43 protein-coding genes and 1 riboswitch are annotated in these 41,676 nt (G+C 67.9%); of the genes, 29 read left to right on the top strand and 14 right to left on the bottom strand.

The window, feature by feature from the left end; all coding sequences use genetic code 11:
* Positions 1-687 precede the first annotated feature (687 nt).
* Genes ABGB08_RS47890 through ABGB08_RS47875 form a run of 4 tightly spaced genes read left to right on the top strand, consistent with a single transcriptional unit; the run spans position 688 to position 3,916 of the window.
* The gene (locus tag ABGB08_RS47890) at positions 688-1,515 is read left to right on the top strand and encodes a hypothetical protein (protein ID WP_347605015.1); all 828 of its coding nucleotides are present in this window, start codon (positions 688-690) and stop codon (positions 1,513-1,515) included.
* Positions 1,515-2,270 carry an aldolase/citrate lyase family protein gene (locus tag ABGB08_RS47885; protein WP_347605012.1) on the top strand — a complete coding sequence of 252 codons (756 nt, stop codon included), beginning with the start codon at positions 1,515-1,517 and terminating at the stop codon, positions 2,268-2,270. Before ABGB08_RS47890 ends, ABGB08_RS47885 begins: the two co-directional genes overlap by 1 nt.
* A 4-nt stretch (positions 2,271-2,274) precedes the next feature.
* Entirely contained in the window at positions 2,275-3,051 is a 777-nt protein-coding gene (locus ABGB08_RS47880; RefSeq protein ID WP_347605009.1) for a hypothetical protein, read from the top strand.
* Positions 3,052-3,082: 31 nt separating this feature from the next.
* Entirely contained in the window at positions 3,083-3,916 is an 834-nt protein-coding gene (locus tag ABGB08_RS47875; protein WP_347605006.1) for an SDR family oxidoreductase, read from the top strand.
* 31 nt (positions 3,917-3,947) lie between these two features.
* Here ABGB08_RS47875 and ABGB08_RS47870 read toward each other — a convergent pair whose 3' ends face one another.
* The 3 genes from ABGB08_RS47870 to ABGB08_RS47860 form a co-directional block, all read right to left on the bottom strand.
* Entirely contained in the window at positions 3,948-5,480 is a 1,533-nt protein-coding gene (locus tag ABGB08_RS47870) for an NAD(P)/FAD-dependent oxidoreductase (RefSeq protein WP_347605003.1), read from the bottom strand.
* Positions 5,477-5,929, bottom strand: a complete 453-nt coding sequence (locus ABGB08_RS47865; RefSeq protein ID WP_347605000.1) for a cupin domain-containing protein — start codon at positions 5,927-5,929, stop codon at positions 5,477-5,479. The genes ABGB08_RS47870 and ABGB08_RS47865 overlap by 4 nt, the downstream gene beginning before the upstream one ends.
* An 84-nt stretch (positions 5,930-6,013) precedes the next feature.
* Complete coding sequence (locus ABGB08_RS47860) at positions 6,014-6,775, bottom strand: IclR family transcriptional regulator (protein WP_347604997.1); 762 nt, start codon at positions 6,773-6,775, stop codon at positions 6,014-6,016.
* 12 nt (positions 6,776-6,787) lie between these two features.
* Here ABGB08_RS47860 and ABGB08_RS47855 point away from each other — a divergent pair, with 12 nt between their 5' ends.
* Genes ABGB08_RS47855 through dmpG form a run of 7 tightly spaced genes read left to right on the top strand, consistent with a single transcriptional unit; the run spans position 6,788 to position 12,488 of the window.
* Positions 6,788-7,579 carry an SDR family oxidoreductase gene (locus ABGB08_RS47855; RefSeq protein ID WP_347604994.1) on the top strand — a complete coding sequence of 264 codons (792 nt, stop codon included), beginning with the start codon at positions 6,788-6,790 and terminating at the stop codon, positions 7,577-7,579.
* Positions 7,579-8,061 carry a cupin domain-containing protein gene (locus tag ABGB08_RS47850; protein ID WP_347604991.1) on the top strand — a complete coding sequence of 161 codons (483 nt, stop codon included), beginning with the start codon at positions 7,579-7,581 and terminating at the stop codon, positions 8,059-8,061. The genes ABGB08_RS47855 and ABGB08_RS47850 overlap by 1 nt, the downstream gene beginning before the upstream one ends.
* Positions 8,054-8,914 (top strand): alpha/beta fold hydrolase, encoded by an 861-nt coding sequence (locus ABGB08_RS47845; protein WP_347604988.1) that lies wholly within the window; start codon positions 8,054-8,056, stop codon positions 8,912-8,914. The genes ABGB08_RS47850 and ABGB08_RS47845 overlap by 8 nt, the downstream gene beginning before the upstream one ends.
* Complete coding sequence (locus tag ABGB08_RS47840) at positions 8,911-9,846, top strand: hypothetical protein (protein ID WP_347604985.1); 936 nt, start codon at positions 8,911-8,913, stop codon at positions 9,844-9,846. Before ABGB08_RS47845 ends, ABGB08_RS47840 begins: the two co-directional genes overlap by 4 nt.
* 1 nt (position 9,847) lies before the next feature.
* Positions 9,848-10,612, top strand: coding sequence for a fumarylacetoacetate hydrolase family protein (locus ABGB08_RS47835; protein ID WP_347604982.1), 765 nt, complete (start codon positions 9,848-9,850; stop codon positions 10,610-10,612).
* Positions 10,606-11,496 carry an acetaldehyde dehydrogenase (acetylating) gene (locus tag ABGB08_RS47830; protein ID WP_347605018.1) on the top strand — a complete coding sequence of 297 codons (891 nt, stop codon included), beginning with the start codon at positions 10,606-10,608 and terminating at the stop codon, positions 11,494-11,496. Before ABGB08_RS47835 ends, ABGB08_RS47830 begins: the two co-directional genes overlap by 7 nt.
* The gene (gene dmpG, locus ABGB08_RS47825; protein ID WP_347604979.1) at positions 11,493-12,488 is read left to right on the top strand and encodes a 4-hydroxy-2-oxovalerate aldolase; all 996 of its coding nucleotides are present in this window, start codon (positions 11,493-11,495) and stop codon (positions 12,486-12,488) included. The genes ABGB08_RS47830 and dmpG overlap by 4 nt, the downstream gene beginning before the upstream one ends.
* Positions 12,489-12,495: 7 nt before the next feature.
* Here dmpG and ABGB08_RS47820 read toward each other — a convergent pair whose 3' ends face one another.
* Together ABGB08_RS47820 and ABGB08_RS47815 are read right to left on the bottom strand one after the other, a co-directional pair.
* A complete protein-coding gene (locus ABGB08_RS47820; protein WP_347604976.1) occupies positions 12,496-13,677 on the bottom strand; it encodes an acyl-CoA dehydrogenase family protein in 1,182 nt (393 codons plus the stop codon).
* Positions 13,678-13,688: 11 nt separating this feature from the next.
* Positions 13,689-14,288: a methyltransferase domain-containing protein gene (locus ABGB08_RS47815; protein ID WP_155357736.1), complete on the bottom strand. Its 600-nt coding sequence runs from the start codon at positions 14,286-14,288 to the stop codon at positions 13,689-13,691.
* Positions 14,289-14,588: 300 nt separating this feature from the next.
* Between ABGB08_RS47815 and ABGB08_RS47810 the strand changes: the two genes are divergently transcribed.
* From ABGB08_RS47810 to ABGB08_RS47765, 10 genes are all read left to right on the top strand, one after another.
* Positions 14,589-16,214, top strand: coding sequence for a histidine kinase (locus tag ABGB08_RS47810; RefSeq protein WP_347604973.1), 1,626 nt, complete (start codon positions 14,589-14,591; stop codon positions 16,212-16,214).
* Positions 16,211-16,873, top strand: coding sequence for a response regulator transcription factor (locus tag ABGB08_RS47805; RefSeq protein WP_347604970.1), 663 nt, complete (start codon positions 16,211-16,213; stop codon positions 16,871-16,873). The genes ABGB08_RS47810 and ABGB08_RS47805 overlap by 4 nt, the downstream gene beginning before the upstream one ends.
* 47 nt (positions 16,874-16,920) lie before the next feature.
* Positions 16,921-17,493, top strand: coding sequence for a CDP-alcohol phosphatidyltransferase family protein (locus tag ABGB08_RS47800; RefSeq protein WP_246265261.1), 573 nt, complete (start codon positions 16,921-16,923; stop codon positions 17,491-17,493).
* Positions 17,494-17,506: 13 nt separating this feature from the next.
* The gene (locus ABGB08_RS47795; RefSeq protein WP_347604967.1) at positions 17,507-20,014 is read left to right on the top strand and encodes a mannose-1-phosphate guanyltransferase; all 2,508 of its coding nucleotides are present in this window, start codon (positions 17,507-17,509) and stop codon (positions 20,012-20,014) included.
* A gap of 179 nt (positions 20,015-20,193) precedes the next feature.
* Positions 20,194-20,700 carry an FHA domain-containing protein gene (locus tag ABGB08_RS47790; protein ID WP_155350791.1) on the top strand — a complete coding sequence of 169 codons (507 nt, stop codon included), beginning with the start codon at positions 20,194-20,196 and terminating at the stop codon, positions 20,698-20,700.
* Positions 20,701-20,728: 28 nt separating this feature from the next.
* Positions 20,729-21,382 carry a MerR family transcriptional regulator gene (locus tag ABGB08_RS47785; RefSeq protein WP_155357732.1) on the top strand — a complete coding sequence of 218 codons (654 nt, stop codon included), beginning with the start codon at positions 20,729-20,731 and terminating at the stop codon, positions 21,380-21,382.
* Positions 21,383-21,455: 73 nt separating this feature from the next.
* Entirely contained in the window at positions 21,456-21,926 is a 471-nt protein-coding gene (locus ABGB08_RS47780) for a bifunctional nuclease family protein (protein ID WP_155350793.1), read from the top strand.
* Positions 21,927-22,072: 146 nt separating this feature from the next.
* A complete protein-coding gene (locus ABGB08_RS47775) occupies positions 22,073-22,690 on the top strand; it encodes a MerR family transcriptional regulator (RefSeq protein WP_218038822.1) in 618 nt (205 codons plus the stop codon).
* Positions 22,691-22,730: 40 nt separating this feature from the next.
* Positions 22,731-22,830, top strand: a riboswitch (glycine riboswitch).
* Positions 22,831-23,001: 171 nt separating this feature from the next.
* On the top strand, positions 23,002-25,797 hold the full coding sequence (gene gcvP / locus ABGB08_RS47770; protein WP_347604962.1) for an aminomethyl-transferring glycine dehydrogenase: 2,796 nt from the start codon (positions 23,002-23,004) through the stop codon (positions 25,795-25,797).
* Positions 25,798-25,890: 93 nt separating this feature from the next.
* Positions 25,891-26,382: a hypothetical protein gene (locus ABGB08_RS47765; protein WP_155357730.1), complete on the top strand. Its 492-nt coding sequence runs from the start codon at positions 25,891-25,893 to the stop codon at positions 26,380-26,382.
* On the opposite strand, the gene ABGB08_RS47760 is transcribed toward ABGB08_RS47765, so the two are convergent.
* Positions 26,379-26,711 carry a hypothetical protein gene (locus tag ABGB08_RS47760; protein ID WP_347604959.1) on the bottom strand — a complete coding sequence of 111 codons (333 nt, stop codon included), beginning with the start codon at positions 26,709-26,711 and terminating at the stop codon, positions 26,379-26,381. The two genes, ABGB08_RS47765 and ABGB08_RS47760, sit on opposite strands and share 4 nt — an antisense overlap.
* A gap of 224 nt (positions 26,712-26,935) precedes the next feature.
* On the opposite strand from ABGB08_RS47760, the gene ABGB08_RS47755 reads away from it, so the two are divergent.
* Positions 26,936-27,568, top strand: coding sequence for an alpha/beta family hydrolase (locus ABGB08_RS47755; protein ID WP_347604956.1), 633 nt, complete (start codon positions 26,936-26,938; stop codon positions 27,566-27,568).
* On the opposite strand, the gene ABGB08_RS47750 is transcribed toward ABGB08_RS47755, so the two are convergent.
* The 3 genes from ABGB08_RS47750 to ABGB08_RS47740 all read right to left on the bottom strand — a co-directional run bounded on the left by ABGB08_RS47750 (position 27,522) and on the right by ABGB08_RS47740 (position 29,606).
* Positions 27,522-27,722 (bottom strand): DUF5999 family protein, encoded by a 201-nt coding sequence (locus ABGB08_RS47750; RefSeq protein WP_155357727.1) that lies wholly within the window; start codon positions 27,720-27,722, stop codon positions 27,522-27,524. The two genes, ABGB08_RS47755 and ABGB08_RS47750, sit on opposite strands and share 47 nt — an antisense overlap.
* A gap of 255 nt (positions 27,723-27,977) precedes the next feature.
* The gene (locus ABGB08_RS47745; protein WP_347604953.1) at positions 27,978-28,553 is read right to left on the bottom strand and encodes a TetR/AcrR family transcriptional regulator C-terminal domain-containing protein; all 576 of its coding nucleotides are present in this window, start codon (positions 28,551-28,553) and stop codon (positions 27,978-27,980) included.
* A 189-nt stretch (positions 28,554-28,742) separates the two neighbouring features.
* Positions 28,743-29,606 (bottom strand): DeoR/GlpR family DNA-binding transcription regulator, encoded by an 864-nt coding sequence (locus tag ABGB08_RS47740; RefSeq protein ID WP_347604950.1) that lies wholly within the window; start codon positions 29,604-29,606, stop codon positions 28,743-28,745.
* A 284-nt stretch (positions 29,607-29,890) separates the two neighbouring features.
* On the opposite strand from ABGB08_RS47740, the gene ABGB08_RS47735 reads away from it, so the two are divergent.
* From ABGB08_RS47735 to ABGB08_RS47710, 6 genes are all read left to right on the top strand, one after another.
* Entirely contained in the window at positions 29,891-31,198 is a 1,308-nt protein-coding gene (locus ABGB08_RS47735) for a sugar ABC transporter substrate-binding protein (RefSeq protein ID WP_347604947.1), read from the top strand.
* 63 nt (positions 31,199-31,261) lie between these two features.
* Positions 31,262-32,224: a sugar ABC transporter permease gene (locus ABGB08_RS47730; protein WP_347604944.1), complete on the top strand. Its 963-nt coding sequence runs from the start codon at positions 31,262-31,264 to the stop codon at positions 32,222-32,224.
* 6 nt (positions 32,225-32,230) lie between these two features.
* The gene (locus tag ABGB08_RS47725; protein ID WP_347604941.1) at positions 32,231-33,073 is read left to right on the top strand and encodes a carbohydrate ABC transporter permease; all 843 of its coding nucleotides are present in this window, start codon (positions 32,231-32,233) and stop codon (positions 33,071-33,073) included.
* A gap of 47 nt (positions 33,074-33,120) precedes the next feature.
* Positions 33,121-33,981, top strand: coding sequence for a ketose-bisphosphate aldolase (locus ABGB08_RS47720; RefSeq protein ID WP_347604938.1), 861 nt, complete (start codon positions 33,121-33,123; stop codon positions 33,979-33,981).
* 1 nt (position 33,982) lies between these two features.
* The gene (locus ABGB08_RS47715; protein ID WP_347604935.1) at positions 33,983-35,182 is read left to right on the top strand and encodes an ADP-dependent glucokinase/phosphofructokinase; all 1,200 of its coding nucleotides are present in this window, start codon (positions 33,983-33,985) and stop codon (positions 35,180-35,182) included.
* A gap of 93 nt (positions 35,183-35,275) precedes the next feature.
* Positions 35,276-35,656: a hypothetical protein gene (locus ABGB08_RS47710; RefSeq protein ID WP_347604932.1), complete on the top strand. Its 381-nt coding sequence runs from the start codon at positions 35,276-35,278 to the stop codon at positions 35,654-35,656.
* A gap of 335 nt (positions 35,657-35,991) precedes the next feature.
* Here ABGB08_RS47710 and ABGB08_RS47705 read toward each other — a convergent pair whose 3' ends face one another.
* From ABGB08_RS47705 to ABGB08_RS47685, 5 genes are all read right to left on the bottom strand, one after another.
* On the bottom strand, positions 35,992-36,606 hold the full coding sequence (locus ABGB08_RS47705; protein WP_347604929.1) for a GntR family transcriptional regulator: 615 nt from the start codon (positions 36,604-36,606) through the stop codon (positions 35,992-35,994).
* A 370-nt stretch (positions 36,607-36,976) separates the two neighbouring features.
* The gene (locus ABGB08_RS47700; RefSeq protein WP_347604926.1) at positions 36,977-38,512 is read right to left on the bottom strand and encodes a tetratricopeptide repeat protein; all 1,536 of its coding nucleotides are present in this window, start codon (positions 38,510-38,512) and stop codon (positions 36,977-36,979) included.
* 238 nt (positions 38,513-38,750) lie between these two features.
* The gene (locus tag ABGB08_RS47695; RefSeq protein ID WP_347604923.1) at positions 38,751-39,590 is read right to left on the bottom strand and encodes a helix-turn-helix transcriptional regulator; all 840 of its coding nucleotides are present in this window, start codon (positions 39,588-39,590) and stop codon (positions 38,751-38,753) included.
* Between the two features lie 9 nt (positions 39,591-39,599).
* Positions 39,600-40,118, bottom strand: coding sequence for a DUF6879 family protein (locus tag ABGB08_RS47690; RefSeq protein WP_347604920.1), 519 nt, complete (start codon positions 40,116-40,118; stop codon positions 39,600-39,602).
* Complete coding sequence (locus ABGB08_RS47685) at positions 40,099-40,332, bottom strand: hypothetical protein (RefSeq protein WP_347604917.1); 234 nt, start codon at positions 40,330-40,332, stop codon at positions 40,099-40,101. The genes ABGB08_RS47690 and ABGB08_RS47685 overlap by 20 nt, the downstream gene beginning before the upstream one ends.
* A gap of 306 nt (positions 40,333-40,638) precedes the next feature.
* Here ABGB08_RS47685 and ABGB08_RS47680 point away from each other — a divergent pair, with 306 nt between their 5' ends.
* Positions 40,639-41,607, top strand: a complete 969-nt coding sequence (locus tag ABGB08_RS47680; RefSeq protein WP_347604914.1) for a transposase — start codon at positions 40,639-40,641, stop codon at positions 41,605-41,607.
* The last annotated feature ends 69 nt before the right edge of the window (positions 41,608-41,676 follow it).

Raw genomic sequence — 41,676 nt, 5'->3', positions numbered from 1 at the left:
TGGTCGGACAACTGCCAGGAGTTCTTGCGCGGAACGTCGGCCAGCAGGCCGCGGACCAGATCACCGAAACTCGCCTTGGGTTCGGGCCGGACGAACAGCGGGTCAGCGACCCGTGCGGTCAGCGCGGAGAGTTCTGCATCCCAGGACACGACCAGATCGTAGGAGAAGGGTAAGGACACCCGCAGACCATCCCGCCTTCGACGACGATGCGGAGGTCAAACAGCAAAACGATCTACGGATGTAGTACTGGTGGCCGGGGTCCGGAATCACGGAAGGGCACCCTAACTCAGCTCCCTCCAGCCGATCCACAGATTAATCCATCGCCCCGGCCTGAACATTTCACGCGGATCGCCAAGGTGTCGTCCGCGTCATCGTGCACGGCACGCTCTCCGAGGACGAATCTTTCACGTGGCGCTCGGCACAGGAGTGCAAGTGATCCAATCCGAATGATCGCCAGCGCAGCAAAAAGGGGCAGTGCGGTATTGGCATATCGCAAGAGAGGTGGGTGACGGGCCGAATCCTCAATCTGGCCAATTGTGATGTCACGAGCCTGCTCAACGCGGCATGGGTTCCATGGTATTTCTATTGCTGACGCAAGAACTTTCATCTACCCTGAAGGCGACACTGTGGTCATCGTACTGTTCGGGCATCTGATCTCTGCCGAGTACAGACAGGCGATCCGGGACATTGAGTGACGACGGCACACGCCTTGCTGGAAAACTGTCAATCTGGCTGGCCAGTCTCTTTGCCATCGTTGCTTTGATTGTGGGTTTGATCAACCTGTTTCTGGACGAACCCGTACCAGTGCCTCTTGATCTTGTCGCAGGTTATCTGCTGGGCACGCTTGCCAGCTTCATCGCCTACGTTTACGGGCGATCAGAGTTGATACTGGAACGCCAGGACCGGCTGTTGCATCAGCCGGCGCGGGGCGTTCAGGTGTTCACCACCAGTGAAGAGTTTCTGCGGAAATTGGTGGAGATAACCGTGGGCGCGTCCACCGTCAGCACTCTGAACCTGTCTCCGGCAAAGGGAGAACATCCAGAACTGGACCGGTATTTCGAAGTTGTCCACAGTAGCATCAAGAACCGGAAGAGCCCGCTCCGGAGTTTTCGTAGCATTGCCAGTGTTGACACGGTCCAGAAATCCGCCTGGCTGGTCGAGAGAAGCTGCGAGCTCCATCAAACCGGACGGGTGTCCTTCGCGATCTTCGACCAGGATCGTATTCGCCCATTATTACACCCGTTAAGCCTGCACATCACGTACAAGAACGGAAATATCTACGTGTTCATCTTCCCGCCGGTCAACCTGACGGGCTCGATGGACTCGATTCTCATATCGGATCCGGTGCTGGGAAAGGCGATGCTGGATTACTACAATCTTCTTTGGCACGACTCCCTGAAGATCAATGAGGGTAGGCAGGTCCGATCCCAGGGGCTCGACCGGATTGTCCAGCTAAACCCGGAAATAGACGCCAACCCCTTCTATCAAAGCTTGCGGAAAGGCCTTACCCTGTGATGAATCTGAGAATCAGGCTGAAGTCGGGCGAGCCGCTTCTTGGCACGCTCATCACCCTCGACTCTCCCGAGGTCGCGCTTATTCTGCAGCGCGCGGGATTTGCCTGGTTCTTCCTCGATCTTGAGCATTCCGCACTTTTGGACCTTAAAAGCGCACAGCGCATAATTGAGGTTCTCCAGCCCCAGGGATACGCGGTGATACGGGTGCCCGACAATTCGGAGACCTGGATCAAACACGCGCTGGACACCGGCTGTGACGGAGTGATCATCCCGCATGTAGGGAGCAGAGCGGATGCGGAGCGGGCCATTCTATTCTCGAAGTATCCACCCCTCGGGCGGAGAAGCGTGGGCATCGCACGCGCGCAGGGATATGGCTCATCTTTCCAGGACTATCTGAGCGGCGCGGCGGAAAGAATCGCGGTCATCGCCCAGATCGAAGACGTGGACGGCGTGGAGAACGTCGATGACATCCTTGCCGTTGAGGGCATCGACGCCATTTTCATCGGCCCGTACGACCTTTCCGGAAGCATGGGGATACTCGGCCAGCTGACCGATCCCGCACTGATCGAGAACGTGAATCGCGTCCGCCGCGCATGTCAGGCCGCGGATGTGCCCTTCGGAATATTCTGTCCGAACACCACGGCGATGAACGCCGAACTGGCCCGGAAAACCAGTCTGCTGGCAGTGGGATCCGATACCGGGCACATCTCGGCCGGCGCCGCGAGCATATTCCACGAGTTGCGACCAGAAAGGTAGCGTGATGCTGATCAGGGCCGACTCCCTGGAAACCGCCTACACATCTCTCGCCGAAGATCCAAGCGCGTTGGCGGCGCACGTCCAAGGATATCTTCCTCCCGAAGTCTGTGACCGGGCGCGTGGCCACGTCGTCCCGCTGCTGCTGGAGAACTCCTTTCAGCGAATTTATCGAAGCCAGGTGCGAGCGTTCACGGAGGCGATGTCCCGGGACATCCACGCGGAAGCAGGGTACCTTGATCAGGCGACCGAGGTCCTGCGTGCGATGCGTCTCGCGTTCCTGCCTTTCGCCAGCCCGGCCGACATGTTCCGCGCCGACCTGGACGAGGTCGCCCCGCACGGCGCGACCCTGCTCCGTTTCGGCGGCCGCCCGCTCGTGTTCGGAATGATGCGAAGCTGGGAATCCGACATGGAGGCTCTGCCCCATTTCGACATCATTCAGGAAGCGACTCCCGCGTTCGCCTCCGCATTTCAGTTCAGTGAACAGTTCGGGGTGAATATCTACACCGAGGGTCCGCGTCACGGTGGCGAACTCCTGGTCTGGGACAAGAAGCTTGGAGACCTGGTCGGAGCGGGATACACGGCACAGGATGGAACGTATGGATTCGATCGGGAGAGATTACCGCCACCCGATGTGGTCATTCAGCCCGGAACCGGTGATCTGGTCATCGTGAGATCTACACGTTTACACGCCGTGAACAAGACGATCGCAGGGCGGCGCGTTAGCGTATCCGGGTTCTTGGGAGTGGGCGCGAGCCGGGAAAGTATCAAACTCTGGAGTTAGGACGCATTTCATGTCTATCCCGAGAGTTTCCGTGAGCGAATGGGGCACCGTGGACTCTGATGTTCAATGGGATATGGACGCGTTGCGTCCTGAGAAGATTTTCTCGTTGACGGGAAAGGTCGCTCTGGTAACCGGTTCTGGTGGTGGCGTGGGCGGATGGCTTGCCGCCGGGCTGGCGGCGGCCGGCGCTCGCATCGTGCTGAGTGACCTCACCAAGGAACGGTGCGAGGGGATTTCCAGCCTGCTGTCGGACAATGATGTCGATCACACGGTCGTCCCCGCGGACCTCCGTGAGACCACCGCGCCTCAGCAGATCGTGGCCCACGCGGTAGAACATTTCGGCCGCCTCGACGTGGTGGTCAATGCCGCGGCGATCAACGAGCGCCGTCCCATCTCCGAGGTGAACACCGACCTTTGGGAGCGGATCGGCAGCGTCAACCTGCGAGCTGCCTACTTCCTCGCCCGCGAGGCGATGCTGACCATGAGAGGCAGCGGAGGAGGCTCCATCATCAATATCACCTCGATCAATTCCGAGGTGGGACTCGAACATGTCTCGATCTACGGTGCGCACAAAGCAGCCTTGGCACAGGTGACCAAGACAATGTGCGTAGAGTGGGCGAAATACAACATCAGGGTCAATTGCCTGGCTCCTGGCTTTCTGATGACCTCCCTGTCCCGCCCTCTCTGGGACGACGAAGACCGGGCGAACTGGATCCTCGACCGATGCCCCATGGGGCGGCCGGGAGCGCCCTCCGAACTGATCGGCGCCTGCCTGCTGCTCGCCTCCCAGGCAGGCTCCTTCATCTCCGGAGTCAGCATTTTCGCCGACGGCGGCCTCCTGGCCGGCAGCCCATGGACCAGATGAACCCACCAACCCAAGCCCCAGGGAACTCTGGTCAGGCGTCAGCGGACTTCCGCCCGGCAAGGTGGGCGGCTGGTGGCGGGAGCGTTGCTCCGGGAGCGGTAGCCGGTGAGGAGAGGCGTTTGAGGAGGGTGGGGGTGATGCGGCGGTAGGCGGCTGGGTTGATCGGGTTGAGCCAGTGGGAGGCGCGGACCGGGGCGCTGATGTTGAGGTCGAGGTCGCCGAGGACCTCGTCCACGTTGTGCATGGAGAATGGGATGATCTTCGTGCCGCGGCAGTGATGGGTGCTGGTGGCGATGTCCATGAACGCGAGCTGGTCGACGACCGCCTGCCGCATCGACGCCGGGTCAGGAAGCGGCACCGCGCCCGCGAGGTCGGCGGCGATCCATAAGGCGGCCATCTCGGCGTTGAGCGGGCTGAAGAACGAGGAGTTGTAGCCGTTGAAGTACAGGCCCGGCACGTCGATGGGGCGGATCTGGCGGTAGAGCATGAAGTTGCCGCGCTCGTCGAACAGCCGCTCCTGGACGTCGCGGGGGAGGAACGGGACGCCCTGGGTGAAGCCGGTGGCGCAGATGACGAGGTCGGCGGGGAGCGCCGTGCCGTCGTCGAGTTCGGCGTATGGACTGCCGTCGTTCGCGTAGAGCCTGGCGATGGTGCGGTCGTGGCGCACGGCGATGGCGCCGTCGGCGACGCCTTCGAAGAAGCCCTCGGTGGCCAGGCCGATGGCGCCCTTGACGATGTCCTCCATCTGACCCGGGGGGATCAGGCCGTGCTTGTCCAGGCGGAACTGGCGCACCGACACCGTGCCGATGGAGTTGATCATCCGGGTGCGCATGCCGTTGCCGGGGCCGTGCAGGAACTTCTCGACGCCGCGCAGGCGCAGGTACCGGAACAGCGCCTCGCCCATCCGGGTGAGCAGCAGCAGCTTGAAGTTGAGGACGCCGCCGATCTTGCGGGGCACCTTCCACAGCAGGTGGCGGGCGATCACGTCGGTGCTCGCGGCGACCTGGCTGATCGGCACCGTGATGTCGCACGCCGACTTGCCGTACCCGACGACCAGGACATGCTTGCCGCGGGCCTGCTCGGCGTCGTGCACCTCGGTGCCCGCGCACAGCCGCCCTCCGGCCGCGGTGAACTCGGCCAGGCCGGGGTAACTCGGGATGGCGGGTTCGCAGAACACGCCGTTGGCGACGACCAGCCGGTCGAACGTCTCGGTCGCGTCGCGCGTGGTGATCGTCCACCCGTCGTCGCCCGGTTCGGCCGCGGTCACCTGGGTGTCCAGCCGCAGGAAGGGGAGGAGCCCGAACTGCTCGGCGTAGGCGGCCAGGTAGGCCTGGACCTGCTCGCCGGTGGGCCACTGCGGGTAGTCCTTGGGCATGGGGAAGTCCGACAGCGAGTACTGCGCCTTGGGGCTCTGGGTGGTCAGGCCCGGGTAGCGCCGGGTGCGGCTCCACACGCCGCCCACGTCCGGGGCCTGCTCGAACACCACCACGTCGTGCCCGGCCTGCGTGAGCACCTTGGCCGTGCTGAGGCCGGCCACCCCGGCTCCGATGATCGCGACTCTCATGGCAGCCGCATCTCCAGCCCGAACTCCGCCATGATCTTCTTGATCAGGGTGATGTCCTTCGGCCCGGGCGGCATGTCCGCGAGCGCCTGGTAGTAGCCCTCGAGACCGGCCGGTGAGACCACCGAGATGACCCGGGACTCCTCCTCGTACGGGTTGCGGAACGTGTGCACCACGTTGCGCGGCAGGTACAGGTAATCGCCGTGCTCCAGGGTGAAGTCCTCGCCACCCAGATGGACGTCGAGCCGGCCGGCCAGGCAGATGAACGACTCGTCCTCGCGGGTGTGCAGGTGGGGCGGCGGGCCGTCGGTCTCCGGCGGGACGGCGTACTCGAACAGCGAGTACGCGTCGTGGGTCGACTTGCCGTCGGTCTTCATCGTGATGCCCAGGCCGATCGCCGCGATCTTGTGTCCGTCGCGGGACGGCAGCATGTATCCACCACCGAGTGTCACCGTGGCCTCCTTCGCCGTGTGTCTGATGTCACAGCGTGCGGGGGCTTGGTGTGATCCGCAATTAGATGTCCCACTGACTGGGACTCAGTGTCGGGTGGAGTAGGTCCGGGAGGCGGCCGAGGCGGCCATCCGCACGGCGGGCCCGATCCGGTCGGCCCGGACGAGCTGGCTGGGCCCGGTGACGGACAGCGCCGCGACCACGTCGCCCAGCGGTCCGAAGATCGGCGCGGCGACGCAGCTGACGCCGATGACCCCCTCCTCACGGTCGATCGCCCAGCCGCGCTCGGGGACGGCGGTCAGCTCCCGCATGATGGCGACCGGGCTGGTCAGCGTGCGGGGCGTGCGAGCGGCGAGCGGGGCGCCGAGGACCGCCTCGATGACCGAAGGCTCGGAGTAGGCGAGAATGGCCCGGCCCAGCGCCGAGCAGTACGCCGGGATGATCCCGCCGACCTGCGACAACATCGGCATCGCCCGATGGCCGGTGATCTTCTCCACGACCAGGATCTGGCCGCCCTCCAGCACGCCCAGCTGCGCCGTGATCTTGGTGGCGTGGTGCAGGTCCTGCAGGAACGGCAGCACCGCCTCGCGAAGCTCCATCCGGATCGGGGCGAGGCTGGCGATCTCGAAGAGCCGGTTGCCGATCCGGTAGCGGCTCCTGGGCTTGTCCAGCCAGCCGAGCTGGAGCATCCGGCCGGCGGTGCGATGCGTGGTCGAACGCGGCAGGCCGCTGCGCGCGACCAGGGCGGCGAGGGTGAGCTCGCGGTGGGTCACGTCGAACGCGCCAAGGATGGCGGCCGCCCGGTCGAGCCCGCCCATCGCCGATTCGTCCCGCTCAGCGGGACTCATCGTTGGTTCCAGGTGTGCATACGAGTCAGGCTAAACCTCGACTCGAGCCCTTGGGAGGCCGTCATTCGTACCGCACTCGTCGGCGGCGGAGCCACCGGCATCGGCTATGCGATCGCCGAGCGGCTGGCCCGCTCCGGGCACCGCGTCGTGATCACCGGCCGCCACGGCGACGCCCTCGACGCCGCCGCGCTGCGGCTCAAGGAGAGCACCGGCGCCACGGTCGCGACGCTGGTCAACGACATCTCTCGCGGGGATGCCGCCGTCGGCGAGCTGGACATCCTCATCCTGAACGCCGGGGGTCCCCCGCCCGGCCGGATCCTCGACGTCGGCGACGACGCCTGGCGGGCGGCCACCGAGCTGCTGCTGCTCGGCCCGCTGGGTCTTGCGCGGCGCGCGCTGCCCGCCATGGCCGGGCGCGGCTTCGGCCGGGTGGTCTTCGTGACCTCGGCCGCCGTCCGCCAGCCGCAGCCCGATCTCGCCGTCTCGGTGGTGCTGAGGTCCGCGGTCACGGCCTTCGCCAACCTGCTCGCCCGCGAGCACGCGGCGGACGGCGTCACGGTCAACTGCGTGGCCCCTGGCGCCATCGACACCCAGCGCCGCCGGGAAATCTTGGCCGGGCGGGCAGTCCGTACCGGACTCTCGGAAGCGGAGCTCGACGCGGAGGACGTGAGCGGCATCCCGGCCGGGCGGCCGGGACGGCCGGACGAGATCGCCGCGGCGGTCGAGTTCCTGGTGTCGGCGGACGCGAGTTACCTCAACGGGACCGTGCTGACGGTCGACGGTGGAAGGACGGAAACGATCTGATGGCGGAATTCGAGATGGCCGAGTTCCTCGGCTCGATCAGTGATGTGGTACGGCCCGGCCCGGCCCGGCCCGTGGTCGTCCACGCGGCCGAGCTGGAGACGTTGCCGGCCGATCAGGTGCACAACCCGACGACGCTGTCGATCGCCGGCAAGCTGCCGACCGCGACGTTCGAGATCTTCCGGCAGACGATCCCGCCCGGGCTGAGCTCCGACATGCAGCGGCACCACCACGAGACGGTGCATTTCGTGATCTCCGGGCGCGGGCACAGCGAGATCGAGGACGAGACCGCCGGCTGGGCCGCCGGGGATTTCATCTACACCCCGCCCTGGACGTGGCACCGCCATTACAACGACTCCGCCGAGGAGCCCGTCGAGTTCCTGACCATCGAGAACTCCCGCCTGCTGAACCTGCTGGGCGTCGGACGGCGGCAGAGCGCGGGCCTGCGCACCGTCGCGGAGGCCAGGAGGACCTGCCATGACTGACCACATCAGCGTCTGGGGCGAGCTGTCCGATGTCGATCACGAGCTGCGCCACGTCGACGTCGGCGGCGTGCGCACCCGGGTGCTGCGCGCGGGAGCGGGCCCGGACCTGATCCTGCTGCACGGCACCGGCGGGCACCTGGAGGCGTACGCGCGAGACATCGCCGGGCTGGCCACCGGCTTCCGGGTCACCGCCTACGACATGGTGGGGCACGGGTGGTCGGATCTGCCGGACCGGCCGTACACGATCGATGTGCTGTCCGGCCATCTGCTCGGCCTGATGGACGCGCTGGGCGTCGAGTCCGCCCACCTGTCCGGCGAGTCGCTCGGCGGCTGGGTGGCCGCCTGGACCGCGGCGCACCATCCCGGCCGGGTCCAGCGCATGGTGCTCAACACCCCCGGCAACATCGCCAACAAGCCGGAGGTGATGATCCGGCTGCGGGAGAGCACCATGGCCGCGGTGACCGACCCGAGCGACGCGAACGTGCGCAGGCGCGTCGAGTTCCTGTTCCACCACAAGGAGATGGTGACCGACGAGCTGGTCGGCCTCCGCCGCGCGGTCTACAGCCGTCCGGGCTTCGTCCGGGCCATCACCAACACGCTCGTGCTGCAGGACCCCGAGGTGCGGAAGGACTTCGCCTGGGATCCCTCCTGGGTGGGCAAGATCACCGCGCCGACGCTGCTGCTGTGGACCGACCACGACCCGACCGGTGGCCTCGACGAGGCGGCGATGCTGCTGGACTGGCTGCCCGACGCCCGGCTGCACGTGATCGCCGGCGCGGGGCACTGGCCGCAGTGGGAGAAGCCGGGGGAGTACCTGCGCGTTCACCACGAGTTCCTGCTGGACCAGGCATGAGCGAGATCATCGGCATGGTGGGGATGTCGCACTCCCCGTTCGCGACCCTGCTGCCGCCCGCCGGCCCGGGACAGCCAGGAGGGCGCTTCCTCGCCGACGCCCGCCGCGTCGCCGCGGCCGTGGCCGCGCTCGCGCCCGACGCGCTCGTGGTCATCGGTCCCGACCACTTCCACGCCAACTTCTACGACGCCATGCCCCCGTTCATCCTCGGCGTCGAGCAGGCCGACGGGTTCGGCGACTTCGGCAGCAAGGCGGGCCCGCTGCCGGTCGCCTCGGCGCTGGCCTGGTCGATCCGCGACGCCCTCGCCGACGACGGCTTCGACCTCACCCTGTCGTACGCGCTGACCGTCGACCACGGCATCGCGCAGAGCTACGACATGGTCCGCGGGACGGCCGACCTCCCCCTGGTCCCGCTGGTCGTGAACACCGCCGCGCCGCCGCTGCCCGGCATGCCGCGCTGCGTCCAGCTGGGACGCTCGCTCGGCGCGGCGATCCGCGGTTCGGGGTACGCCGGGCGGGTGCTGCTCGTGGCCAGCGGCGGGCTGTCGCACTGGCTGCCGTCCAACGACCCGCGTGACCCGCTCCTCGCCGCGGACCGCCGCGAGGCGGTGATCCGCGGACGCAAGGACACGCGCGCGTTCGCCGCGGCCCGCGAGCCGCGCGTCCTGGCCATGGCCGGCAACCCGGACGCGCCGGTCAACGCCGAGTGGGACCGGTGGTTCCTCAAGCAGCTCGGCACCGCCGACCTCGCGCCGGTGACCGACCTCGGCGACGAGGGCCTGGAGCAGCGGGCGGGCAGCGGCGGGCACGAGATCCGGACCTGGCTGATCGGGCTGGCCGCGGCAGGCCGGCCGCTCGTGTGGACCAGCTACGAGCCGGTGCCGGAATGGATCACCGGCATGGGCATCGGCACCACGTTCGAGGTGAGCTGAGATGGCGCTCGACCGGCTGCTGGCGGCCCGGGCCAATGGCTGCCCCTGCGCCCCGGTGCGGTCCCTGGTGCCGGACCTCGACGCGGCGTACGCCGTGCAGTCCGCGTGGGTGGCCGCCGAGGTCGCGGCGGGAGCCGTGGTGGTGGGCCGCAAGGTGGGGCTCACCAACCCCGTCGTCCAGGCCCAGCTCGGCGTGGACCAGCCCGACTCCGGGGTGCTGCTCGACACGATGGAGTGCCCGCCGGGTTCTCCCATCGACATCGGCCGGACCCTCCAGCCGAAGATCGAGGCCGAGATCGCGTTCGTGCTCGCGCGCGACCTGACCGGCGGCGACATCGGGCCCGCCGACGTCGCCGCCGCGACCGGCTGGGTCGTCGCGGCGCTGGAGATCGTCGACAGCCGGATCGCCGGCTGGGACATCGACATCCTCGACACCGTCGCGGACAACGCCTCCTCAGGACTGTTCACGCTGGGCTCGCGTCGCCGCCTGGACGGGCTCGACCTGGCCGGCTGCGCGATGAGGATGCGACGGGGCGCGGAGGTCGTGTCGACCGGATCCGGGGCGGCGTGCCTCGGCGATCCGGTCAACGCGGTCGCCTGGCTGGCCAGGTCCGCCCGCGATCGCGGCCGGCCGCTGCGCGCGGGCGACATCGTGCTGTCCGGCGCGCTCGGCCCGATGGTGCCGGTGCTCCCGGGTGACGACTTCCACGCCGAGATCGACGGCATCGGAACGGTCAGCGCCACCTTCACCGGGAGCACATCGTGAAGGTGGGAGCGGCGGTGATCGGGTCCGGCAACATCGGCACCGATCTCATGATGAAGATCCTCCGGGTCGGCAAGAACCTGCGGATGGCGGCCATGGCCGGCATCGACCCGGCCTCCGACGGGCTGGCCCGCGCCGCCCGCCTCGGTGTCGCGACCACGGCCGACGGGGTCGAGGGCCTGATCGCGCTGCCCGGCTTCGACGACATCCGGATCGTGTTCGACGCGACCTCCGCGACCGCGCACCGGGCGAACGCGCGGGCGCTCGCGCCGTACCCGATCCGGATGGTCGACCTGACCCCGGCCGCGGACGGGCCGTTCGTCGTGCCGGCGGTCAACCTCGACCGGCATCTCGGCGCGCCCGAGGTGAACCTGGTCACCTGCGGCGGGCAGGCCACCATCCCGATCGTCGCGGCCATCGCCGCGGTGACACCGGTGCTGTACGCGGAGATCGTCGCCTCCATCGCGTCGCGGTCGGCCGGACCGGGCACCCGCGCGAACATCGACGAGTTCACCGAGACCACCGCGCGGGCGATCGAGTCGGTCGGCGGCGCGCGGCGCGGCAAGGCGGTGATCATCCTCAATCCGGCGGAACCGCCGCTGATCATGCGGGACACGGTGCTCTGCCTGGTCGACGCCCCGGATCAGCGGATCACGAAGGCCGTCGAGCGCGCGGTCGCCGAGGTCGCCGACTACGTCCCCGGCTACCGGCTGAAGCAGCCCGTGCAGATCACCGAAATGCGCGCCTTCGGCGGCACGCACCAGGTGAGCGTCCTGCTCGAGGTCGAGGGCGCCGGACACTACCTGCCCGCCTACGCCGGCAACCTCGACATCATGACCTCCGCCGCGCTCCGCGTCGGCGAACGGCTCGCCTTGGAGACCGCATGACCCTGTTCATCCAGGACGTGACGTTGCGCGACGGCATGCACGCCACCCGCCACCGCCTCCGCCCCGACCAGGCCGCCAGGATCGCCGCCGCACTCGACGCGGCGGGGGTCGACGGGATCGAGGTCGCCCACGGCGACGGGCTCGCCGGTTCGAGCCTGACCTACGGACCCGGCAGCCACACCGACGCCGAGTGGATCGAGGCGGTCGCGGCGAGCATCACCACCGCCCGGCTCACCACGCTGCTGCTGCCCGGCATCGGCACGGTCGCCGACCTCAAGCGCGCCCACGCCCTGGGCGTCCGCTCGGTACGGGTCGCGACCCACTGCACCGAGGCGGACATCGCCGCGCAGCACATCGCCACCGCCCGGGAGCTGGGCATGGACGTGGCCGGGTTCCTGATGATGAGCCACCTGGCCGCACCCGCCGCGCTGGCGGCGCAGGCCGCGCTGATGGAGTCCTACGGCGCGCACTGCGTCTACGTGACCGACTCGGGCGGGCACCTGACCCCACGCGGCGTCCGGGAACGGGTCCGCGCCTACCGTGACGTCCTCGATCCCGGCACCGAGGTCGGCATCCACGCGCACGACAATCTGTCGCTGTCGGTGGCCAACTCGCTGGCCGCCGTCGAGACCGGCGCCACCCGCGTGGACGCCTCGCTGGCCGGGCACGGCGCCGGAGCGGGCAACTGCCCCCTCGAAGCGTTCGCCGCCGCCGCGACGCTGGACGGCTGGTCGCACGGATGCGACCTGTTCGCCCTCCAGGACGCCGCCGACGACCTGGTCCGGCCCCTACAGGACCGGCCCGTGCGCGTCGACCGCGAAACGCTCACCCTGGGCTACGCCGGGGTCTACTCCAGCTTCCTGCGGCACGCGGAAACCGCCGCCGCCCGCTACGAGATCGACGTACGGAGCCTGCTCCTGGAAGCGGGCCGCCGCGGCCTCGTCGGCGGCCAGGAGGACATGCTGGTCGACATCGCCCTCGACCTGCGGTAAACGTTCGTCAGAAGCTGCGGGGGAGTCCCAGGACCTGGGTGGCCAGGTAGTTCAGGAGGAGTTCCTCGGTGACGGGGGCGACTTTGCCGATGCGGGCCTCGTTCAGCAGGCGGGCGACCGGGTACTCCAGCGAGTACGCCATCCCCCCGTGCGTCTGGAACGCCGCGTCCGCCGCCTCCCACGCGGCCTGCGAGGCCGAGAGTTTGGCGATGTTGGCCTCGGTGCCGCACGGCTGGCCCCGGTCGAACAGCCAGGCGGCCTTGTACAGCATCAGCCGGGCGAGTTCGATCTTGGCCTTCACCCGGGCCAGCGGGAACGCGATCGCCTGGTTGGAGCCGATCGGGCGGCCGAAGACCTCGCGCTCCTTGGCGTACGCGACGCCGACCCGGAGGGCGACCTCGGCGCCGCCGAGGGCGGAGGCGGCCAGGAGCACCCGTTCGGGGTTGAGGATGTCCCACAGGACGACGGCGCCGCCGTGCACCTCGCCGATGACCGCGTCGGCGGGGACGCGCAGGTCGTCGAGGAAGACCATGTTGGACGGGGTGGTGTTGGCGCCCATCTTGGGGATCGGGCGGTAGCTCAGCTGCCCGGCGGCGACGGCGTCGGGGACGTTGACCAGGAAGACGGTCAGGCCGCTGGTGCGGGGTTTCGCCTCGGCGGCGGGGATGGTGCGGGTGACCAGGAGCATCCAGGTGGCCCGCTGCACGCCGGTGATCCAGATCTTCTGGCCGTTGATCACATACTCGGAGCCGTCCGCGCGGGCGGAGGTGGAGATCGCCAGCGCGTTGGAGCCCGCGTCGGGCTCGGTGAGCGCGAAACAGGTCTCGATCTCGCCGGTGGCCAGCTTGGGCAGCAGCGCGGCGCGCTGGGCGGGGCTGCCGTGCCGGGCCAGCGTCATCGCCCCGAAGCCGGGCGTGAGCACGTAGGTGAAGGCCGAACCCCCGGCGGATCCGGACGCGGACAGCGTCTCCGTGGCCACGGCCAGTTCGAGCAGCCCCTGGCCGCCCCCGCCGTATTCCTCGGGTACGGCCAAGCCGAGCCAGCCGCCTTTGGCCAGCTCGGCCCAGACCTCCTCAGGCCAGCGCTTCTCGGCTTCGCACCGCTGCCAGTAGTCCATGTCGTATCGCGCGCAGATGGCCGCGATCCCGGCCTGGACGGCTTGGGCGCTCTCGGGAAGCGTGAAGTCCATGGCGAGCAATCCTAGACTCCGGGACGGCGAGGGCGCCTGGCGTGGTAGACGAACGCCGGGGGCAGGTTGCGCCACACCGTGCGGCCGAGCACGACCTCCTCGAAGGATCTCTGCAGGGCCTTCCTGATCCGGACGGCCGGGGGCAGCCGCCGCGCGTGCACGTACGCGAACATGGTGAAAGCCCCGTCCGGCTTCAACGAAGTCAGCACCCCGTTGAGCAGGGCTTCCTGGGTGCTCACCCCGAACGCGGCCCACGGCAGGCCGCTGATGATCACGTCGGCCTGCCCGGCCCGGCGCGCGGCCATCAGGTCGGGGAGTTTGCGGGCGTCGTCCACGATCAGCTCCACGCCGGGATGGCGGGTGGACAGGTGGCTGGCCAGCTGGGGGTTGATCTCCACCGCGAGATGCCGCCCCCGGCCGCCGAGCCGCCGCTGGATCTCGGCGGTGAACGGGCCCGTCCCCGGCCCCAGCTCGACCACGACCGGGTCGCCGTCCTCGGGGATCGGGACGGAGATCGCGGTGGCGAGCCGCCGGGAGCTGGGGGCGATCGCGCCGATCATGGCGGGGGAGCGCATGAACTGCCCGAAGAAGAGCGCTGGTTCGTTAGCCATGGCCCGCACGCTAAGGGGTGAACGGCACCGGTGGCCACGTTCGAGCGGCCAGAGACACCGGCCACTTGAAGGACCCGCCTCCTCCGGACGAAGGAGAAGGCCGTGCTGACCGGGGGATGCGCAGGGGTTTCGAGTGTGAGGGAGAACACGTTACCGACCGGGATGGATACGGAAATCTGAGGATCGGGTCGGGCGTCGGAGAGGCACTCCGTATGACTGGGACGGATACGGAATCTGAAGGATCGGGTCCCATGCCTGCGCGGGAACCCGGTGGTGACCGGGACGGATACGGTTTCTGTCATGCGTTGGCGTGGATTCACCCTGGACTTTCTCTTGGCGGTGGCCGGGGTCGCGCTGTGCGCCCTGACCTACCAGTCCTGGGGCGGTCCTGACATTCCGGGCTGGCTCACGGTCGTGGTCGTGCTGGCCGCCGGGCTGCCGCTCGGCCTGGCCCGCCGGATGCCGGGTCCGGTGGCGATTTTCCTCGCCCTCCTGCTGGTGGCCCTCGACGGCGTGGGCGCGGGAATCCTCGACGGCCTGCAGATCCTGCTCGCCCTCACGGCGGGGGCGCTGGCCAGGACGCGCGACTGGACGTGGACGCTGCCGGTGGCCGCGCTGGCCTGCGCCGCCACCGCGATCCACCTGGCCTCCGGCGCGGCCCCGACCGGCAGCGTGCTCTTCTACACCTTCGGCATCATCGGCGTCCCCGTCGCCATCGGCCGCTACCTGCGCAGCCAGTCGGCCGCCGTACCGGACGGGGAGGAACGCTCGCCCGTCCTGGACATCCTGCTCGCCGGCGGCGGAGTCTCGTTCGCGGTGCTCGGCACCTGGGCGAACTGGCCGGAGGCGGAGCTGCACGCCTGGGGGATCGGCCTGCTCGCGGTGCTGTCCGGCCTCGCGCTCGGCGTGGTCCGCTGGCTGCCGGGGGCGGTGCTGCTGCTGGAGAGCGCCCTGCTGCTCGTCGCGGCCGGTCGCGCCCCCGACGCCGCGGCCAGCCTCCAGGTGCTGCTGTTCATCGCGCTCGGCGTCTTCGCCAGCCAGGTCACCTGGCGATGGCTGCTCGCCGCGTCCGCGCTCACCTGCGTGGTCACCCTGCTCACCGCCGTGGGCGCGGGCGCGGAGGTGACGTTCTGGTGGCTGCTCGTGCTCGCCACGATGGTCGCGGCCCCGGCCGCGATCGGCGCTTTCGTCCGGGTACGGCGCACCGCCACCAGACGCGAAGTCGAGCTGGCCGCGGAACGCGCCAGATCGGACCGCCTGGCCGAGCGGGAGCGCATCGCCCGCGAGGTGCACGACATCGTCGCCCACCACGTCGGCGCCATGGTGCTGCGCGCCGGAGCGGCCGAGTACGCCGGCGCCACCGGCCCCGCCGCCGAAGCCCTGGCCGACATCCGCGCCACCGGCCACCAGGTCCTCGAAGACCTGCGCGGCCTGCTCACCGTGCTGCGCGCCCCCGGCGCCGAACTCCCCGTCGGCGACCCCGAGGACGTGATGCGCGACGCCGCCGCCCGGATGGCGGGAGCGGGCCTGGAGGTGGCGCTGGAGATCGCCCCCGAGGTGGCCGTCGCCCCGCTGGTGGCCCGCGCCTCGGCGGCCAGGATCGTCCAGGAGGGCCTCACCAACGTGCTCAAACACGCGGGACCCGGCGCGCCGGCCCGGGTGCGGGTGGAGGTGCACGACCACGAGCTCCGACGAGAGCTCACCGTGGAGGTGCGCAACGCGGCGGGCGGCGCGGTGCCGATGCTGCCGTCCTCCGGCCAGGGCATCGCGGGCATGCGGGAACGCGCCCACGCCCTCGGCGGGCGGCTGACCGCGGGGCCGCTGCCCGACGGCGGCTGGCGGCTGGCGGCGGCGTTCGCGCTGCCCGAGCAGGGCTCCGACTGGGACTGCGCGGTCACCCGCTTCGCCAAGGGGAGCCTTCGATGATCAGGATCGTGGTCGCCGACGACCAGGCGCTGGTGCGGGCCGGGGTGCGGATGACGCTGGAGGCCGCCGGGGACATGACCGTCTGCGCGGAGGCGGCCGACGGGGCGCAGGCCGTACAGGAGGCGGAACGGCATCGGCCCGACGTGGTGCTGATGGATCTGCGCATGCCGCGGGTGGACGGTCTTGAGGCCACCCGGCGGATCCTGGCGGCGCGGCCGGGCACCCGGATCGTGGTGCTGACCACGTTCGCCGAGGACGAGAACGTCTACGCGGCGCTGCGCGCGGGCGCGCTCGGCTTCCTGGTCAAGGACGACCCGCCGGACCGGATGGTGGAGGCGGTCAGGCGGGCCGCCCAGGGCGAGCCCCTGCTGGCCGCCTCGGTGCTGCGCCGGGTGGCGGCCCGGGCGCTGGCCGCCGAGGACGGGCACCTCCGGGTGCCGCCCTCGCTCACCGAGCGGGAACTCCAGGTGCTCACGCTGGTCGGGATCGGCCTGTCCAACGGCGAGATCGGCGAGCGGCTGCACCTGGGCGTCACCACCGTCAAGACCCACGTGGCCGCCGTGATGGACAAGCTGGACCTGCGCAACCGCACCCAGGCGGCCGTGGTCGCGCACCGGCTCGGGCTGGTGGACGCCGACTTCCGGCCCACCCGGCCCTGACCGGAGCGCCCGCCGGGGCCGCGCGGCGCGCATGTAGGGTCTGGATCGTGGACACCGCCGAGGACCGGATTTGGACCATTCCGAATCTGCTGAGCTTTTTGCGCCTGCTCGGCGTGCCGGTGTTCCTCTGGCTGGTACTCGGCCCCAAAGCCGACGGCTGGGCCGTCGCGCTGCTGATGGTCGCCGGATTCTCCGACTGGCTGGACGGCAAGCTGGCCCGGGCCTGGAACCAGACCAGCAGGCTCGGCCGGCTGATCGACCCGGCCGCCGACCGCCTCTACATCCTGGCCACCCTGGCCGGCCTGCTGCTGCGCGAGATCATCCCCTGGTGGCTGGTCGCCCTGGTCCTCGCCCGCGACCTGCTGCTGCTCTGCATGGTCCCGATCCTGCGCCGCCTCGGCTACGGCCCCGCCCTCCCGGTGCACTTCCTCGGCAAGGCCGCCACCGCCAACCTGATGTACGCGTTCCCCCTGCTGTTCCTGGCCGCGCACCCCGGCTGGTACGCGGAGATATGCGCGATATTCGGGTGGGCCTTCGTCATCTGGGGTACGGGTCTGTACTGGTGGGCGGGGGTGCTGTACGTGGTGCAGGTGCGCAGGCTCGCACGTGCGTCCCGATGAAGGTGGGATTGGCGTGAAGGCCGTGGTGATGGCGGGCGGGGAGGGCACCCGGCTGCGCCCGATGACCGCCAACCAGCCCAAACCCCTGCTGCCGGTGATCAACCGCCCGATCATGGAACACGTGCTCCGCCTGCTCAGGAAGCACGGTTTCACCGAGGTCGTGGTGACCGTGCAGTTCCTGGCCGCGCTGATCCGCAACTACTTCGGCGACGGCGACGAGCTCGGCATGAACCTCCACTACGCCACCGAGGAGACCCCGCTCGGCACCGCCGGCAGCGTCAAGAACGCCGCCGACAAGCTCCGCGAGGACCGCTTCCTGGTCATCTCCGGCGACGCCCTCACCGACATCGACCTGACCGACATGCTCAGGTTCCACCGCGAGAACCGCGCCCTGGTCACCATCGGCCTCAAACGGGTCCCCAACCCGCTCGAATTCGGCATCATCATCGTCGACGACCACGGCAGGATCCAGCGTTTCCTGGAGAAGCCCACCTGGGGGCAGGTCTTCTCGGACACCGTCAACACCGGCATCTACGTCATGGAACCCAGCGTCCTGGACGAGGTCGCCCCCGGCGAGTCGGTGGACTGGTCCGCGCACGTCTTCCCCAAGCTGCTGGCCCGCGGCGCCCGCCTGTTCGGCTACGTCGCCGACGGCTACTGGGAGGACGTCGGCACCCACGAGAGCTACCTCAAGGCCCAGGCCGACGTGCTGGAGGGCCGGGTGAAGGTCGACTTCGACGACGCCTTCGAGCTGTCCCCCGGCGTCTGGGTCTCCGAGGGCGCCTCCGTCGACGCGGACGCGGTGCTCAAGGGCCCGCTGTTCATCGGCGACTACGCCAAGGTCGAAGCCGGGGCGGAACTGCGCGAATACACCGTGCTCGGCAGCAACGCGGTGGTCAAGGAGGGCGCGTTCCTGCACCGGGCGGTGGTGCACGACAACGTGTACGTCGGCCCGGCCGCCCACCTGCGCGGCTGCGTGATCGGCAAGAACACCGACGTGATGACGGGCGCCAGGATCGAGGAGAACGCGGTCGTCGGCGACGAGTGCGTGATCGAGTCGGAGGCGTACGTGTCGTCCGGCGTGAAGATCTACCCGTTCAAGACGGTCGAGGCCGGGGCGGTGGTCAACACCAGCGTCATCTGGGAGTCCCGCGGCCAGCGCAGCCTGTTCGGGCCGCGCGGCGTCTCCGGCCTGGTCAACGTCGAGATCACCCCGGAGCTGTGCGTGCGGCTGGCCAGCGCGTACGCGACGACGCTCAGCAAGGGCGACACGGTGGTGACCTCCAGGGACGCCTCCCGGGCGGCCCGCGCGCTGAAACGCGCCGTGATCAGCGCGCTCAACTCCAGCGCCATCAACGTGCTGGACCTGGAGGCCGCCGCCATGCCGGTGGCCCGCTTCCACACCTCCCGGGAGAACGTGCGCGGCGGCATCACCCTGCGCACCACCGCCGGGGACCCGCAGAGCGTCGACATCGTCTTCCTGGACGACACCGGCGCCGACCTGTCCCCGGGCGCCCAGCGCAAGCTGGAACGCGTCTTCTCCCGCCAGGAGTACCGCCGGGCCTTCCCCGGCGAGATCGCCGAGCTCACCTTCCCGGCCCGCGCCGTGGACACCTACGCCCGCGAGCTGCTCCGCTGCGTGGACATGACCGGCGTCAAGGACGCCGAGATGAAGGTCGTGGTGGACTGCGCCGGCGGCACCTCCTCGCTGGTGCTGCCGAGCCTGCTCGGCCGGGTCGGCGTCGGCGTGCTCACGGTCAACAACCGGCTGGACGACGCCTCCCCGACCGAGACGCTGGCCGAGCGCCGCCGCGACCTGCAGCGCCTGTCGGAGCTGGTCGGCTCGTCCAGGGCCGCCTTCGGGGTCAGGTTCGACCCGGTGGGGGAGCGGGTCTCGCTGGTCGACGAGCTGGGCCACCTGATCAGCGAGGAGCGTGCCCTGCTGGTCGTGCTGGACCTGGTCGCCGCCGAGCGCAGGGGCGGCAGGGTGGCGCTGCCGGTCACCACGACCCGGGTGGCCGAGATGGTGTGCCGCTTCCACGGCGTGCACGTGGACTGGACGGCCACCGGCGTCGACGCGCTCACCAGCGCCGCCACCCACCCGGAGATGATCTTCGCGTGTGACGGCAGGGGCGGCTTCGTGGTGCCCGAGTTCGGGCCCACCGTGGACGGCCTGGCCGTCTTCCTGCGCCTGCTCGGCCTGGTCGCCAGGACCCGGCTCTCGCTCAGCCAGATCGACGCCCGCATCCCCGAGGCCAAACTCCTCAAACGCACCATCCCCACGCCGTGGGCGCACAAGGGCGCGGTCATGCGCTCGGTCGTGGAGGCCGCCGAGGGCCGCCGCCTGGACACCACCGACGGCGTCAGGATCGTCGAGGAGGACGGCAGCTGGGTCATGGTGCTGCCCGACCCGGCCGAGGCCGTCACCCACCTGTGGGCCGAGGGACACGACGTGGACACGGCCCAAACACTGATCGAACGATGGGCTCTAGTCGTCGAGCGGGCCGCCGGATCCGCCTGAAACGATAACCTGAACCCCTGGCGGATGATGATGGTGTGGCGGCATGGACCTTGGACCGTGCCTGACGGTAGCGTTGGGTAGTCAATGTCCAGCGTGCCTGCCTTGACCTTCGTGTCTGATCAGCGTAAGTTTCGGCATTCGCAGTTTTGAGCAAGTCGTGAGAGAGGCCGAGCCGTTCGATGCCCAGCGTCTACTGCACGCAGTGCGGTCACCCCAACCCCGAGGATGCCCGTTTCTGCTCTCGATGCGGTTCGCCGCTGAGCCCGCCCGCGCACCAGGTGGTGCCGGACACGACCTCGACGATCTCCCTTGAGGCCGTGGACGAGGCGACCGGGCAGACGCTGCTGCCGGATCGTTCCGCGGTCGAGCAGCTGCCGCCGGGCACCGCGCTGCTGGTCGTGATGCGCGGGCCGAACGCGGGCAGCCGGTTCCTGCTCGACAGCGACCTCACCACGGCGGGTCGCCACCCGGAGAGCGACATCTTCCTGGACGATGTGACCGTGTCCCGGCGGCACGCCGAGTTCTACCGGCGCGGCGGCCAGTTCACCGCCCGGGACGTGGGCAGCCTCAACGGCACCTACGTCAACAGGGAGCGCATCGAGGAGTTCCCCTTGGCGGGGGGCGACGAGGTGCAGATCGGTAAATTCCGGTTGGTGTTCCTCACCCGCGGCCCGGGAGGACCGTGATCGCTGGGTGAGAAGGGGGTGAGCCCGTATGGCCGCTGAGGCGATCAGGGCGCATATGAGCATCGGGGAGGTGCTCGCCCTGCTGCAGGGGGAGTTCCCCGACGTCACGATCTCCAAGATCCGGTTCCTGGAGGGGGAGGGGCTGATCGAGCCCCAGCGCAGCCCGTCCGGATACCGGAAGTTCACCCACACCGACGTCGAGCGGCTGCGGTTCATCCTGACCGCCCAGCGCGACCAGTACCTGCCGCTGCGGGTGATCAAGGACCAGCTGGCCGGCCCGCCGGGCCCGCGCGCCGTCGGCGCCGAGACGCCGCCGGTCCGGCTCAGCCGGGAGGAGCTGCTGGCGGCGGCCGAGATCGACGAGGAGACCTTGGCCGAGCTGGAGGACTACGGCCTCATCCCGCCCGGCGCGCGGCGCTACGACGCCGACGCGCTCGATGTGGCGCGCAGCGTGGGGCGGCTGGCCAGGTTCGGGCTGCACGCGCGGCATCTGCGCGCGGTAAAAGCCGCCGCCGAGCGCGAGGCCGGGCTGCTGGAGCAGGCCGTGGCGCCGCTGCTGCGCCGCCGCGCGCCCGGATCTCTCGACCACGCCGAGGAATCCGCACGCGAAATCTCCGGACTTCTCCTGCGTTTGCACGCCGCGCTGCTTAATGGCAGTGTTCGTGGCGTTCTCGGCCGCTGACAACGCCTGTCGCTCTCGGGTGTTACGTTGAATGCCTGGTGATATATGCCGCATCCCGGAGAGTGAGTCGCCCGTGTTGCAGATGGAGGTCGTGGGGGTCCGCGTTGAGATGCCCTCGAACCAGCCGATCGTCCTCTTGAAGGAGGCGAACGGTGATCGGTACCTGCCGATCTGGATCGGCATGACCGAGGCGACCGCGATCGCGCTGGCACAGGCAGAGGACCCACCGCCACGGCCGCTCACCCATGATCTGTTCCGGGACGTGCTGGACGCGCTCGACATCCAGTTGCGCACCGTGAACATCGTCGCGCTGCGTGACGGGATCTTCTTCGCCGACCTGGTGTTCTCCAACGGCGTAGAGGTCAGCGCGCGGCCCTCGGACTCGATCGCGCTGGCGCTGCGCACCCACACGCCGATCTTCGCCAGCGAGGACGTGGTCCGCGAGGCGGGGGTCAGCATGCCCGACGACCAGGAGGACGAGGTGGAGAAGTTCCGCGAGTTCCTGGACAACATCACGCCGGAGGACTTCGGCCGTGCCGGTTGAGATCGGTCGATATTTCGGCTTCACGACGCGCCGATCGAGGTCGTTGACTGAGGCTGGCGCCAGTCCTACCGTGCAAGGGAAACCACGGTTGTAGTTCAAGAACCCCCAGATCAGGCCGTGGGATGAGAGAAAGCCGGAGGTCCGCAGTGGCGGTCAGCAGCGGCGAGGGTAAGACGGCCGGGCATGATCCGGCTCAGCGCGAGTCGGCGCGGGAACGCGCCGGTGAGCAGGGCTTGCTGTTCGACGAGCGGCCCGCGGCCGTCGCCGACGACATCGGCTACCGTGGCCCCACGGCGTGTTCGGCGGCCGGGATCACCTACCGCCAGCTCGACTACTGGGCTCGCACCGACCTGGTCCAGCCGACCATAAGAGCCGCGCAGGGCTCCGGCTCCCAGCGGCTGTACAGCTTCCGCGACATCCTCGTGCTCAAGGTCGTCAAACGCCTCCTGGACACCGGGGTGTCGCTCCAGCAGATCCGCACCGCCGTCCACCACCTGCGCGAGCGCGGCGTCAACGACCTGGCCCAGATCACCCTCATGAGCGACGGGGTGAGCGTCTACGAGTGCACCTCGGCCGACGAGGTCATCGACCTGCTGCAGGGCGGGCAGGGCGTGTTCGGGATCGCGCTCGGGCGCGTGTGGCGCGAAGTCGAGGGATCGCTCGCGGAGCTGCCGGGGGAACGCGCGGAGGTCGGCCTTCCGCCTGAGGCCGACCACCCCTCCGACGAACTGGCGCAGCGACGACGCGCCCGCAAGACCGGTTGAGAGCATCCCGGCCGGGTGGCGGTAGTCTGGTACGAGCCGACGACCTTGTGCGGGAGAGTCCCTTCCACATCCAGTAGGAGGGGCGCCGAAGGAGCAACCCTCCCCGGAATCTCTCAGGCAACCGGTACCGCACGGGCGAGGCGACTCTGGAAAGCCGTGCCGTCCAGCCAGGCGGCCGCACCGAAGGGGAAAGCCGGGCGCCTCATCAGGGCTCGGTGAAGCTCTCAGGTCCGATGACAGAGGGGGAGACCCGCAGAGCGACCGGTTTCAGGCCGGGCGCGCTGGTCTCGACGCCGCTGGAGGCCCCTGTCATGACTGTTCACTCCGAGTTCGCCGCTCGTCATATCGGTCCTTCCGCCGCCGACCAGGCGCGCATGCTGGCCGCCGTCGGATACGCCACCACCGAGGACCTGGTCGCCGTGGCCGTCCCGAAGGCCATCAGGACCACCGATCCGCTGAACCTGCCGGCCGCGTCGAGCGAGCTCGAGACCCTGGCCGAGCTGCGGGAGCTCGCCGCCCGCAACCAGGTGCTGACCTCGATGATCGGGCTGGGCTACTTCGACACGATCACGCCGGGCGTGGTGCTGCGGAACGTGCTGGAGAATCCGGGGTGGTATACGGCGTACACGCCGTACCAGCCGGAGATCTCGCAGGGGCGGCTGGAGGCGCTGCTCAACTTCCAGACGGTGATCACCGACCTGACCGGGCTGGACGTGGCCGGGGCCTCGCTGCTCGACGAGGGCACCGCCGCCGCCGAGGCGATGACGCTGGCCCGGCGGGTGTCCAAGGCCAAGAGCGCGGTGTTCGTGGTGGACGCCGACGCGTTGCCGCAGACCAAGGCCGTGCTGGCCACCCGCGCCGAGCCGCTGGGCATCGAACTGGTCGAAGCCGATCTCGATGGGGAGCTGCCCGAGTGTTTCGGGGTGCTGGTGCAGTATCCGGGGGCGAGCGGCCGGGTCGCCGGCTTCCGTGACCTGTCCGAGCGGGCGCACGCGACGGGCGCGCTGGTTGTCGCCGCCGCCGACCTGCTCGCGCTGACGCTGCTCGAAACCCCCGCCGCGCTCGGCGCCGACATCGCGATCGGCTCCTCGCAGCGCTTCGGCGTCCCGTTCGGGTACGGCGGGCCGCACGCCGCCTACCTGGCCGTCCGGGAGGGGCTGCAGCGGCAGCTGCCCGGCCGGCTGGTCGGGGTGTCGCTGGACGCGGACGGGCGGCAGGCCTACCGGCTGGCCCTGCAGACGCGCGAGCAGCACATCCGGCGGGAGAAGGCGACCAGCAACATCTGCACCGCGCAGGTGCTGCTGGCCGTGCTGGCCGCCATGTACGCGGTCTACCACGGCCCCGACGGGCTGCGCCGGATCGCCAGGCGGGTGCACGGGCACGCGGCCCTGCTGGCGGAGGGGCTGCGGGCGGGCGGGGTCGAGCTGGCGCACGCGGAGTTCTTCGACACCGTGCTGGCCCGGGTGCCCGGCCGGGCGGCGGAGGTCGTCGCGGCGGCCCGCGAGCGGGGCGTCAACCTGCGCCTGGCGGACGCGGACCAGGTTGGCGTGTCCTGTGATGAGAAGACCACATACGGGCATCTGGAGGCGGTCTGGGAGGCTTTCGGAGTGCCCGCGGTGGCGGGGAGCCCGGAGGCGCTTCCGGAAGGTCTGGAGCGGACCTCGGACTTCCTGACGCATCCGGTGTTCCACAGCCACCGCTCCGAGACCGCCATGTTGCGCTATCTGCGGAAATTGCAGGACAAGGACATCGCGCTGGACCGGTCGATGATCCCGCTCGGGTCGTGCACGATGAAGCTCAACGCGACCACCGAGATGGAGCCCGTCACCTGGCCGGAGTTCGCCGGGATCCACCCGTACGCGCCGGTCGACCAGGCCGCCGGATACGCCGCCCTGATCGAGACGCTGGAGGGCTGGCTGGCGGAGGTGACCGGCTACGACGCCGTCTCGCTCCAGCCCAACGCCGGGTCGCAGGGCGAGTTCGCCGGGCTGCTGGCGATTCGCGCCTACCATCACGCGCGGGGCGACCTCGGGCGGGACATCTGCCTCATCCCGTCCTCGGCGCACGGCACCAACGCGGCCAGCGCGGTCATGGCGGGGATGCGGGTGGTCGTGGTGGCCTGCGACGAGGACGGCAACGTGGACCTCGCCGACCTGGACGCCAAGATCGGCAAGCACCGGGAGGCGCTGGCGGCGATCATGGTGACCTATCCGTCCACGCACGGCGTGTTCGAGGAGGCCATCGCGGACATCTGCGCCCGGGTGCACGACGCGGGCGGCCAGGTGTACGTGGACGGGGCCAACCTCAACGCGCTGGTCGGGCTGGCCAAGCCCGGCGAGTTCGGGGCGGACGTGTCCCATCTCAACCTGCACAAGACGTTCTGCATCCCGCACGGGGGCGGCGGGCCCGGCGTCGGTCCCGTGGCGGTCAAGGCGCATCTGGCGCCATACCTGCCCGGGCGTGGCGTGGGGGCGGTCAGCGCGGCGCCGTACGGGTCGGCGGGCATCCTGCCGATCTCCTGGGCGTACGTGCGGATGATGGGCGCCGAAGGGCTCAAGGCGGCCACCGAGCAGGCCATCCTGTCGGCCAATTACCTGGCCGTACGGCTCGCGCCGCACTACCCGGTGCTGTACACGGGGCGGGACGGCCTGGTCGCCCACGAGTGCATCGTGGACCTGCGGAAGATCACCAAGGAGACCGGCGTGACCGTGGACGACGTGGCCAAACGGCTGGTCGACTACGGGTTCCACGCGCCGACCATGTCCTTCCCGGTGGCGGGCACGCTGATGATCGAACCCACCGAGAGCGAGGACCTGGCCGAACTCGACCGGTTCGTGACCGCCATGGTCGCGATCAAGGGGGAGATCGACAAGGTCGGGTCAGGGGCGTACGAGCGGGACGACAACCCGCTGCGGAACGCGCCGCACACCGCCGACAGCGTCACCGCCGACACCTGGACGCACGCCTACAGCCGGACCGAGGCGGCCTACCCGGTCGCGTCCCTGCGGGAGCAGAAGTACTGGCCGCCGGTGCGCCGGATCGACCAGGCCTACGGGGACCGGAACCTGGTGTGCGCGTGCCCGCCGCTGGAGGCGTACGAGGACTGAACCGTTTGGCATGTCTGGGGGCGGATCGCCGCCCGGAAGGCTAGGATCCTCGTGATCCTTTTCCGGCTGAGATCGGCAGTGGAGGCCCCCCTCATGACGGCCATCGACCCTCGTGCCGATCAGGTGCGGCAGATCGACCAGGCCCGCCGTCTCTACGAGGCGGGCGAGCTGGACGCCGCCGCCGAGCTCTTCGCGGAGCTGGCGACCACCGAGGGCGCGCACGATCGGGCCCAGGCGGCGCTCGGGCTCGCGGTGGTGGCCGAGCGCATGGCCGAGGATCTGCTGGCGGACAGCCGGCCGGACGAGGCCGCCGATGTGGTGCTCCAGGTGCTGGAGGTGACGGACGCGCCGCGGTTGCGGGTGCTGCTGGGCATCGCCCACCTGGAGATGGCCTGCGCGGAGTTCGCCGCCGCCGTCGAGGCCGGGCCCGACGCCGACACCGCCGCGCTGGCCATCGAGCTGCTGGCGCGCACGCTGCCGCTGCGCGGCCGGGACGGCGACGCGGAAACCGTCTGGCGATACGGGTTCGAGCACGCGGACGACACGCTCGCCGCCCAGGTCAGGCAGCGGTACGACCGCCCCTAGTTCCGGCGGCGGCCCAGCGCGTAGGCCAAGTTGATCAGGACGATGCCACCCCAGGCCAGGAACAGGCCAGGGGTGCCCGCGTTGCCGGCCGCGATCGCCGTCAGCGGGATGGCGATGCCGAGCGAGCCCAGCGCCACCGGGATGTGTGAATTGTCGGGCTTGGGTGGCTTCACGCCCGCTTTGCTCTGGTGAACCGCGACCTCCGCGCGCACCCGCGCGGTGATCTCACTGTCAAGTTTCTCCAAAAACGAGTCGACGAGCGCGTCCTCATACTCAGGACCGAGGTCCCGGCGCGCTTCGAGGGTGGCTCGCAGATCTTCACGTGGCAATGATGTGTCCGGCACGTAGTCAAATCTGGCACACCCGCGCCATGACGTCATCCTCCATTCGGACGACGCCCGTGTAATGCCCGAGGGGGATCGCTCGGCCGCGCCTGTGTCTGGACTGAGGAACGCAGGGAGCGTAGCGACCGGAGAGACGAGGGAAGACACAGGCTGAAAGCGGCCGAGCCGCCGTGCCGAAGGCGCGGCCATGAACACGGTAGCGTCCGGGTATGGAGGTCGAGACGCCGTATGGGCCGGGGCGGCTGGAGATCGACGTGGCGGAGTCGCCCTGGCTGGTGCTGGCGCTCACCCATGGCTCGGCCGGGGGAGTGGACGCGCCCGACTTGCTGGCGGTACGGGATGTGGCGCTGGAAGCGGGCGTGAGTGTGGCCCGGGTGGTCCAGCCGTTCCGGCTGCGCGGGGCGCGGGCGCCAGGACCGGCCGCCAGGCAGGACGAGGCCTGGCTGGCGCTGATCGGCGCTCTGCGCGCGCGGCTACCGGGGTTGCCGCTGGTCCAGGGCGGGCGCAGCAACGGGGCCAGGGTCGCCTGCCGTACGGCGCGGGAGGCCGGAGCGGAGGGGGTGGTGGCGCTGGCCTTCCCGCTGCACCCGCCGGGCAAGCCGGAGCGATCCCGGGCCGATGAGCTGCGCGCGGCCGGGGTGCCGGTGCTGGTGGTGAACGGCGACCGGGATCCGTTCGGGGTGCCCGCCGAGGCGGACGCGGACCGGCTCGTGGTGCTGGCCGGGGAGGGTCACGATCTCAAGAGGGAGCCGGCCCGGGTGGGCGCGGAGGTGGCCCGGTGGCTGGCGGAGCGGGTCAGGCCGCGCTGCTCGCCAGATCGGTCGGCCGGTGCGGGGCGATGACGACGCCGTTCGGAAGCAACTCGCCGGTGTCCTCAAACAGGACGACACCATTGCAAAGCAAGCTCCACCCCTGCTCGGGGTGGGCCGCGACGGTTCTGGCGGCTTCTCGATCCTTCGCTTCCGCGCTCGGACAAGACGGGTCATGAGGGCACATCGCCGGGGCTCCGTGTCTATCTCGGGTCGCTCGTTGGACGGATCCCTCAGCTGGACGGGGGACGAGCGCTTGGTTGGACATGCTGCTGTGGACTACACCAGTGTGCGGTAGGTCACTCGGTCAGGACATAGCCCGTTGGGACGATTTCAACCGGTCCAGTTGGCAAGCCTTGCCGTATGTGATCTGCGGCACAAGACTGCCCGACGGATGATAACAGCCCAAGCGCGACACGCCGTCGTTCCGGTAAATGAGTGGTTACAACCCATTCGACCGGGCTAGACCGGCTAGGACCGCGTCGAGCCCGCGTTCGAAGTCCTCCTCGCCGGACTCCACCCGGGCGTGTTCCACGGTGGCGTCCGGATCCGCCCAGCCCGAGCGCTGCACCTCCACCGCGACACTGCCGAACATGTACGCCCTGAGGGTGCGCACCGCGCCCGACGGGTCGTCCAGACCGGCTTCGCGGAGGCGCTCCACCTGGTTGGCGATCGTCGCCAGGGCCATGCCCTTCGGCGGTTTGGTCAGCGCCAGCGCCAGCACGCCCGGATGTTCGAGCAGGGCAGCCCGGCCCGCCCGCGCCCAGTCCCTGGCGATCTCCTGCCAGGTCTGTCCGCCCGAGTCCACCTCGATCGTGGTGACATGCTCGGCCAGAGCGTCCATCAGGGCCTCCTTGCCGCGGGGGAGGTGATGGTAGATGGCCATCGCCTCCACCTGGAGGGCGTCGCCGAGCCGCCGCATGGTGAGGCGGCGCAGCCCCTGGCCGTCGGCGATGTGCAGGGCCGCGTCGATGATGCGCTCCCGGGAGAGCGGGACGGGCGGGCGTTTGGCGGGCATGCCGATCATCCTGCCACAGGACCTTACTTCGTACAGGCGATCAGATCGCTACGCGCCTTGCCGCTGATCACGTTCCACCCCTTGGACCGGCTTTGGCGGTGAGGCGGGCCGCCTTCGAAGCCCGGCGCTGCGCGCACATCGCCGACGACGCACCGGCCCATGCCGGCGGGCGCGTCCGAATGGGGAAGGTTACCCGGGATCTTGGTGATCGGCTTCAGGGACGCCTTCAGGCGTCTCCGGCGTGACCAGCTCCACCTCGTTCTCCGCCAGCGCGTCCAAAAGATCAGGCGGTGGGGTGGAGTCTGTGACGAGGTAGTCGGCACCCCCAAGCTCGGACACCTGGGCGAAGAGCCGGCGACCGAACTTGGACGAGTCGGCCAGGATCGCCACGCGCGCCGCCCGAGAGATCATCTCTCGCATCATCGCCGCCTCGGCGAGGTTGCTCGTCGTGTACCCGGCGACCGCAGAAACGGCACCGACCCCGATCAACGCCAGATCGCAGCTGATGTCCAGCTCGCTTCCGTCGGAAGCCCGGAAGCTGACAGGGCCGACGGTGGCCAGCGTGAGAGTGCGGACCGCGCCGCCGAAGACGTACATGTCGCGGACGGCCGAGGGCGGCAGCGCCGGGGGTACGAGCAGATTGTTCGTCACTACCGTCAGGTCGCGATGGTTGCGCAGGCTCCGGGCTACGGCAAGAGTGGTCGTTCCACCGTTGATCATGATGATCGACCCGTCCTCGACCAACGACGCGGCGAGTACCGCGATCTTCTCCTTCTCGCGTTCCTCCATGGTGAGCCGCACATCCACGGCCCGGTCGACCCGGGAATGGGTCGACTGACTGACCGCTCCGCCATAGGTGCGGACCAAGACGCCGTCGGCGCTAAGCTGGTCCAAGTCCCGCCGGATCGTATCGATGGAGACGCCGAAGCGCTCCGCGAGAGCACTGACCGTGACCTGACCGGTCTCTGCGACGTATGCCGCCAACTGGGCTTTACGTCCTGCAGGTAGGCGACGCTGCCGGTCCTGTTCGTCTAGGGCCACTGGCCCTCCCATCTCTGCGGTAGTTGTACTACGGACGAACGCAACGAAGACGTTCTGCAGGCTTAGAACAGCAGAATACAGCATGATCTCGCATCTTTCGGGCAGGATGCCGCCAACCCAGAGTCAGATGCCGGGAGTCTCCTGCGCTCAAGCGCATCCTCTGGTCTGTGCTGGCCCCAACTATGCGGTTTCTAGCCGGATTTTGCGTTACTCGGTCTTGTTGAACCACGTCACACGTTGTTAATGTGGCGGAAACCAGCAAAGAGCGGTAACACCTCGGCACGAAGGAGTTCGCGATGATCGGAGACGGCACCCGGTTGCAAGGCCGGACGAGGCGACTACTCGGGGTGATGGCGGCGGCGATGATCGGTGCTGCGGCCGTGGGGTGCGGCTCTGACGCGGGATCAAGCGCGGGATCAAGCGGGGACGGGACCGTCACGCTGGAGTTCGCGCAGTGGTGGGCGCCGGAGCTCCCGGCGGGATCGTTCGACAAGCTCATGTCGGATTTCACGGCACAGAACCCGACCATCAAGGTCAAGCTGTTGAGTGGCCCGTACGCGTCCACGAAGCAGCAGCTGGTGTCCGGAGCGGCGTCGAGGACACTGCCTGATGTCGTGGGCCTCGACGGTGCGTGGGTGAGCGACTTCGCCAAGCAGGGTGCCATCGCTGACCTGTCCGCGCTCATGGCGGACGCGAAGTACGACTCAAGCCAGCTCGCGAGCCAGATACAGGTCAAGGGGAAGACCTACATGATTCCCGTGGTGAACTTCGTCTATCCCCTGTTCGTCAACAACGATCTGCTCTCGAAGGCGGGGGTCACGACGCCTCCGAGCACGCGCACGCAGTTCTTGGCGGCGGCCACGAAGATCAGCGCGCTCGGGGGCAACGTCAAGGGCTGGGCCCTGCCACTCGACACCGCCGTTCCCAACGGCGTCCAGAACGACGTGATGTCATGGCTGTGGGCATCGGGAGGCAGCATGCTCACCCAGGACGGGAAGCCCGATCTGACCGGCCCAGGGGTCAAGAGCACCGTGGAGTACGTCAAGAGCCTGAACGACGCGGGCGTCATCGCGCCCGGAGCCCTCACCATGAAAGAGCAGGACAAGGTCGAGAAGTTCACCACCGGTCAGGTCGGCATGGTGATCGATTCCCTGGCTCACGTCACGCTGATCAAGAAGAACAATCCGGACCTGAACTTCACCGTGGTGCCGATCCCGGCCGAGGACGGCTACACCGGCAAGCGCGGCATCCCGTACGCGTCGTGGGGCATCGGCGTCGCCGAGTCCTCGGCGCACAAGGCCGAGGCGTTCAAGCTGGTCCAGTTCCTGCTGAGCCAGCAGGCGAACGCGCAGCTGAGCACGTTGGCGAACGGTTTCCCGGGCAACAAGACGGCCGAGCCGGACTTCAGCACGAGTGACCCGCTGATCAAGACGGCCTTCGACATCTACAAGGCGGGGTATCCCGCCAACGAGTTCGTGGGGTTGCCGAAGTCCGAAGACCTCATGCGCAGCTTCGATGACCAGCTACAGCTCGTGCTCACCGGCAAGCAGAGTGTCGACGACGCTCTCAGCAACGCGCAACAGTCCTGGGCGCCGGTGCTCTGAGCTTGAAGTACATCGTGGGCCGCGCCGGCCGTGCGGCGTGGCCCCCGAGCCAAGGAGACATCGATGAAGACTGCGAAACTCGACCGCGCGGCCATACCGGGAGCCGCGATGCCGGCGACGGAAACCTCCGCGGGCCGACGGGGAAGGACGCGGCCTTTCCCCGTGCGGCGTGCTGTCCCGTACGGCTATCTCTCGCCGACGATGCTATTGATCTTTGTTCTGATGATCATCCCCATCGCGATGGTGGTGAGCTATTCGTTCAAAGACAACGTGATCGTCGAGCAGAATCCGGTCTTCGCCGGCCTCGCCAACTACACCGCGGTGCTCACCGATCCCGACTTCCTGGCGGCGCTGAAGAACACATTCATCTTCATTACGCTGAGCACCGTCGCGCACCTCGTCCTCGGGCTGGCCTTCGCCACGATGCTCAACACGCCGTTGCTGAGCGGAGTGACGAAAACCATCTTTCGCATCGTCTACATCCTGCCCTGGCTGTTCACGGTCGCCGTGATCGCGGTTATCTGGCGACTCATGCTGGACCCGTCCGGAGTGGTCAACTACCTCCTGACCACGATCGGCGCGATGAAAGAGGAGGTGAGCTGGCTCTCCGACCCGAACGTGGCGCTCTGGGCATTGACATTCATCAACATCTGGGCCGGCTTCCCCTTCTTCATGATCAGCATCCTCGCCGGGTTGCAGGGAATCTCGCCCGATCTGTACGAGGCGGCCTCCGTGGACGGCGCAAGCGCTTTCCGTCAGTTTCGCAACGTGACGATCCCACAGCTGAAACCGGTGCTCCTCAGCATGGCCGTGCTCGATCTCATCTGGACCTCTCAGCAGTTCGCCCTCATCTGGATGACCACCGGTGGTGGCCCGCTGAATGTCACCGAGATGCTCAGCACCTACACCTACAAGCAAGCCTTCAGCAGTTACGAGTTCGCCACCGCGTCCGCCAGCGCCGTCATAGTCCTGCTGCTCACGATGATTCTGGCCGTCTTCTACGTTCGCCTGCAAAAGGAGAGGTGATCACCCGTGCGCACCCGCGAAAGGCGGCGCCTCGGCGCGAAGATCGCCGTGCTCGCCGGCCTGTGCGTCGGCGCGGCCTTCGCCGGCCTTCCGGTCGTGTGGATGCTGTCGACGTCGTTCAAGACCAACGGGGAGGTCTTCCAGGTCCCGCCGCGGCTGATCACCGAGAACTTCTCGTTCGACGCCTACCTGAAGATCCTGGGCGACGGAACCCAGTTGAGGTTTTTCATCAATAGTTACATCGTCGCGCTGTCGGTGACGGCACTGACATTGTTCGTGGCGATCCTCGCGGCGTATGGATTCAGCCGCTACAACTTCCCGCTGAAGCGGTCCATCAACGCCGTGATCGTCAGTGTTCAGGCCGTGCCGCCGATCACACTCGTCGTTCCCTACTTCGGTCTCGTCGTGGCGCTCGGTCTGTACAACACCTATCCGGGGTTGATCCTCACGCACCTGGTGTTCACCTTGCCCTATGCGATCATCATGATGACCGCGTATTTCAACACCCTGCCACGGGAATTGGATGAATCCGTCAAGGTGGACGGTGCGTCGAGCTGGACGGCGCTGTGGCGGATCCTGGTGCCCATTTCGGTTCCCGGACTGGTCGCCGTCGGCGTCTACACCTTCATGATCTCGTGGAACGAGTACCTGTTCGCGCTGACCCTCACCCGTACCGACGACATGCGAACCGTTCCCATCGGCATCCAGCTCCTGATGGGCCAGCACTCCTACGAGTGGAATCAGATGATGGCCATGAGCATCCTGGGATCCATTCCGGTGCTCGTGTTGTTCCTCCTCTTCCAGCGGCGATTCATCGGTGGCCTCACCTCCGGCGCGGTCAAAGCCTGACACATCTCACCAGCGGTAACCCATTACTCAGAAGGAGAAATACAGCAATGCTGACGACCGGCAAGGTGCTCTTGGACGTCGCGAATGAAAGAAACTTCGCCGTGCCCGCCTTCAACATCAGCGACTACGCCATGTTCAACGGCATCGTGGACATCAGCGAGGAGATGAACGCGCCACTCTTCATCGGGATCCATCCCGACGAGGTGCGGCACATCGGAGCGGACGTGATCGCCGCGATGACCCAGCGAGCCCATCGCTCGTCCGTGCCGATCGCGATTCACTGGGACCACGGCGCGACCTATCGGGAGATGCTGACCGCGATCCGGATCGGCTTCACGTCGGTGATGATCGATGCCTCGATGCAGTCCTTCGAGGACAACATCGCGCTCTCCAAGAGGGTCGCCGATACGGCGCACGCGGTTGGCCTGTCGGTGGAGGCGGAGCTGGGAACGATCGGCAAGACCGACAGCGAGGCTGAAGACGGCAGCGACGCCATCATCTACACCGATCCGGTGGACGCCGTGACCTTCGTGCGGGAAACGGGGGTGGACAGCCTCGCCGTGGCCATCGGCACCTATCACGGCATCTACCCGAAAACCCTGAAGCCGGAGCTCAAACTCGGCCTGCTCAAGGAAATCAAGGACAGGGTCAAAATCCCCCTCGTGCTACACGGCGGCTCGGGCAACCCTGACGACGAGATTGCGCAATCGGTGAAGCTTGGCATCAACAAGATTAACATCTCCAGTGACATCAAAGTGGCCTACCACATGAAGATGCGCGAAGTCTTGGCCGATAAGAGCCTACGTGAACCGCTCACCATCCAGCCGCCGTGCATTGATGCGATGAAGGCCGTGGCCGGACATAAGATCGACCTCTTCGACGCGGCCGGCAAGGCATCTCTGTACTGACATGACCAGTCATGTCGTCCTGGGCTTGGGGGGATGCGTCGACTACGAACTCAAGCTGTCCTCGCCGATCTTGGAGCAGCTTGTCGGCGAGTACCGGATCCACAATGCCGAGCTGACTTCATCGTCCACCGTGACCAACGAGCGCGAGCTGGTCATTTCAATTCTCACCTACCTTAAAAGGGGCGGCGGGGGCGAGCACTTCGTCGCCTCCTCCGAATGCCTGAGCGCATTCGCAGAGCGGTTCCCCAGACGAATGGCTCTGGGTGGCACCTCCGTTCGAGCGGCGATGGAGATGAGCCGGCTCGGCGTACCGTCCATCCTGCACCTGGTCAGTCTCAACGACATCGTCCGCCGCCTGCTGCCGGCAAGCTGCGACTACATCTGCAGCGGCGACCAGGACACCCTCTATCCGCACCTGATCGTGCAGTACGACCAGGACATGCGGGTTCGAGCAGGCGACATCGACATCCGTGCGCCGTTTCCGAACAGGCTGATCTACGTCAACGACCCGGCGAACGAGTCCATGCTGCTGAGTGATGAGCTGGGCTCGCTGCTTCGCGACGCACAGGTCTTTCTGATCTCGGGATTCAACGCGGTACGGGACCAGCGAACACTTGACCGGCGACTGGCCACGCTGAGAAGCCACATGCGACAACTTCCAGCTGAGGCAGTCGTGTACTACGAGGATGCCGGATTCCACGAGCCGGGCCTCAGCCAACGGGTCCGCGACGCGCTTCTGGAGGCCATCGACATTTACGGACTGAACGAAGACGAGATGCAGTCGCACCTGGGCTACGCCGTCAATCTGCTTTCCGTGACGGAGGTGGCACGCGCCCTCGAGTCGCTGCGAGCTCTTATCCCCGTAACGACCCTGGTTGTGCATACCAAGTATTGGTCGGCGGCATTCGGCGAGGGAGCCGGCGAGTACGCGGGGCCACTGAGCGAGGGCATCGTGATCGCCAGCACCCGCTATTGCCACGGCGATGAGCGCACTGACCACGACTACGAACTCATGCGGAACCGGCCGAGGCGAACGGAGGCGTCGGCGTTCGCCACGGCACTGGAAGGCCGAATGGGCGGGGTTGTTCGTTGCCTCCCTGGCTTCGATCTTGACGTTGCCGCGCCCACGACCATCGGGCTCGGCGATGCGTTCGTCGGCGGTTTCCTCGCCGCGGTCTCCCGGGGCGGTTCCAAGCAGTGAGCACGTCGCGGCGGCGGCCTCGGTGGCACGGTCGCCGCCAGGACGGCGTACGCTACCGGCAGTAAGCGTTGGACAGAGTTTGAGGGGCTGACGATGGCGTTTTTCCGTCCGCGTGTGAGCCGGGAGGCGGAGGTTCGCTACCACGCCGACCAGGAGGCGGCGAAGGGCTATCCGGCGATGCTGGAGAAGGCGCGTTCGGCGGAGCGGGAGTATCACGCCAAGCGGGCCGCCCACGCGCCGGGCGCGGAGCTGCGGGCCGCCGGGGTGGCGCTGGACCAGGCGATCACGGGGGCGCTGCGGTCGGCCGAGTCGGCGCAGCGGGCCACCTTCGGGGTCAAGGCGTATGACGACCGGATCCGGCGCAGGAAGGGCCGGGCCACGCCGGAGGGCGCCAAGTGGACCGCCGAGGTGAACCGGCTGCGCACCCTCCGCGAGGAGCACCGCCTGACCGGGATCGTCCGGGTCCCCGGATAACACGGATACCTACCCCGCCTTGGCGTCCGCTGTCTCACGATCTTGTCCAGTGGTGCTTGGCCAGGGAGAGGGACCGTATGCACCTTCGGTGCCATGTCGGCCTGTGGAGCCCTTTGCGGCCCCTCCTGTGGGCATCCGCGTTACCGAGAGAAGGTTTATAGCACCCATGAACGGGGTCGGCTCCGCTGTTCTCAGCGCTAGACATGAGTCCCGCCCGGGAAGAAGTAACACCAGAGACTCGCCGGTGCCCTGACAGACCCCCGGCTTCGTCCGGGGTCTTTTCTGCGTTTGAAGCCAAACCAGCCCGGTCCCCGGCCCGGGCCCGGCGCAGCCGGTTACCTCTCCTCCCGACGGCCTCGATGACGAGCGATCGTCTTCTGCCATTCCTGCTCGGAAGGCCACCTCTCCGCCGGGGTGACGAAGCTCCCGGTGTCCGCGACGGTGTACACCCAGCCCTTCTCCCGCAGGACGGCCGTCGCTTCCCCTGCCGTGACCAGGCTGGTCTCGAATCGCCTGGCGAGCAGCCTCCGGCTCGGGATCTGGCGGCCCGCCGGGATGTCACCGGCCCGGATCCGGGTGGCAAGTTCATCGGCGATCACCAGATACGCCGGCATCACCGCAGGGGCGGGTGTGGTGTCCTCCGGTCCGACGAACGTGCCCGCCCCCGGCACCGTGTGCGCCAGCTCCCGCGTCCGCAACGCCTCATGCGCTTTCCGCGAGGTCGTCATCGAGACGTTGTACCGCTTGGCCAGCTCGGTCTCGCTGCCGATCCGATCTCCGGGAACCAGTTTCCCCTGGCGGATCTGTTTCTCGATGTCGTTGGCGATCCGCACGTACAGCGGGTCCTCATCCCCCTGGCTCAGATCGCGCGGCGGGCGTCCCGGACCCCTGCCGGATTCCCGCACCCAGTCCTGGCCGCCCGGGACGGCTTCGTTTCCACCGGTCATCATCTATTCCCGCCCCCAGCAGGACCTGTTTCGTTAAGGCGCGACACCATTGACTTCCGCTGACGTCCGCTGGGCGGGTCGTTCAACGGCCGCGACGGTGGGTGAGCGTGACTTCGATCTCCCCGCTGGGGGTGGTCGGGCCTCCTGTCAGCGGGGCAAAGCGGTCAACTCGGGCATACAGGAGGCCCTCCCACGTCTGAGGACCGCAGGTGAGGCGCGACACCATCGACACCATCGGCGTGTGCGTCAGCGGCGGGAACCGGGCCGGAGGGCCCGCGTCGACCGTAATCCGCGGTCAGAACTACGGCACCGGTTACCGGATGGCGAAACGAGAGAGGAATCTTCATGGTCCGATTCGTCTGGGTGGGGTCGTTCAACGGCCGCGTAGATAGGTGAGTGTGACCTGGATCTCCCGAAAGAGTTTCGTCGCCGGGGGATCGGTGAAGACGGCCAGTGCGGTCAGCGCGTGCTGCCACTGGGTGCGCGCCTGCGGGAGGCGTTGCATCGTGGCCAGGGCCTTGCCCATCCCGACCAGGCTCAGCCCCTGGTGCCAGCGGTCGCCCAGCTCGCGGTGGACGGCTTCGGCGGCCCGGTGCAGGGTGACCGCCTCCTCCGCGCGGCCCTGCTCCCGGTGCAGCTCCGCGGCCGCGTCCAGGGCCACGGCTTCGCCGCCGCGATGGCCGAGCTCGCGGTGCAGGTCGGCGGCACGCTGGTAGGCCTCCAGCGCGTCGGCGCTCTGGCCGGCCGCGCGCTGCACCTGGCCGAGCTCCAGCAGCCAGGAGCCCCGCCATATCGGATTGCCGACGGCGGCGGCGGTCGTGGCGATCGCCAGCGCGGCGTCGATGGAGGCTCGCGCGCTGATCAGGTCCCCTTGCATCCGGTGGGCGCGGGCCAGCAGGAACAGCGCGTTCCCCTGGGAGTGCCGGTCGTGGAAGTAGTCGAAGACCTCCACGGTCTCGCCGAGGAGGTGCGCCGCTTCCGCCGCCCGGTCCAGTTCGATCAGTGCTTCGGCTTCGTTGGTGCCGGTGACGGCCAGCCAGTGGGCCATGTCATCGCCGTCGAGTCCGGCGAAAATGAGCGAGCTGTCCTCAAAGTGCATGCATGCCTCCCGCAGGCGGCGCCGGCGCAGGGCAAGCAGGCCGAGCGCGTTCACCGAACGCGCCTGACCGAAACGGTCGCCCAGGCGGCGGTAGATCTCCAGCGCGTGCCGGTGGTGGGATTCGGCATCTCGGGGGCGGCAGGTCCGGGCGTGGAGGTCGCCGAGGCTTTCGGCGGTCAGCGCCTGACCGGCCAGGTCGCCGTCGGCGACGGCGGAGGCGGCCCCGACGGCGGCCACCTGGCGCCAGTCGGTGACGGCGTCGCGGTGGGCGTAGACGGCGCGCAGCACGGCCGACATCCGCCACGCGAGTCCGTGCAGCCCGGCCTGCGCGGCGAGGCGGACGATGGAGACGATGGTGGCCCGCTCGTCCTCCCACCAGGCCAGGGCTGCCTGCGGCGTGTCGAAGGTCTTGGGCGTGACCCCGGCCGGGACCTCCTCCTCCAGGTCGTAGGCGTCGCACGGGGCGAGGGCGTACTGGAGCCAATCGCAGGCGTGCAGATACCAGCAGACCGGCCGCACCAGCGCATCATCCGCCTGCGTGGCGGATCGCCGGGCCCGCACGGCCGCGTGGGCACGCAACGGCTCATCGATCCGGTACCGTCCGGGCACCACCCGCCTGATCAGACCCACCCCCGCGAATGCCTCCAACAGGCCCAGGACCGGCCCGACCCGCCTGCCGTCCAGCGCGGCAGCCGACTCCACCGAGAAATCAGCCCCGGGATGCAACCCCAGCAGCCCGAACAACCGCACGGCATCATCAGGCAGCGCTAAGAGCCCTTCTTCTCGTTCAGCGCGCGTCTGGACGTCCATTGATCTCCCTACCTCTCGGTTTGGCTGATCCGGAGGAAACTGCCAGGAACGTGCATGGCAAGGAGAGGCCGCGGGGGCAACTCCTGGCGGGGCACCAGAGAAGATGGCGGAGCAAGAGGAGCCCGATGCCCGGGAAGGTCCGGGTCGAGCGACGTCTGCGGGGTGTCGTCGTGCGGGGGCATGCCTCAGACGGTAGGGCGGTCCGCACGTAGCCTCAACGAGTTTGCAGCAGATTGCGTCAGCTACCTTGCAGGGCCCTAAGCACGCGTACGATGATCGCCCGAGCCCCACTCCCAAACGCTGCCAATTCGCTGAGTCTCTGAAACGCCTTGCCATAGAGCGCGATTTCACGGGGTTGTGTGATCATGATCTCGGCGGATATGGCTTCGACATGTACCATTCGGTCGTCAAACATAATGAACTGATTAGTGGGGACCTCGTAGGCGGCACTGGACGGGACGATTCCCAGTCGTATCCTGGAGAGCGACGATACCGCAAGAAGCCGATCTAGTTGGCCAACCATGACATCTGTACCGCCGACTGTGGTTAGTAGCGCCTGCTCGGACATCACGATATGAAAGCGATGGTTTCCCTTGTAGAGGATCTGTTGTCGCTCCATCCTCTTCGCAACGCCAGCATCCAAGTCATCGGGAATCTCGTAGAAGCTTATGACCTTGGCCATAACGGCCGCAGCGTATTCCGCCGTATGCAGGATTCCGGGAACCAATACGGGCTCATACCATCGAAACAACTTGGTTTCGGCCTCAAATCGGATCGAGGCTTCTTGCCTCTTGCGAGTGCCGGTGTAAAGATTTCGTCGCCACTCGACATACATTGTTTCGATATTGCGCACCGTGGCGATTAGATCCGCCACATGGTCTGTGGCGGAACAGTGAAGGCACCAGTCTGCAATATCCCGTTCTGACGGCGATTGCTTGCCATACTCAATTCTGGACACTTTTGAGCTGTGCCAACCGGCAAGAATTGCGAGTTGCTTGCCGGTCAGCCCCACGTCTTTACGCAGCTCACGAAGCCTGCTGCCTAGCGCTTCCTTAGCCTGATGAACTGTACTCGACAAGGAGCACGCTCACCGTACAACGAAGTCGTCATGCGGGACCGCAAGATCCCATGTCGCATCTCTAGCTTGTTTGCAGAGGCCGACGAGATAAGGATACCGTGCTTCGACGCCTCCAATGAAATTCCCGTCAGTCTCAAAGACGGTGAACACGAGTCGGCTATCATCGAATAGCCAGAAGTCGTCAACCGGCAGAGCTATATCACGTACGAGGTGTCGAGGAAGCCATCGAATGTCCTCTCCTGCCGCAATATTTAGCGGCGCGACTGCCATTCCCCAGCGAGTATAATCAGTGTATGGACTTGAGACTATCCTTACCCGCTCAATGCGTCGACCTGAGTCAGAGACTTCGCGTACGAGATCAAGCCATGGTCTATGCCATTCGAAGTCATCCGACTCTCCTTTGAGGAACCGGTCGAATGGGCCTCTTTCGTCGGAGGTGTTGTAGGTGTCCTCTAGCTCCAGATGGAATGCGGTCCGGTGGAATGACCGGAAGAGATTTTCGAATTCATCACCCTTCAGCAGTTCCATAGGGATTGTCCTTCGGTAGGTGAATCATGAGTCTTTTTGGAACCGCGATGACGGTCTCATGGTCGGGGATGTCGAGCTGGGCCAGCGTCTCTGGGTCGGTGATCCTCCAGCCCTGGATGATGTAGATGTCCTTCTCGTACATGGTCTCATCGGTGTCGTACAGGGTCGGCGACCCTCCACCCTGCGTCTCTTTGCCGAGGAACCTCACTCGCATGGCTTGGCCTCCCGATACCGGATTGCAGATGATTGTGCAACGTCATAAGCGATGCTCGGGCAAACATGCGCAAACGTCAAGTGCTAGCTTGTGACCTGCACTTTTGCACGCTCCGTGCGATCACGAGGGTGTGGCCGCGGTGCGCCTCCCTAGTAGCCGACTCCGTAGAGGGAGCCCCAGGAACGTCTGGCCGCTTTGGCGAGGAGCTGTCCGCTGCGCTGATATCCGGCTTCCACTGCCATCGACCATGCGTTAGTGTGTTCGAGTCGTGACGGTGTGTGGCCGGTGTGCGGGAGGAGGGCTCGGGTGAGGCTGCGCTACAACTTCAGGCTCTACCCCGATGCCTTCCAGCGTCAGGCGTTGGCGCGGTTGTTCGGTTGTGTCCGGGTGGTGTGGAATGACGCGCTGGCGATGCGCAAGGCCGCGCGCAAGGCCGGGCTGCCCTACATCAGCGGCGGCGACCTGCAGAAGATCTGCATCACCGCGGCCAAACGGACGCCGGAGCGGGAGTGGCTGCGTGAGGTGTCCCCGGTCCCGCTTCAGCAGTCGCTGCGTGACCTGGACCAGGCGTACCAGAATTTCTTCGACTCGGTGCGGGGGAAGCGTAAGGGTCCGCGGATGGGGTTGCCGGTGTTCAAGTCGCGCCGGGATCGGCGCCAGTCGGCCCGGTTCACCCGCAACGCGTTCAGCTTGGGCGGTGACGGGACGCTGTATCTGGCCAAGATCGGGAGCATCGAGGTGCGCTGGTCGCGGGAGCTGCCCGCAGCACCGTCGTCGGTCACGGTCATCGTGGATGCGGCGGGCCGCTATTTCGCCTCGTTTGTGATCGAGGTCGATGATGCCGGGCAGGTGCTGGCCGAGGCGGAGGCCGGGGTCGGGATCGATCTGGGGTTGACGCATTATGCGGTTCTGTCGGATGGCACGAAGATCGCCAATCCGCGGTGGCTGCGCCGCCGGGCCAGGCGGCTGGCCCGGTTGCAGCGGGCGTTGTCCCGCAAACAGAAGGGCAGCAAGAACCGGGAGAAGGCGCGGATCGCGGTGGCCCGCCAGCACGCCAAGGTGGGCGACGCGCGCCGGGATTTCCTCCACCAGACCAGCACGGCGATCATCCGCGAGAACCAAGTGGTTGTGATCGAGGATCTGGCGGTGTCGGGTCTGGCTCGCGGTCGGCTGGCGAAATCGGTGAACGACGCGTCCTGGGGCGCGTTCCGTACCCTGCTAGGCCCGTTTTCCGTAGGTGGGGATGATTGGGGCATCTTCGGCGCGGCTTGTTGATCGTGGCAGTCCGAGCCGGTAGTTCCTGAGCCTCGTGAGACAACCAGCGCAGTTCGGCGGCCCGAGTGT

Source organism: Acrocarpospora sp. B8E8, assembly GCF_039871605.1.
In the GTDB taxonomy this organism is placed as follows: domain Bacteria; phylum Actinomycetota; class Actinomycetes; order Streptosporangiales; family Streptosporangiaceae; genus Acrocarpospora; species Acrocarpospora macrocephala.
The sequence above is the reverse complement of the archived record's forward strand: the minus strand, read 5'-3'. Positions and strand labels throughout refer to the sequence as shown.

Bases quoted from the DNA above. Each gene is read 5' to 3' on its own strand.
- ABGB08_RS47885 (WP_347605012.1), top strand. From the start codon at position 1,515: ATGAATCTGAGAATCAGGCTGAAGTCGGGCGAGCCGCTTCTTGGCACG.
- ABGB08_RS47880 (WP_347605009.1), top strand. From the start codon at position 2,275: ATGCTGATCAGGGCCGACTCCCTGGAAACCGCCTACACATCTCTCGCC.
- ABGB08_RS47870 (WP_347605003.1), bottom strand. From the start codon at position 5,480: ATGAGAGTCGCGATCATCGGAGCCGGGGTGGCCGGCCTCAGCACGGCC.
- ABGB08_RS47860 (WP_347604997.1), bottom strand. From the start codon at position 6,775: ATGAGTCCCGCTGAGCGGGACGAATCGGCGATGGGCGGGCTCGACCGG.
- ABGB08_RS47850 (WP_347604991.1), top strand. From the start codon at position 7,579: ATGGCGGAATTCGAGATGGCCGAGTTCCTCGGCTCGATCAGTGATGTG.
- ABGB08_RS47845 (WP_347604988.1), top strand. From the start codon at position 8,054: ATGACTGACCACATCAGCGTCTGGGGCGAGCTGTCCGATGTCGATCAC.
- ABGB08_RS47840 (WP_347604985.1), top strand. From the start codon at position 8,911: ATGAGCGAGATCATCGGCATGGTGGGGATGTCGCACTCCCCGTTCGCG.
- ABGB08_RS47835 (WP_347604982.1), top strand. From the start codon at position 9,848: ATGGCGCTCGACCGGCTGCTGGCGGCCCGGGCCAATGGCTGCCCCTGC.
- dmpG (WP_347604979.1), top strand. From the start codon at position 11,493: ATGACCCTGTTCATCCAGGACGTGACGTTGCGCGACGGCATGCACGCC.
- ABGB08_RS47820 (WP_347604976.1), bottom strand. From the start codon at position 13,677: ATGGACTTCACGCTTCCCGAGAGCGCCCAAGCCGTCCAGGCCGGGATC.
- ABGB08_RS47815 (WP_155357736.1), bottom strand. From the start codon at position 14,288: ATGGCTAACGAACCAGCGCTCTTCTTCGGGCAGTTCATGCGCTCCCCC.
- ABGB08_RS47810 (WP_347604973.1), top strand. From the start codon at position 14,589: ATGCGTTGGCGTGGATTCACCCTGGACTTTCTCTTGGCGGTGGCCGGG.
- ABGB08_RS47805 (WP_347604970.1), top strand. From the start codon at position 16,211: ATGATCAGGATCGTGGTCGCCGACGACCAGGCGCTGGTGCGGGCCGGG.
- ABGB08_RS47790 (WP_155350791.1), top strand. From the start codon at position 20,194: ATGCCCAGCGTCTACTGCACGCAGTGCGGTCACCCCAACCCCGAGGAT.
- ABGB08_RS47785 (WP_155357732.1), top strand. From the start codon at position 20,729: ATGGCCGCTGAGGCGATCAGGGCGCATATGAGCATCGGGGAGGTGCTC.
- gcvP (WP_347604962.1), top strand. From the start codon at position 23,002: ATGACTGTTCACTCCGAGTTCGCCGCTCGTCATATCGGTCCTTCCGCC.
- ABGB08_RS47765 (WP_155357730.1), top strand. From the start codon at position 25,891: ATGACGGCCATCGACCCTCGTGCCGATCAGGTGCGGCAGATCGACCAG.
- ABGB08_RS47755 (WP_347604956.1), top strand. From the start codon at position 26,936: ATGGAGGTCGAGACGCCGTATGGGCCGGGGCGGCTGGAGATCGACGTG.
- ABGB08_RS47750 (WP_155357727.1), bottom strand. From the start codon at position 27,722: ATGTGCCCTCATGACCCGTCTTGTCCGAGCGCGGAAGCGAAGGATCGA.
- ABGB08_RS47745 (WP_347604953.1), bottom strand. From the start codon at position 28,553: ATGCCCGCCAAACGCCCGCCCGTCCCGCTCTCCCGGGAGCGCATCATC.
- ABGB08_RS47740 (WP_347604950.1), bottom strand. From the start codon at position 29,606: ATGGGAGGGCCAGTGGCCCTAGACGAACAGGACCGGCAGCGTCGCCTA.
- ABGB08_RS47735 (WP_347604947.1), top strand. From the start codon at position 29,891: ATGATCGGAGACGGCACCCGGTTGCAAGGCCGGACGAGGCGACTACTC.
- ABGB08_RS47730 (WP_347604944.1), top strand. From the start codon at position 31,262: ATGAAGACTGCGAAACTCGACCGCGCGGCCATACCGGGAGCCGCGATG.
- ABGB08_RS47720 (WP_347604938.1), top strand. From the start codon at position 33,121: ATGCTGACGACCGGCAAGGTGCTCTTGGACGTCGCGAATGAAAGAAAC.
- ABGB08_RS47715 (WP_347604935.1), top strand. From the start codon at position 33,983: ATGACCAGTCATGTCGTCCTGGGCTTGGGGGGATGCGTCGACTACGAA.
- ABGB08_RS47710 (WP_347604932.1), top strand. From the start codon at position 35,276: ATGGCGTTTTTCCGTCCGCGTGTGAGCCGGGAGGCGGAGGTTCGCTAC.
- ABGB08_RS47705 (WP_347604929.1), bottom strand. From the start codon at position 36,606: ATGATGACCGGTGGAAACGAAGCCGTCCCGGGCGGCCAGGACTGGGTG.
- ABGB08_RS47700 (WP_347604926.1), bottom strand. From the start codon at position 38,512: ATGGACGTCCAGACGCGCGCTGAACGAGAAGAAGGGCTCTTAGCGCTG.
- ABGB08_RS47690 (WP_347604920.1), bottom strand. From the start codon at position 40,118: ATGGAACTGCTGAAGGGTGATGAATTCGAAAATCTCTTCCGGTCATTC.
- ABGB08_RS47685 (WP_347604917.1), bottom strand. From the start codon at position 40,332: ATGCGAGTGAGGTTCCTCGGCAAAGAGACGCAGGGTGGAGGGTCGCCG.